The following is a 57,671-nucleotide window of genomic DNA, read 5'->3' on the forward strand; positions in this document are numbered from 1 at the left end:
ATATATAACGTTTCTATCGTGAAAACTATAAAGATAAAAAATTTATTATTAATAAATATAAGAAAAATTATAAATAAATACATAAAAAAGCCGGTACATAATGCACCGGCTTTTTTTAGTCATCAAAAATCTCTGCTGCAGAAATTCTTTTTAACCCTCGAACGGGTCACGTACCAGAATGGTATCATCACGATCAGGGCTGGTTGAAAGCAATGTAACCGGCGCCCCGACCAGCTCTTCTATACGGCGCACATATTTAATAGCCTGAGCAGGCAGATCAGCCCAGCTGCGGGCACCCCGGGTCGTTTCTTTCCAGCCTTCAATCTTTTCAAAAACCGGCTTTACGCGCGCCTGTGCACCTGGAGCTGAAGGGAAACGATCTATCTGCTGACCATCAAGCTCATAGCCTGTACAAATGGCAATTTCATCCAGCCCGTCAAGCACATCAAGTTTTGTCAGGGCAAGACCGTTAACGCCACCAACGCGCACAGCATGGCGCACAAGAACAGCATCAAACCAGCCACAACGACGCGGACGCCCCGTCACCGTACCAAACTCATGACCACGCTCGCCAAGCTTACGGCCAGTGTCATCAAACAGCTCTGAAGGGAAAGGCCCTTCACCCACACGCGTGCAGTACGCTTTAGCAATACCCAGAACAAAACCAGCAGCAGCAGGCCCCATACCTGAACCCGTACCTGCATTAGACGCTACAGTGTTTGAGCTGGTCACAAACGGGTAGGTGCCATGGTCAACATCAAGCATCACAGCCTGTGCGCCCTCAAACAGAATCCGGCTGCCAGAACGACGGGCATCATCGAGAATATCCCATACAGGCGCCATATAAGGCAGCACCTTCGGAGCAATATCTGTCAGAAACGCCAGAAGTTCCTCTTTACTGAAAGTCTCTGCATTCAGCCCTTTGAGAAGAGTGTTGTGGTGCAGCAGCAGCTCATCAAGCTTCCAGTCCAGTGTTTCCGGTTCGGCGAGATCGCACAGGCGAATAGCACGGCGGGCGACCTTATCTTCATAAGCCGGACCAATACCGCGACCGGTTGTGCCAATTTTACGCTCACCACGAGCAGCCTCACGCGCACGATCCAGCGCACCATGGACAGGCAGAATCAAAGGCACATTTTCAGCGATTTTGAGAGTCTCAGGCGTAACCTTCAGCCCCTGTTCCTGGATACGGCCAATCTCAGACAGCAGGGCCTGCGGGTCAACGACCACACCATTGCCGATGATACCCAGCTTACCGTTTACAACACCTGAAGGCAGCAGAGACAGCTTATAAACCTGGTTACCGACAACCAGCGTATGCCCTGCGTTATGACCACCCTGAAAACGCACAACAACGTCAGCGCGGCTGGCCAGCCAGTCAACGATCTTGCCTTTACCTTCATCGCCCCACTGCGACCCGATTACAGTGACATTAGACATAACACTCTGCTCCTGGAAAAAACCTGCCTGTCATCGTCATCGGCAAACATGAACGATGAAGAAAAATAAACCTCAAACCAGCTCGATGCAGCTCGCATCGAGAAGAATATGACTACACCCAAGGCGCCGGGCCTCAGCATAATAAACAACCTCACCCTCTGCCGGAGCACACAGGCTGTTAATTGCAGCAACGCCGCGCCCGCGCAGGGCATCTGCGACATCTGTGCTGGCACCCGGGGCAACATACACGCGCTGCATCACCGGCACATTAGGCACAAGGCGAAACAACACATCAGGACGAAACGTCAGGCCACAGGCCGGCTCGTCATCATTACACAGATAACGCCCGCCACGCCCCAGCTCTTCAGAGCAGCCCTGTGCAAACACCGTAACACATACGCCGGTATGGTATTTCCAGCCTCTGAACTCAACCGGATCAATCGTCAGGCGCAGGTCAGGTGACTGAGCCTTAATAGCCGCAACAACTTCTGTCAGACGCTGCAGCGCAGCGCGCGCGCGCGCAGGCAAAGATACCCGGGCCAGCAAAGGCAGCACTCTGTCAGCCGGGCCTGCGGCCTGCAGAAGGGCTGTCAGGATCTCTGACAACCTGCCTCCCAGAGCAGACACCGCAGCGGCGTCTTTACGGTCAAGTGCGCGCATAAGAGCCGGACGCTCCGCCTCTGGCACCGCTGCCTCTTCAAGCAATGCGGGAATCAGGGACGGCATAGTCAGGTCAAAGGACACGCCGGGAATGTCGAGCTGCTGAAGGGCTTCAGCTGCAACGCAGATCACCTCAGCATCAGCCTGGGGGCTGTCAGGGCCGATCAGCTCTATACCAGCCTGCATGATCTGGCGGCCACTCTCATCAGCTGCTGATGGCAGCACAACAACGCATGACCCGGCATAAGACAGACGCAGGGGGCGCGGAAGACGCTGCAGACGAGTCGCAGCCATACGCGCAATCTGCGGTGTAATGTCAGGGCGCAGCACCATCATCCGCCGGGTCTCAGGGTCCATCACGCGAAAACTCTGATCCGCCAGGGAGAGACCTGATCCACTGAGAAGCGTTTCTTCAAACTCCATCAGAGGCGGGCGCACATGGTCATAACCATATGACGCAAACACGCGCACAAGAGCTGCAACGCCCTCAGCCTCGGTCCGTGCCTCGGGAGGGAGCAGATCAACAAAACCGGTCGGCAACAAAGCCGGGCTATATGGGTCTTCCGTCATAAGGGCCTCTATACATTGCCTGTGACACCCGTCATACCCGCAGGCACTCACTTTTCATACACTCAACAGTTAATTATGCCTCACCTGGCAGGGTTTCCCACCCGGGACCAATCACTGTAAGAATTCTCCGCTCCACGCCATCTTTGCGCAACACAATGATATTGCGGTCTTCAAGCCACTCGAGCACACGCCGTGCGCGCCCCTGTGACACCGTACCATAAACCCTGGCAATTTCTGCATCAGCCGGACAAGGCTGCCGGGCAATAGCCGCACGTGCAAGACACAGAAACACGGACTGAACATCCTCAGGTAAACCTTGAGCCAGAGACTGAGCCTCCTGCCATTCAGGCGTGACACTCATGTCCTCGCTTACACCGCTCCGTGCCGTAGCCAGTGCACGGTTAAACCTCTTAAGGTCAAGCGCGTTGCGTCCAAGGCCCGCTATACGGCAGCGCACCAGAAAGTCCTGATACAACACGGGAGCAGGCCGAAACGTGTTCTCTGCACTCTCAAGCATTTCACGCAGCACGGCCATCATACGGGCTTCCCGCTCCTGCTGGCTCTCAGGCGTTTCTTCCTGTTCAGGCTCTGTGCGGGCCGCAGCCTGTTGCTGAGCCTCACCATGCGCGGCAAGACTTGAGAGCAGATCAGGTGGTGGGGCAGCGGCAATTTTCGCAGGCCGGGAAGCCACCTCAAACGTAGTAAGAGGAGCAAGAATCAGGTCATGCACCGGTGCTGATGGCGGCTCAAACGGCGCCAGAACAGGACCGGCAGAACGACTTTCTGTTTCAACTGCACCGATTCTGACAGAAACAGGGCGACGACACAAAGCCGGGCCCAGCGCAACAAATGTGCCTCGTGCAAGGTCACGGAAAGCCTCAGCCTGCCGGCGCTCCATCCCCAGAAGGTCAGCAGCACGGGCCATATCAATATCAAGAAACGTACGGCCCATCAGAAAATTAGAAGCCTCAGCCGCAACATTTTTTGCAAGCTTGGCCAGACGCTGGGTCGCGATAACTCCAGCCAGTCCTCTTTTACGACCACGGCACATCAGGTTGGTCATCGCCCCGAGCGAAGCTCTGCGCGCCTCATCTGATACCTCGCCCGCTGCGGCAGGCGCGAAAAGCTGAGCCTCATCAACCACAACAAGCACAGGGTACCAGTATTCACGCGGCACCTCGAACATGCCGCCCAGAAAAGCTGCAGCCCATTTCATCTGCTGGTCTGCATCAAGCCCTTCCAGATTCAGGACGACAGAAGCACGATGCAGGCGCATACGCTCACCAGCAGCGTGCAGCTCCATCTCTGAATACTCAGCACCATCAATAACCAGGTGACCAAATTTCTCCGCCAGGCTTACGAAATCACCTTCAGGATCAATAATCGCCTGCTGCACGAGACGCGCCGACTGTTCAAGCAACCGCCTGAGCAGATGTGACTTACCTGAACCCGAATTGCCCTGCACCAGAAGACGGGTCGCAAGCAGCTCCCCCAGATCCATCTGTGCCGGACCACCGCCGGGTACATCGCCGATTGTAATCATATTGCTCATGAAAGAGCAGATACCGTCAGGATCATGGTTGCTGCAACCACTCCAGCACACCTTTTGCAGCTGCACGCCCTGTTGCGAGGCAGGCATGCAACAGATAGCCGCCTGTCGGGGCCTCCCAGTCGAGCATTTCACCTGCGACAAAAACACCGGGACGGGCTGTCAGCATAAAATGTTCATCACACGCGGTATGCATCACACCACCCGCAGTCGAAATAGCCCTGTCGCGTGATTCTGTGCCGACCAGACGCACCGGCACAGCTTTAAGACGCGCGGCAAGCTCTTTTGATGTTGCAGGTACATCACCAGTCTCGCGTAGTAATGCGCCGGCCAGCGGAGGCAGGCGCAATGCCTTACGCAAACGATTGGAAAGACTCTCACGCTGGCGCACGGCTGAAAGGCGGGCAGTCAGGTCCGCCTCACTCATCCCGGGCCTGAGATCAAGCATCAGCGTAGCAAAGCCATCGCGCTGTATGGCCTGACGCAACGGTGCTGAAAGCGCATAAAGCGCCCCCCCTTCGAGGCCCGTCGCGGTTACCACGATCTCACCCTGCACGGTACGTCCATCAAAGGTCAGGGCAACAGGCTTAAGCGGCGCGCCCGCAAAACGCTCACGAATCACCTCAGACCAGGCGACCTGAAAGCCGCAGTTAGAGGGCACCAGCGGCGCAACCGACACACCCTGCCCTGCCAGAACAGGTGCCCACGCACCATCACTGCCAAGGCGTGGCCAGCTTGCCCCGCCTGTAGCCAGCACAACAGCATCAAACTGAAAAGGAGAAGCAAGCTCTGGTGACAAAGAATGTCCGGGACGCGCAGAGCTGAAAACCGGCTGCCCCTGAGCATCCCAGCCTTCCCACCGTGTGAGCGTATGCAGCTGCACACCCTGCGCACGCAGGCGGCCAAGCCATGCCCGTAATAAAGGGGATGCCTTCATCATCTCAGGGAAAATACGCCCTGAAGACCCTGTAAAACTCCTGATACCCAGCCCCTGCATCCACTGAGTGATATCTTCAGTAGTCCATGCAGCAAGCGCAGGTACCAGCCAGGGAGCAGCCTCTGCATAGCGCGTCAGAAACACATCTTTTGCTTCGGAATGGCTGATATTTAACCCGCCACGGCCCGCCATAAGCAACTTACGCCCCGGGCTTGGCATCTGCTCTACAATATGAACCTGACACCCCGCCGCAGACAAATACTCCGCTGCAGCCAGGCCGGCAGGACCACTGCCAGCCACACACACACGGGCTGTCTTTGTACCTGCGTTTTCTTCTGAAACAGACACCCGGCTCAGCCTGCGCTACCAGCTGCCCGCACAGCAGCGGCCAGCTCTCTGATCTGCTGTAAAACACGCGGCAATGTCTGCTCTGTCGCCCTGCCTTCTGCATCAAGAGTATCTGCCAGCGTTGCCAGCAGCGCTGATGCAACAACTGCTCCGTCAGCAATGCTGGCCGCAGTTGCGGCCTGCTCTGGCGAGCGAATACCAAAACCTATAGCAACCGGAAGTTTTGTTGCCGCACGCAGGCGCGGCAGCACCTCACGCAGGTCAGCAGCACTTGCGGTACGCGTACCGGTTATGCCCGTAATACTGACATAATAAACAAAGCCTGATGCATGAGAGAGCACATAGCGCAGACGTTCATCTGACGTGGTCGGTGCAACCAGACGAATAATATCAAGACCGGAAGCATCAGTATGGGGTTCAATAACGTCAGCTTCTTCAGGTGGCAGATCAACAATAATCAGACCATCAACACCCGCGTTAGCCGCATCCTTACAAAAACGTTCATAGCCGTACGTTTCAATCGGATTGAGGTAACCCATCAGGATAACCGGTGTGTCCTGATCTTCTTCTCTGAACTGCGCCACCATTTTCAGCACGCCGGTCATTGTTGAACCTGCTTTAAGGCCCCGCAATGCTGCCTGCTGAATAACCGGCCCGTCAGCAGAAGGGTCAGAGAATGGCACACCAATCTCAATCAGGTCGGCACCGGCAGCCGGCATCGCCTTAAGCAATGCCAGTGCTGTATCATAATCAGGGTCAAATGCCTCAAGATAAGGAATGAGCGCACCACGCCCCTGAGTGGCGAGAGAAGCGAAGCGGGCGGCAATACGGCTCACAGTTTTACTCCCAGATAATCAGCAACAGTAAAGATGTCTTTATCACCCCGGCCGGAAATATTGACGACCAGAAGGGTATCTGCAGAGAGTGTCGGAGCCATTCGGGCCGCACAGGCAATCGCATGCGCTGACTCAAGAGCCGGAATAATACCCTCAGTGCGGGTACAGAGCTGAAACGCGTCGAGTGCCTCCTGATCGGTAGCACCTACATATTCAGCACGACCAATGTCATGCAGCCATGAATGCTCAGGCCCGACACCGGGATAGTCAAGCCCGGCACTGATCGAATGTGCCTCGGTGATCTGACCATCTAAATCCTGCATCAGATATGTACGGTTCCCGTGCAGGATGCCAGGACGCCCACGCTCAATAGAGGCAGCTGTCTTGCCACTGTCGAGTCCGTGCCCGGCGGCCTCAACGCCAATCAGCCGCACAGATGCATCATCAAGGAACGGATGAAAAATACCCATCGCGTTGGAACCACCACCAATAGCGGCAACGATCAGATCAGGCAGACGCCCTTCGGCAGCCATAATCTGCTCTTTGGTTTCATCACCAATAACACTCTGAAAATCACGCACCATCGCCGGGTAGGGATGCGGTCCGGCCACCGTACCAACGAGAAAATACGTATCCGCTACATTTGCCACCCAGTCGCGCATCGCTTCATTCATGGCGTCTTTCAATGTGCCGGCGCCGGCTGTAACTGGCACCACCTCAGCGCCGAGCAGACGCATACGAAATACATTAGGCTGCTGACGCTCAACATCGGTCGCCCCCATGTAAATCACGCATTTCATGCCAAAAAGCGCACAGACTGTGGCCGTTGCCACCCCATGCTGACCGGCGCCGGTTTCAGCGACAATACGCTTACGCCCCATGCGACGGGCCAGCAAAATCTGCCCCATAACGTTATTAAGCTTGTGCGAGCCTGTATGATTCAGCTCTTCACGCTTCATATAAATTTTTGCGCCACCCAGCTCTTCAGTCATGCGGCGGGCAAACCACAACGGACTGGGACGACCGACGTAATCCTTCAGATAATAAGCCAGCTCTTTATGAAACTCAGGGTCAGCTTTCGCAGTATTATAGGCCTGGTCCAGCTCAAGCAGCAGCGGCATCAGGGTTTCAGCCACATAACGTCCGCCATGCCACCCACCAAAGTGCCCGCGTTCATCAGGGCCCTGCCGGAGGGAGTTCGTCTGTGCTGCATCTGCTATCATCTGGATTCTGCCATCTACTGTCTGTGCATGCTGCTCACGAAGCCATAAAACTCCGGGAGCAGGTTCTCTGGCTTACCAGATTCTGCTGGTATTTGCACAGAGGCCTGCAGACTGTTTCAGCATGAAGTGAGGTCACTTCATGAGAATACATATAATTTCGGGCAAAACAGTTCTTGCGGATGATTGACAGCGTTTAGCGATAGCTCTACATAGTTCAGTCAGTTACTGGCTGACTTCACCTGCCCAGTACTCTCCCCGTCCTTTTATAGTCAGGATCTTCCTGCGTCGGTTTTTGCAGAGTATCTGCATCACTGGTGTTTTAAATACCCTGCCCGTCACAGGATCTTTATTACGATCCCGGCTTCCCTTTTCTGCTCACCTTGCCAACTCAGGGCATCTTTATATGCAGCTTGCAGAACTCAAGGCCAAATCTCCGGCCGATCTTCTGGCATGTGCCGAAGACCTTAATATCGAAAATGCCTCCTCTCTGCGCAAACAGGATATGATGTTTGCCATCCTCAAAGCTCTGGCCGATAACGACCAGGCAATTTATGGCGATGGTACACTTGAAATCCTGCATGACGGATTTGGCTATCTTCGCTCTCCGGAATCGAACTACCTGCCAGGACCGGATGATATTTATATCTCCCCTCTGCAGGTACGACGCTTTGGTCTGCGCACGGGCGATACAGTTGAAGGCCAGATTCGCGCACCACGTGATGGCGAACGCTACTTCTCACTGCTCAAAATCAACAGCATTAACTACGAGCCTCCCGAGGCCGTTCGCCACCGTATCAACTTCGACAACCTGACACCGCTCTACCCTGAGCGTCGCCTGCAGATGGAAGTTGAAAACCAGGCTCCTGCGGTCAGCGAAACCAGGGGTAAAAAAGGCAAAAGCACGCAGGATTTTACTCCGCGCGTCATTGACCTGGTAACGCCCATTGGTATGGGCCAGCGTGCGCTGATTGTTGCACCACCCCGTACCGGTAAAACCGTCATGCTGCAAAGCATTGCGGCATCAATCTCAGCAAATCATCCTGATGTCTTCCTGATTGTTCTGCTGATTGATGAACGCCCTGAAGAGGTCACCGACATGGCTCGCTCTGTACGGGGCGAAGTGATTTCTTCTACCTTTGATGAACCAGCACACCGCCACGTGCAGGTGACAGAAATGGTGCTGGAAAAAGCCAAACGCCTGGTTGAACATAAGCGTGATGTTGTTATTCTGCTCGACTCAATCACGCGTCTGGCCCGCGCTTATAACACTGTTGTGCCATCATCAGGTAAAGTGCTGACAGGTGGTGTGGATGCTAACGCCCTGCAGCGCCCCAAACGCTTCTTTGGTGCCGCCCGTAATATCGAAGAAGGCGGTTCACTGACCATTATCGCCACCGCTCTGATTGATACCGGCAGCCGTATGGACGAAGTGATTTTTGAAGAATTCAAGGGCACAGGTAACTCTGAACTGGTACTTGATCGTAAGCTGGCGGATAAACGTACGTTCCCCGCAATCGACATTACCAAAAGCGGCACCCGTAAAGAAGAACTCCTTGTTGACCGCGCCACCCTCTCTAAAATGTGGGTTCTGCGTCGCATCCTGGCCCCTATGGGCACGATGGATGCCATGGACTTCCTGCTTGATAAGCTCAAATACAGCAAATCAAACAATGACTTCTTTGAAGCCATGAACAACTGACGGCTTTACAGCTCTGAGGTTACAAAAAACAGGAGGCCTGGTGCCTCCTGTTTTTTTATAAACGGTTATCCGCCAGCTTTCTGAATACGCAGCACAACCACATCTTCTGCCTCACTGTGCTCATCTAAAACCTGATGACCAAGCTGCCGCACAGAACGAGTGACATTAGTATAAGTCTCCCCTGTTTTAAGACGCACCTGCAAATGTCCCCCCGGCGCCAGAGCGTCGAGTGCAAGGCGGGTTCTTACAAATGTCATGGGGCATTTTTCCCCGGTAATATCGAGCATTATATCCTCTGCGGTTATAAGTCAGGAAGGCGATTTCCTGCCATCCTGGCGAACTGCCACATATCAGACCACTTAAATTTTACGCAGCAAAACATGTGGAAAAGGTAAAATTGGACAAACACCGCCAAATTCGGCTACCTGATGAAGAATAACGCAGGTGATCACAAACAGGATTTTTACCTTTGAAAGCGCAACCGGCAGAAGAGTCACGTATCGCACAGCTCTGTATTGAACGCGGCCTGAAAATGACAGGGCAACGCCGGGTTATAGCACGCGTATTATCGGACGCAGATGACCACCCTGATGTCGAAGAGCTTTATCGTCGTGCATCTGTACTCGATTCACGCATTTCAGTTGCTACTGTTTATCGTACCGTTCGTCTTCTTGAGGAAAAAGGTATTCTTGAACGTCGTGACTTTGGTGGCGGTCGTGCACGCTATGAAGCAACCGAATCAGGACGGCATCACTATCATCTGATTGATGTTGATAACGGGAAGGTTATTGAGTTCGAAGACCCTGCCCATGAAGAATTTATGCGGCGCGTGGCTGAGCGTCTTGGATTTGAGTTCGTCTCTATGAGACTGGAGCTCTTTGGTAAAAAGCTCAGAAGCCCGGCCAGCACTGATAAAACAACCCGGCATGACAGGGAGAAGGAAAAACACTCATGAGTTCAGTTCTCAGACCTGGCAATACCTCTCTCTCCACTCTCGAACTGGAGCGCAATGGCTTTCCTGAGCTGCGCGGGGGCAACCTCAGCGTGCGTCTTGCCACGACAGATGCTGAACGCGATGCAGCTCATGCGCTGCGCTATAAAGTTTTTTACGAAGAAATGGGCGCAAGCCCCGATGCCGAAACCTTACGGCTGAAGCGTGACATTGATAAATTTGATGCCGTGGCAGACCACCTTCTGGTCATTGATAATGATATCGCTTCTGACGCACGCGGAGTTGTTGGCACCTATCGCCTGGTGCAAAGCGAGGCTGCCGCTAAAATTGGTCATTTTTACTCCTCGAGTGAATATAATATCTCCAAACTAACCGACTTCCCGGGGCGCTTGCTCGAAGTTGGCCGCTCGTGCGTTGATAAAAACTATCGGGGGCGGGCAGCCATGCAGCTCTTATGGCGCGGCATTGCCTCCTATATTTTCCTTTACCGAATCGATATTTTGTTTGGATGCGCCAGCCTGCCGGGCACCAACCCTGACAATATCAGCAATGAACTAACCTATCTTTACCACAACCATCTGGCCCCTCCTGCCCTGCGCGTTGAGGCCTTATCTGAACGCAAGGTCGAAATGCTGCGTGCAGACCCGCAAGCACTAAACTACCGTGCCTGCCTTGCCGGCCTGCCACCTCTTATCAAAGGGTATCTGAGACTTGGCGCGTATGTGGGAGATGGTGCGGTGATTGATCCGCAGTTTAACACGACGGATATTGCAATCATCGTTAAAACAGAACTTATGGCTGATAAATATTACAGACATTATGAGCGCCGTCTGCGTGATGCGCTGGATGAAAGAGAATAAACTCTGATACGACCAGCCAGGCCAGCGCACGTGATACTCCGATGAAGTATTTTGCCTTTTTGCGCAAACTTCGCCCCCGACATCTTATTCCCCGACATACGGGCATAATGCTGAGTGCCGGTGCTCTCTCTGCACTGGCCTTACCGCCGGTGCACTGTCTTTTTGTACTACTCCTGACTTTTCCTCTCCTGGCCCGCACAATCGACAAAAGCTCTGACTGGAAACGAGCAGCCTGGGCAGGGGCAATGTTCGGATTTGGGTTTTACGCCACAAGTCTTTACTGGCTGGTCAACGCAGTAATGATCCGCGCAGCCGATTTCTGGTGGTTTGTGCCCTTTCCCTCTCTGGGGTGCGCTCTCATTCTCGCTCCGGTTACAGCCGCACCAGCCGCTTTGTGCCGGTTAATCAGACCAGGCCCGCTACGTATGATCGCTCTGGCCGCAGGCTGGACACTATGCGACATGGGGCGTGTTTTTATCTTTAGCGGCTTTCCCTGGAACCCCCTGGGCAGTGCACTGGCTATACCCGGCGGCGCAGGGGATATACTGATACAACCTGCCGCATGGATGGGTGTGGACGGCATGACATTTGTCATCGTTCTTCTCAGCCTGTTCTGCGGTGCCGCTTTGCAGGATGGCTGGCGGCAGCGCCACAACAAAAGCGTTTTACTGCAACAGGCAAAAACCAGATACCGAACTTTACTCGCTGGCAGTCTGTTTATCATAACCTGGGTAAGCGCCGGCTTTCTCAGACTTCACACTGTGCACCCTCAGGGAGTAAACGGCCCGATAGCCGTTATTGTACAGGGCAATATTCCCGAATCAGAAAAAGTGGAAAATCTGAGCCCCCAGAGTATTTTTGAACGCTACCTGACACTAACCCGTCAGGGTGTGCAGCAAGCACTGATGCAGCAGAAATCAGACCCTGGCGCGACAAAAGATCCGGTAGTTTTTTTATGGCCTGAAACATCATTCCCTGGCTACACCCTGCTACAGGACAGTCCCCGTGCCCGTCAGATTATTATGGCCTGGGCAGAGGGTGCTCAGGCAGGCCTGATCGGTGCGCTGCGCGAAGACCAAAACGGGCAGTACCGCAACTCAGTCATGGCCCTGTCACCTGATGGAGCTATTGAAGCAACCTACGATAAGGCAAAACTTGTACCTTTTGGTGAGTACCAGCCCGCCTTTATCCCTCTTCAGATTGTACCCGGTGGCGGTATAGCTCCCGGCCCTGGGCCACAAACCTGGCACCTGGACAATGTTCCTGCCACAGGCCCTCTCATTTGCTATGAAGTCATTTTCTCAGGTGATGTTGTTAACCAGCATGATCGCCCCCGCTGGCTGGCGAACGTGACGAACGATGCCTGGTTTGGCAACAGTGCCGGCCCGCGCCAGCACCTCTCCTCCGTCAGGCTACGCGCCACTGAAGAAGGCCTGCCTGTTGCCCGCGCTGCCAATACAGGAATTTCTATAGCTTATGATGGCTATGGCCGTGAAATAAAACACCTGGGATGGGATAAGACCGGTTTTCTGGTTGTTAATATTCCGCCAGCACTTCCTTCAACACTTTTTTCAAAAGCAGGAAGAATTTCATATTTTTCATTGATTTTATTGATTTTCATTAGCTGTTTAATTATTTCTAAAATAGATAATAAAAATAAACATCTTAACTAATTTATTACCAAAATATTTTTTATATGCCATTAGATAAATAATAATATATTTTATCTAATCTAAGCACTGGGTATAATTGTGACAAATTCTAAAAAAGCTCCCTGCGTTCAGGACGAAGTACGTTCTACTGTCTCTCGTGCAACTTCTACCGATGCACATGTTGGTAAACGTATTCGCCTGCGTCGTACATTACTTGGGTTCTCGCAGGAAAAACTCGGTGAGCTTATAGGCATTACATTTCAGCAAATTCAAAAATATGAGCGAGGCACCAACCGCGTCGGTGCCTCACGCCTCTATGACATTGCCAGAGCACTGGAAGTCCCGATTACTTTCTTCTTTGAAGACCTTACCCCACCTCAGCATGCAACATCTTCAGCCCGGACATTTGGCTTTAGTGAAACACGATCACCTTTTCACAGAGAATATGCCAATGCTTCACCGAACAGGGGGGCTCCTGACCTTTTATCAAGCAAAGAAACGACTGATCTTATCAGGGCTTACTACAGTATTACGGATATAAAAGTTCGAAAAAACGTTCTCGAACTTATCCGCTCAATGAACAACTAACCAACATAAAAAAAAGCGGGGCACATTATTATGCCCCGCCATAATCTTCAGGCTCAGAAGCACAGATCAGAAAGAACTGTCACCCCAGTCACCGCCACCAAAATCATCACCACCGCCGGCATCCCAGCCGCCATCATCCGCCGGGCCGACATCAAAATTCGAATCGGCTGCTGTACCATTACCAGCAAACGGGTCAGAATTATCTCCATAGTAGTTATTGATAGTCTCGCTTTGTGGCATACCTGCACCAAACCCGGCACCACCCGCATCATGATGACCACTAAACAGACTGGTCAGAGCATTAGCCGCCAGCATACCACCAGCCACACCGGTTGCCGTTGTCAGGGCTGAACCAAGAAAACCTGTACCACTGCGCTGGAACATGCCAGGCTGCATACCATAAGGCATCTGCTGATACTGCGGGGGGGCAGCCTGATATTGTGGCGCGCCCCCAGCCGGGCGGCTGCCACCCCAGCCCGGAGGCGGAGCCCCCTGTGGCTGCTGCTGCTGAGCACCACGGCCACCGCCGAACAAGCCCCCCAGGAAACCACCACCTGATGATGGCTGCGATGACTGCTGCTGCGCCTGCTGTAAAGCCTGCTGAGCCTGCTGAAGCTGAAACTGAAGCTGCTGAATACGATTTTGCGCCTGAACCAGAGCCGCTTCCTGCACAACTGCCATCTGCGTGATGCGATAACGGGCTTCAGGATATTGCTGAAACTGCTGCCCGATAAACTGGTCTGCCTCAGGGTCAATAGCAGGCAGGGCGGGCTGTGTGTTTGGCACACTGCCAAAACCACCCTGCCCCTGGCCGCCTACCCGCGCGACAAATTTCGAAATCAGATCGCGTTCTTCGTTGTTCATTGCCTGCCTTCCTGCTTCTGATTACTTCGCCTGGCCCGAAGCGCCGTTACCTGACGCTCCATCTACTGCTTCTCCAGACGGTAAACTTACTTTCTGACCAAGATGTGGCGTACCACCCGGGCTCTTACAAGAAGTAACACACACACCAGACAAGTTAATTTCCTGCCCTTCCTGTCAGGTCGATACCACTGTATGGTGCAGCGCATATGCACAGGGGTTCTGCTTCTGCTGCTTTTTTCTGTTCTGACCTTATTTATTGCGGAGTTTCAGTCTGATATGGACCCGGTGTCTTCCCGGCCAGCTGAGCGGCCACTTTCTTTTCAGGATCTCATCCTGACTCTTCACCAGTTCTGGTCTCAGCAGGGATGCGCCATACTCCAGCCTTATGACCAGGAAATTGGTGCTGGCACACTCTCCCCGCACACGACTCTGCGGGCATTAGGCAACACACCATGGAAAGCAGCTTATGTGCAGCCATGCCGCCGCCCTTCTGACGGCCGCTATGGTGAAAACCCAAACCGGCTTCAGCATTACTACCAGTACCAGGTGCTGCTCAAACCCACACCTGAAGAAAGCCAGAAACTGCTGCTCGACAGCTACCGCGCTATTGGTATTGACCCTGACCTGCACGACATCCGCTTTGTTGAGGATGACTGGGAAAATCCGACCATCGGGGCCTGGGGTCTGGGCTGGGAAGTCTGGTGTGACGGAATGGAAGTCACACAATTCACTTATTTTCAGCAGGTCGGCGGTATTCCGGTTACGGTCCCCTCAACTGAGCTGACATATGGCCTTGAGCGTCTGGCTATGTATGTGCAGGGTATCGAGAACGTCTATGACCTCGATTATAACGGCACAGGCCTGACCTATGGCGATGTATTTTTGCGTGCTGAACGCGATTATTCACGTCACAATTTCGAGCTGGCTGATACTGACCTGCTTTTTCTTCACTTCGCTAATGCAGAAAAAGAAAGCGCAGCCCTGGCTGAAGCCGGCGTGGCCCAACCTGCCTATGACCAGTGCCTGAAAGCCAGTCACCTGTTTAACCTGCTCGATGCACGCGGTGTTATCAGCGTAAGCGAGCGTGCCTCTTACATTGGTCGCGTAAGAACTCTGGCAAAACTCTGCTGTGAAACATGGCTGGCCGGAGAGGATAAATAATTATGCCTGAATTACTGACAGAACTGTTTTCTGAAGAAATTCCAGCCCGTATGCAGGGGCAGGCCGGCGAAGCCTTTCACCGCCTGATGAGCGATATGCTCGCTCCGCTCGCACCACAGGACATAAAAATCTTCACCGGCCCGCGCCGTATTGCCCTGAGCTGCCAGATTAACACTCAGGTTCCTGGCCGGGTTATCTCCGAACGTGGCCCGCGCGAAACAGCACCGGAAAAAGCCCTCGAGGGCTTCACCCGCAAACATGGTGTCACCAAAGACCAGCTGACCCTGCAAAATGGTTTCTGGGTGCTTGAGCGCAACGAACCCCCGGTTGATGCTGCCACTCATATTGCAGCACAGCTACCCGACCTGTTGCGCCGCTTCCCCTGGCCACGCTCGATGCGCTGGGGCTCTGGCAGCAGCTTTACCTGGATCCGCCCTCTGCGCCGCCTGCTTTGCGTATTTGATGGCAAAGTCGTACCCTTCTCTCTGGCACAGGACAATGACAACGGTCATCACCTGAGCAGTGATGCCATTACCGAAGGCCACCGCTTTATGGCCCCGGGCCCGGTAAGCGTCAGCAACACGGCAGAATGGCTTGATGCGCTGCGAAGCCGCTTTGTTATTCCTGAAGCCTCTGAGCGCCGCACACTCATCAGTGAAGGGCTTGAGCGCCTCGCCACTGAAAAAAACCTGACCCTGGTGCCTGATGCCGGTCTGGTCGATGAAGTCTCAGGCCTGGTGGAATGGCCGGTGCCTTTTCTGGGGCAGATCGACGACCAGTTTATGGACCTGCCCGCTGAGGTGATGCAGGTGTCAATGCGCATCAACCAGCGCTATTTCGCCCTGAGAGGCGCTGACGGCAAAGCCGCTCCCTGGTTTGGCTTTATTGCTAACATTGCCCCCACCGATGATGGCTCACTGGTAGTTGCCGGTAATGAGCGCGTCCTGCGGGCCCGCTTTGCCGATGCGCGTCATTTCTGGGATCTGGACCGCAGGAAAACCCTCGCAAGCCGACTGCCTGCACTGGATAACATTACCTTCCACGCAAAGCTTGGTTCACAGGGTGAACGCACACAGCGTATGATGCGTCTGGCCGGGCTGATTGCTGACATGACCGGAGCAGACAAATCTGCAGCCATACGTGCCGCAGAGCTGAGCAAAACAGACCTGACAACGGGCATGGTTGGCGAGTTCCCCGAACTTCAGGGCATTATGGGGGGGTATTATGCCCGCCATGACGGCGAAAATGATGCTGTCGCCCAGGCCATAACCGAGCAGTATCAGCCACGTGGCCCAGGCGACGATGTACCGACAGCACCAGTGTCTGTTGTTGCTGGCCTGGCAGATCGTTTTGACATGCTGACGGCCTTTTTTGCAGCTGGCGAAAAACCATCAGGCTCGGGCGATCCGTTTGGTCTGCGTCGTGCAGCGCTGGGCATTATCCGCCTGATTCGTGAAAACGGGCTGCGCCTCGACCTGGCGAAGATCTTCACCCTCGCCGCTGAAGCCCTGCCCGCTGATCTGCAAAATGCGCCTGACCTCGATTTGCTGCCGCAGTTTATTGCTGAGCGTCTGCGCGTACAGCTACGCTCTGAAGGGGCACGTTACGACTGCCTGGCGGCGATTTCGACCGGTAACACCGACACGGATATTGTGCGCCTTCTGATGCGTGCACAAGCCCTGCAGGACATGCTGGAAACAGAAGATGGTAAAAACCTGCTGGCTGCCACACGTCGCGCTGCCAATATTCTGCGCATTGAAAACAAAAAAGATGGTCCGCACGAAAAAACACCGCAGACCACGCTTTATGCTCAGGCTGAAGAACGCGCACTGGCAGACGCACTGGATAAAGTTGAACCTGCAGTTGAGGCTACCTTTGCCAGGGAACATTTTGCCGATGCGATGAAAGAAGCAGCCAGCCTGCGTGGCCCGCTCGACAGTTTCTTTGAAGAGGTCACGGTCAACGCACCTGAACCAGACTTAAGGCTGAACCGCCTTTATCTGCTGGCACGTCTGGAGCGTATGATGCGTCTTATTGCTGACTTCAGTCAGATCGAAGGGTAACTCCTTCACGATGCTGGCCTGTTACACACGTAACAGGCCAGCATAACGCCACATTATAAGGTGGCCATAACTTTCAGACCCAATAACGCTGCATCGGGAATTCTGGATGTTTCGCCCGGGCGAAACATATATTCAAACACAGGCTGAGCTACGAGACCCGGTATAACCGGAATACCGTAATAGACCTCAAGTGTTGCAGTATGGGTCTGCGGGCCATTTACAAAAGCTCCCATAGACATACCCGCATCACGACGCAGTCTCTGCCCTTCTGACAATCTGTTACTCAGTTTATAGTAAGAATACATCACACCAAAGCGATCAAATGGCCGGTAAGGAATAATACCGAGCAAAGATGCACCCACATAAACCTGGTCAGAAAACACCGAAACGCTGGGTGTATTATGAATATACCCGGCCATCAGATAGCCACCTGCCATCTGATGATTACCCTGTTTACGGTAAATCATCTGATCAGCTTCAATATAAAACGTATCGCGCGGCCTCGGTTTTAACACTTTCATACTGTTACGCAGCGCAGGTGGAAGAGTGCCAATCAGATCAGCATAAGGGCTGGTGTCGTGCGCAAAGCCAACCTTATAATGGCCGGGTAGTTTTCTGCGCCCAAAAAACGGCTGCCAGGTCAGCTCGACTGGCAGCATAACGCCCGTACCGTGCTCTGCCCCCCAGGCCCAGCCACTAGGGTTCTCCGCAAGAGGAGAAGACTGATACACGCCGGTAATCAGCACCAGGTCACGCGCTGGCCTGACACGAACAGTGCCACCCCAGGTCGCTTTTGGATAAACACTCCAGCCCTGTTGTGACTTAATACCAACAGGGGCAGAGCACTGAATAATAAAGGTGCACAGCAACACAGATGTTGCATAAGTATGCGTAAGCGTTATACGGCCGGCGTGAACATTCACCCGATTATGAAAAAACGTTTTCTCAAGATACATATCGGCCAGATGCGCGGCAACACTGCCTGAAAGGCTATACACCTCAGACAGCAAAATACGATGTTCGCCGACATAGTCATAAGAAACCTGACGGCCTGCCCGCTCAAGCATAACGGCATTAAAATACCAGCCACTCAGGTCAAACAGCTTACCCAAATCAAGCCGGGTAATCAGCGTAATTTCATGTGCATAATCCATACCACGGCGCACCCCGCCGGCAACATTGGCTATTCCCTCCCCTTTATAAGAAAGCTGGAGAGAGATGCCTTTATTCTCAAGCCATTTTCGTGGCCCATCGAGCTGTGGCACAAGATGACCAAAAGTCTGTGCCGGCACATAATATCCCGCCGAGACATCACTGACACGCAACGCATCGACTGAGCTGTTCAGAAGTGCCGAAATACTCTCAGTCTTAAACAGGCTTTCAAGCGTTGGCGATGTCACCTGCACAGATGTGACTTTAGCCTTATTTGCAGGTGAGTGTCCCGGATCAACACGAGCCTGCTCAGTTACCGGCTGCGCAATATGTGAAGAAGCAGGAGTATCCTGAGCACAGGCTGGGTACGCTGCCACACAACACACTGCACTCACGACAAACCACACCAGACAGCACCTGCCTCTGATAACAACAGTCCGGGCTGATATAATGAGGAACGATACGACGAAACAAAGCAACAGGCGCAGTCCCTCGGGAACCGCGACCGTAAGGTGCAGGTTATAAGTCATAAGAAAGATCCGTCTGCTTTATAGATTTTTTATTTTTGAGTCAGAACGAAAAAATCTTTTATTATAATTCAAAGCATTAGGCCAGTCACAAGAGCGTATTCCGGTTTCAAAAATACAAACTGCTCCTGAGGTCATAAAAAAAGGCCGCCTCTCCTGCTGGAGAAACGGCCGTAAAAAACGTCTGCTCTGAAAGCGCACAGGGAAGCACCCTGGCGCTCAGATGAGGTTTTTAGTGCGAAAGCACCATATCTGCATTTTCGCGCTCTTTGCGATTACGCGCTTCGAGCATTTGCGTATGGCGGTGCGCTTCAGGAGAAATGCTCAGGCACAGTGTCAGCACTGCTGCAATGAAATACAGACCAACAAAAGTCCAGATCACACCCTCAAGACCCATGCCAAACGTTGCTTCACATATAGCCACGACTGCAGGACCGAACCATGTGCTGGCACCAGCACCCAGACCCAGAATAGACAGAGCGGCAGCTTTCTCTTTCGGGCAGATCAGCGGCATCAGGCCAGACATTGGGACGAACGCAGCAACCGTACCGCCATAGATAAAGCCTGCCAGCATAGCCAGCGGGAAGTTACCCGGATACCAGATGGGAACATAGTAAAACATCGGAATGGTAAGGCAGCAGCCCAGACCACCACCAACAGCCACAACGAAGCGATGCCCCAGACGGTCAGCGATCATACCGGCAACAAGGTTGAAAAGGATGTTGCCCAGGAAGATCACAGACAAAAGGTCAAGCCACTGCCCCTGTGAGAAATGGAGTTCATCAACAAAGAAGGCCGGCATAATAGCCAGAAACGCATATTCTGAAGACGTGTTAATAGTACGGATAACACCAGCAACAAGCGTTTTTGGCTCACGCCACATGATGCTGATTGAGCCAAAGAAAATAGCTTTTTTATCAGCATGTGCCGGTGCCAGACGTTTGCTGCCTGTTGGCTCACGCACAAAGAGCAGAGCAACCAGACCACCCAGAATAACCAGCCCGAGAGAACACCAGAATGTTGCCAGCTCACCAATCGCAGGGATGGTATAGCGCGCAAACTGCGAACCAAGAGTAGGCAGACCGGCAGAGAACGAGAACCAGAACCAGCCGGCAGCCGAACCCAGCATACGTGCGGGCGTTGCAGCAGCGATCCAGACCAGGAAGCCATAAGCAAACAACGGATAAGCAAAACCACGCAGCGTATAAAACAGCAGCGTCATAGTCAGATTATCAGGACCAAGGCCAAATGTAAGGAAACCGACCTCCAGCACAGCCCACAGCAGCAAACCAGCCCACATTGTGCGGCGTGGCCCGAACAGGTCAGATAATGGCCCTGACAACCAGGCAGAGATCATAACAGTCACACCATAGGTGGTGAACATCAGGTTCACATCACCCTGGGTATGACCATGGTGGAGCATATATGTATCAAGATACCCTGCTTCTACACCGTCACCGACCATAAAAAGCAGCAGGCCCACAAAGCCAAAGAAAAGAGGCTGAGGAATACCGAGAAGGCCAGCAAGCCCGCGCCGCTGACCGGAGGACGTCTCTGACAAGACACAATCTCCCTAACATCTGGACAGCAGCCCACAGAGCATAAAAAACCCTGAAAAAACGGGATAAGGACTGCGTCATGCATGATCCCTACGAGAGCGCTTGGGATCATTTGGACAGGCGCGCGAACGAGGCTTCGCACGCAACGAAAATATAGACATATATAAGGTGATGCCTGAAACAGTACTACCAGAGAATTGCCATATTTTCAACCGTATATTTTTTCATTTTGTCAATATTGATTTACAAATAAAAATAAAATATTCAGATCATATTCTCATATTTTACTTTTATTTTAAAAAACCATACAAAATAATTCATAAGAAAAATCAAATTTTTTCAGAAAATGTTATTTTTTTATAAAGATATATTTATTTTGTTTTTTTTATTATTTTATAAGAGGGTATCTTTTGCCCTCCTTTCAACCGGCTGTATCCCGCAGTATTCTGCGCTTTTAAAATAATCAGGCTAACAAAAATCTGCCTGCCGCTTTTTACCTGCAGCCAAACACATAAAGCATTTTCATTTTGAAACAGAAAAGTGACAGAATACCTGATTCTGCATGCTATATTAAAAACAGAGTCCCGCCTGAATTACAGCACATATACTGACCGTATTTTATAGTTTCTGCAGACGTAATTATAAAATTATCTGCATGGCTTTTTCCAGGACCAGTTTTCTCAGTCTGTATCCGATCAAAACTTTAAGGGAAAAGGTATGTCCGCAATCCACATCGCAGCAAGCTTCATCCTCTATCCAAAACATCAGACCCCGGGACAAAACACCAACGGTTCACGGCGCAGCCTTTGCAGTATAGATTGTGAAGCATGCGAACATATGGATAAAATGAAGCAGAAATCCCAAAAACCTTTTGCGGAATAAAAAATGATTGAACGGTCATTCGAGCTGGTTTTGGTAGGATATTACCTATCTCGCTTCACTCAAAGAGAAACTGGCAAACCTCCACAATTTTTGCATTGTGACACCTGGCAGCAGGCATATGATATTTTCTATGAACAATTGAATGGCGGCCGTGACAGAGACGCTTTTAAAAACTCACTAAAAAATACCCGGGACCACTTTGATGCATACTTCGATAACGGCCGTGAGGGATGGAAAGACGCAACCGGCACTCCGCGAGGCCTCAGTCAAATTTCACAAAGCATCTATAGCGACTTTTCACATAAATCCGAAAATGAAATCCACTCACTAATTATTGCTCTTATTGAGGGTGCGAGTACAGTGCCTACGCCAACGGCTTTTTACGCAACCGAGGGAAAACGCAAAGTTGTAATAAGCTCCGTTCCGGAACGAAAACCCAAATTACGAGCGGAAGCTATCAGAATACACGGTGCAGCATGCCAGGCTTGTGGCTTTGACTTCAGCAAGACATACGGTGCTTGGGGCGCCGGATTTGCAGAAGTTCACCATTCTATCCCCTTGGCTGAATATGGAACACGGGACACGGATCCAAATAAAGATTTAACTGTTCTCTGCGCAAATTGCCATCGAATGGTTCACCGAGAACCTAGACGTGTTTTATCCCTCGCAGAGTTACGCTTAATACTTATGCAAGGTTAGCTCTGCCAGGCTCAGGACCTGTTAATTTATTGAACTGAGCAAGAGATTGTGTTTCACAGGCTTACCGATGAAGGATGAGCCCGTAAGTGACGTATTTTTACTGCCTGAGGGCCAGATGAAGCGGATTAAGCGATTTTTTCCTCTGGCGTAATGCTGAGGGTGAGTGAAGCATCAGGAGTGAAAAACTTTTGTCGGTTTTGTAAAATGTAAAACCCGAACTGTAAAACCATCTTTAAAAACGTGAGAAAACTGCCGTTTTTACATCAAAGGTATGTCCGCGGCGGGATTCGAACCCACGGCCCCAGGATTCATACCACTTCGGTTTTCACCGCCACCTGCAGCGCAGATGTTCGTGGTCTGGACTGTCCCTTTGCCCTGGGTATGGCTACCTTTAGGCACCGCCCATCCAGTCTCTACACCTTCCGCTCTCCATACAGAGAACGGCTTGGCTCGGGATTGGCACGGTCGTAGCAGACCGGAGCGTTCCCCGAATTTGAGCGGATACACCATGCAGTTTCCCGACATGGCGCCCAATTGCATTAGGAATCCTGTGCTCTATCCTGCTGAGCTACGCGGACATACTAGCCCTCTTTTATACTGCAACACTCACACAGAGCAAGTGCAGAAATTGAAGAGAAACAACACCTCAGAATGTAATATCCCCACGCAGATAGTAAAAGCCACCATTAATACCAAGCTGAGATGTGCTCATATAATACTGCGGCACACCCAGGTAACGATTACCGTCAGGAACACGGCGCGGCATGACATTAAAGAGGTTGTTTCCACCAATCGTCAAAGCCAGATGCGGCGTTGCACGATAGGTAACTTCCATATTCGTAATAAACTTTGGTATGTTCTGAAACTGTTTGTACACAGTATTCGACAGCGAGTTTGTGTACCCTGCACCACCATAATACGTAACCTGCGACGTAACCTGCCCATAACGTATTTCATGCAGGCCGACCGTCCATTTACCGCTGGTCAGGCGTCCGCCGAAAATAATCTTACTTCTGGGATAAGCTGTGGTCATATACGCTACACTCTGCGCATTAAGCAAAGGCAGGCCATTAGCCCCCATCGTCTGATGCGAAAGGCGGGTACGGTTAAAATTCATCGCCACATCCCAGTCAATACGACCAATGTCACCAAGACGGGTCATGTAAGTCGCTGTCAGGTCAAGGCCCTGCGTGCGGGTGCTTGCAACGTTTGCAAACCAGTTGGCAGAAATAGAATGCTCAGACCATGAATGATAATCTGACGGCAGGGTAAAACCATTCATCTGCAATGCACTGGCAGCCTGCTCCCCATACACCTGGCCGCCTGGCATGATCTGATCGCGCAGATTGATCTGATACACATCCACCGTCACATGCAGCCTGCGTACAGGCTCAAGCAAAATACCACCGCTGATATTTGTTGAACGCTCAGGTTTCAGCTGGCTGGCACCATTAGCCAGAGCCCCCGGTGAGCTTGATGCAATCAGACCACGTGCCGCAGTCGGAGAAACGGGCAGTGAGCTATAGTGCATCTGCGCCAGGGTAGGCGCATGAAAACCATTAGAAATTGTTGCTCTGAAGGACAGACGTGACGATACATCATAGCGCATGGCGACTTTACCCGTCTGGGTATCACCCACATCAGTGTAATGCTCATAACGGCCGGCAAGATCGACCTGCCAGTGCTTTGTCAGATGAGTAGAAATATCAAGGTAACCAGCGACAACATCACGACTGTAATTGCCGGCATTACCCTTATTGGTGCCAGAAAGTGCATCTGACCCGCTGCCTGCTGTTGAGTCAGGCGAGCCGGTGCCAATCGAATAACTCTCATAACGATAGGCCGTGCCAGCCGCTACGTTAACGGAATGTGGCCAGCCAGAGAAACGAAACTGACGCGAAACATCGAAACTACTGCTCCACTGAGAGTCATTAAAACCCTGAACCTGATTAAACTTCGTGGGGGTGAGCCCCTCTGTTTTCTCAAGGTAGGTATTAGCTGAATTTTTCAGTCCGATATTATCGTAATCGCGCCCGTAAACGGTTGAGAGATCCCAGTTCCAGCCATAAAAAACGCCTTTAACGCCGGCTGTCAGCCCGAAGTCATTTTCATCAAGCGTTTCAAGGGGTGAATATCCCCATGGATAAATAGCCTGATACCCCGGATACCCGCTGAGCGATGAAGGCAGGCGGTAATTCTGATATGATTCAGCGTGCCTGTGCGCATAGGTCGCTGTAGCATACGCCTGTATGGTGTCCGTAATATTATAACCGGCATTTACCGCTATACTGCCACGGGTCTGCTCTGGCTGACCAAGCACATGATTGATCTTACGACCAACACGGGCATCCGGGGCACTGCGATATGTATGATCTGTATGAAAATAATCACCGCTCAGATGCACGAAGCCCCGCGAACCGAGCTTCATGCCGCCATCCATATAAACGCCTTGCTGAAACCCGTCACCCGCAGCCGTAATGCCGGTTATAGACTGCGCGTGAAAACCATGATCCTGTTTTTTGAGAATGATATTCACCACACCGGCTACAGCATCTGACCCATACTGTGCTGAAGCACCGTCACGCAGCACCTCGACATGATCAATCGCCGCCATGGGAATCATATCAATGTCGACCGGGGTTGAGCCTTGCTGTGGCCCCGGATTAGCATAAATATTAGCCGTTGTGTGGCGGCGCTTACCATCAACCAGCACCAGCGTCTCATTTGGGTTTAACCCGCGCAGACTGATCGAATCTGTCAGTGCACCCGTATCAAACCCTGCTGTAGGCACAGTCAGTGACGGAAGAAGCTGTGCCAGAGCATCACGCAAAGTCGGCTGCCCCGTCTGACTCAGCTGTTTAGCTGTTACCACATCGATGGGTGATAAACTCTGGCGGGCTTTGCGCCCTGTTTCACGGGTGCCAGTAACAATAACACTCTCTTCGCTCGTGCTTTCTGTTTCAGCCTGATACGGCGCTGCCACTGAAGCAGATTTGACTGTTACACCCTTAACAGGCGGATGTGATGTTTTCTTTTTTACAGTGTGTGCCGCACCTGCCGCAGCATGCCTGACATTGACAGACTGCGCCTGTGCAAAACCTGCCTCAGAACAAAAAACAAGCGCCAGAGAAGCAAGACTAAAATGCACTTTCTTATTTTGTACTAATTTAGTTTTACCATAAAAATCAATGTTTCTCATATGAACGCCCAATAAAAACAGCCAACACATGTGAAATAATGACAGATATCGTTCAAAAAAGAACGCATGGTTTTTGTACAACATGCATGTTTCGTCACACTGTTGTACGAATAACGCAATCGTACAATCGTTACGATATCAATACAATCTATTTTTTAGCTAAAAAGACCCGTGTTCTCAGCGGCGTCTGGCAGCCTGAGCCGCCCTCGCGGCCAGTGTAGCGACATAACGCTTACACAGCAGCTGGTCAGGTGCTCCGGTCTGCTTACAGGCAAGTTCAAGAGCCTGCGTCTCTCTCAAAGCCTCAGCCAGAGCTGGCAATGACCAGACATCAAGCGAACGGTTGAAGTCAGCAGTACGTTTAAAAAATACCGGCGGGCGCAGCAGCTTTAATGCATCAGCCCGGTTTGCACCCTCTCTGATTGCCGCCTGTACACGCTGCAAACGATGTAAATGACTTAAAAAAGCCCTTGCCAGAGAAACACAGTTTGTCCCCTCAGCCAGAGCCCGCTCTGTCGCAAGGTCGGCTTCTGCACGCCGTCCTGTTGTCGCAGCAAAAGCAGCATCCTCAGCCGATACGCTGGCTGCATCACCAATACAGGCCTGAATATCATGCAGGGTAAGCTTACCTGTATCAGCTGCATAAAGTGCAAGTTTTTCAACTTCGCTGCGTGCCGCTACACGGTCAGCACTCAACTGCCCTGTCAGCCAGTGCAGGGCATCACGGTCAATGTTGATTTTATGCTGCGCCAGAATGCGCGTAATAGTTGCCTCAAGCGAACGCCCCTCCTCAGGGTAACAGCCAAGGCTCGCACAGTCAGGGTGCTTTTCAATAAGAGCTCTGAGACGCGAACGTGAAGGCAGGCCTGGTGCCTCCAGAACAACCAGCGTGTCAGTTTTCATCTCAAGCAGGGCCGTCACAGCCTTCAGTAACGTGTCACCGGCTTCACGCACGCGAACAACCCGCCGCCCCCCCATAAGAGAGAGCGCAGCAGCCTCTTCCTCCAGCCTGTCATGCACAGATTTATCAAGCACAGCAACCAGAAACGGATCATCAACACTACCGGCAACCTGGCGTGTGGCATTCTGCGCATGTTCATAAATCATACCGGTATCTTCACCGTGCAGCAAAATCACACGCCATGCGCCTGGATTTTGCGTAACACGGGAGAGAGAACGTGCATCAATCTTCAAACTGAACGTCTTTCCGGTACAATAACACTCTCAGATATCATAGTTACTGGCTATTGCCATTGGTTGGTGAACGCCCTGTTGCCATGTTCGGGATAGCATCAGCACCTGCCTCCTCCTGCGGGTCGCCCTGATCCGAATTATTAGGCATTGTATTGACCAGAGGATAATAGGTTTTTGGTCCCTGCTGAGAAGCACCCTGAGCAGGTTTTGTCTGCGTACGAAACCATATTGCAACCTGCTGGGTAATCTGATCACCCAGAGCCTGCGCTACGCGTCCCAGGGCTGTTTCATTATTCATAGTCTGAGCAAAATACTGCTCATAAACAGTGGTATAACCATCGAGTGATGTCGCATCACCCTGAGCCAGCAAAACCGGATGCTCAGCAACCGTCATAAGCTGCCAGTGCGCATGCGCGTTGATACGCGTGCGCCCTGAGGTATTATCCGCATGGATATCAATCGCCTCCTCTCCGAAATATGGCGAAACATACAGCGTATAACCATCAGGGGCCTCAGGGCCGGCTCCTGCCATATTCTGCTGCAGGGCCAGACGAAGCTGCTGACCCGTACGCTCAGGAATATTCGCAACGTAAACACGCTTCAGCTCAGCGCTGACATCTGCCGCCCCTTTCTGGCTTTGCTCCCCATATAACGGCTGAAAACCACACCCGTTAAGGGAAAAAGTCATGCCGGACAGAGCCAGCGCGGAGCAAAAGAGACGGAGATTACGCATTAGCCTGCCGTTACAAAATTGACGATACGATTAGGAACATGCACCCGCTTAACAATACGCTTGCCCTCAAGCAGACGAGCCACATTAGGCTCTGCTTCAGCACGGGCAATCACATCATCTTTATTTTCATCAGGAGCAGCCTCAATCGTGCCACGCAGTTTGCCCATAATCTGCACAGCAATAGTCACCTGCTTTGCTGTCAGCAGCTCCGGGTCGGCTTCCGGCCAGGGCTGAGTTGCCACAACCGGACTGCCAGGCTCAAGCTGAGCAAACATTTCTTCTGCAAGATGCGGCATCATAGGTGCAGACAGGAAACACAGCACACGAGCGGCTTCGCGGCGGGCATAGGCCATACCAGGCAGATCAGCGGCTTTTTCAGCATCAGCCAGAGCTGACGTCAGCTCATGAATACGCGCCACAGCGACGTTAATCACGAATCCTTCAAGCGCTTCTGTTACCGCCGCAACCGTACGGTGTGTCACACGGCGCAGATCATCAGCCTGTGCAGCAATTTCAGCCGGAATATCAGCCTGTACCGGAACAGTCTGCGCCACTGTGCTGACAATGCGGAAAAGACGCTGAGCAAAGCGTGCAGCCCCGGCCACACCGGCTTCAGTCCATTCCATATCCCGCTCAGGCGGGCTGTCAGACAGCACAAACCAGCGTGCCGTATCTGCCCCAAAGCGCTCAATAATGGCTGAAGGAGCCACGGTATTACGCTTTGATTTTGACATCTTCTCAACACGGCCAACCGTTACAGGCTCACCGGTCTCGCTTTTCACTGCACCCTGCCCTGTGATCTCAACCTCTTCAGGATAGAGCCAGTGGCCTGAAGCATCCTTATAACTTGCATGACTGACCATGCCCTGAGTGAACAGCCCTGCAAAAGGTTCGCTCAGATTCAGATGCCCTGTTTCTTTCATGGCACGCGTAAAGAAGCGGGCATAAAGCAGATGCAGAATAGCATGCTCAATGCCACCAATATACTGATCAACTGCCAGCCAGCCATCTGCTGCACTGCGCACAGTCGGGGCCTCAGCATGAGGGGCTGTAAAGCGGGCAAAATACCACGAACTGTCTACAAATGTATCGAACGTATCCGTCTCGCGCGTGGCAGGGCTACCGCAGTGCGGGCAGTCAACATGCTTCCATGTCGGGTGATGATCCAGCGGGTTGCCAGGCTTATCAAAGGAGACATCCTCAGGCAGTCTGACCGGCAGCTGAGCATCTGGCACAGGTACGGCACCACAGCTTTCACAATGAATAACAGGTATAGGGCAGCCCCAGTAACGCTGGCGGGAGATACCCCAGTCGCGCAGGCGCCAGTTCACCACACCTTTACCAACGCCCATACCTTCAAGGCGGGCTATCGCTTCACGGCGGGCATCCTGCGTACTCAGCCCGTCAAGAAAGCCTGAATTAATCATTGTGCCATCGCCGGTAAAGGCATGAGCCGCAATACTAAAATCAGCCTGGTCTTTACCTGCTGGCAGCACAACGGGCACAACAGGCAGGTTATATTTATGAGCAAAGTCAAGGTCGCGCTGATCGCCTGACGGGCAGCCAAACAACGCACCGGTGCCATAATCGGTCAGTACAAAGTTGGCGATCCAGACCGGAAAATCTTTATCCAGAAACGGGTGTTTAACCCGCAGACCCGTATCAATACCGCGTTTTTCAGCTGTTTCAACAGCTTCTGCTGATGTGCCGAGACTGTGACATTCTGCAATAAAGGCCGCAGCATCCGTATTACTCTGTGCCACCCATGTTGCCAGCGGATGATCGGGCGCAATTGCAAGGAAAGACATCCCAAACAATGTGTCAGGCCGGGTTGTGAATACCTCAACTGCATTCAGGTTGGTGTCGAGACCGGCAGGAGGCGCATGCAGAGCAAACGTCACACGCGCGCCCTCCGAACGACCAATCCAGCGCTCCTGCATAGTGCGCACACGCTCAGGCCAGCGATCAAGAGTTTGCAGCTCGCTGAGCAGGTCATCGGCAAAATCGGTAATTTTAAGGAACCACTGTGACAGCTGTTTTTTCTCAACAGGAGCACCTGAACGCCAGCCCTTGCCATCAACTACCTGCTCATTTGCCAGAACAGTCTGATCAATCGGGTCCCAGTTCACCCAGCTTTCGCGACGGTCAACAAGGCCAGCTTTCATAAAATCAAGAAACAGCTTCTGCTGCTTCCCGTAATATTCAGGCAGGCAGGTTGCAATTTCCCGGTCCCAGTTCAGCGAAAAGCCAAGACGCTGAAGAGTCGTGCGCATAGTCGCAATATTTTTCAGCGTCCATTCCTGCGGGTGTACACCGCGCTCACGCGCTGCATTTTCAGCCGGCAGACCAAAAGCATCCCAGCCCATAGGGTGCAAAACCGCATATCCTCTGGCGCGTTTATAGCGTGCCACCACATCGCCAAGAGCGTAATTGCGCACATGCCCCATATGGAGCTGCCCTGACGGATACGGGAACATCTCCAGAACATAATATTTAGGTTTATCGGCCGGAGGGGTATCCGGCACGCTGAAAACATCACCGCTGTTCCAGACCTGTTGCCAGTGTGGTTCAACCGTTTCAAAATTATAGGAGATGGCAGAAGAAGCCTGAAGGTCAGATTTGCTGGCGGACTGTGTCATGGAACTCGTACAGATTATCAGAGAAAAAAAGAGAACGACCTGAGCCGTTAGTTATCGTTATTACCGTTATTTGCGCGCAGTTTACGGGCACGCGCGAGAATACGCGCAGCAATATCTGACGCTGTATTGCCGGCAGCAGGTGTATCAACCCACTGACCATCCTGCTTAATCTGTCGGAAAACTGACAAACGCAGCGCATCAGAGCGAAGGCGGCGATCAAGAATAAACGCCGTAATTTTAAAACGCTCATCCTGAGTTGCAGGCGGCGTGTACCAGTCTGTCAGAATAAGACCACCCTGTGCATCGGCCGTAGCAATAGGCATGAAAGAGAGCGTATCAAGTGAGGCGCGCCACAGATACGCATTCACACCACCTGCCCTGAGCGTATCTTCCCCCCCCGATGCACCACGGTCTTCCATCGCAAGGTGACTGCGTGGTGACGCAAGGTCACTGGCATTTTTAGGTGAATCTGAGCAGGCCGGCAATGTAGCCAGAGCCAGAAAAGAGGATGCGAGCACCCATGATGAGGCTCTGCGCGGGCTCAGAAAAGCACGACCTGAAACAAGTGAACTGGGCATGAGACGACGGGGCATTGTGTTAATACGGCTCCTTCGGCGCGAGGCGTCGATAGTTCAGGGCCTGCCCTGTAGAATGAAGCAGGCACCGGTTTATGATCACAAGCATAGGCTCATAATGCCTTTCTTACCGTGTCGGAGCAGTCCCGCCAAGCATATGATGCAGTAAGACTGGCCAGGGACAGGATTTTTTCACGGCTGAGAGACAGGTATACACGCTATGCTACGGCGATGCAGAGCCGCACAGACTGAACTAATCTGCGCTGCTGGCACACCAACAAAACGCACACGCCACACAGCAGAGCCGGAGAGACGCTCAATGCGCGTGGCGCTGCCTGCAAGAGCGGGGGCACAGCGACGCGCAAGGTTACTCACAGCCACAGCCCGCTCCTGCGTTGAAAAAGCACCTGCCTGCACAATGCCTGACTCTGAGCTGACAGCAGCCCAGCTGGCCGAAGACGATACAGCCCGGGTCACTGCGACCGGAACTTCAGCTGACGTATACCCGCCTTTAACCGGAGCGGGCGGTGGTGGCGTATCATCTGGCAATGCCGACGCTACGCCGTAGGCACTCTGAGACGAAGTGCGGGCTGATGCTGTATCTGACACCACCTGCACCGGCATAACCGGCGCCGCAGGAAAAGACAGCGAGGCAGGCTTTAACATAGCCGGGATAGGGTCATTCAGATGAGGTTTAATGGATGCCATGTAATGCCGGGCATAATCAGGCAGAGAGCTGCCCCGTGACCGGTGATTCTCTGCACATTGTGGCCCGCAGTTATAAGCCGCCAGAAAAAGTGGAGAACCAAACCGGTCTGATAATTCACGAATATAGCCGCTGCCTGCCATAATATTATCATGCGGGTCGTACGGGTCAGAGCCAAGGTGATAACGCCGTGCCAGCTCATGATAAGTATCAGGCTTAATCTGCATCAGTCCCACAGCACCATGCACTGAGCGAATTTTACGCCCGTGCAGATACTGATGACCACCCGACTCCTGCTGCATAACAGCTCTTATCCATGATGGAGGAACAGAGAATCGCTGTGACGCATCAAGAATATACCCGTTCCAGTGATCAACTGCAGACCCGGCTGAGGAACCAGAGGAAGTATTATACTCTGATGTCGTGCTGCGATGCCCCGCACAGGCCGAGAGTAAAGCCAGCGACACAAAGCATAGCAGCCGGGATATACCTTTTTTACTACAAAAAAAGTCCGGCAGTTGTGGAGGAGCTGGCATGCAGAGTTTCAGCGCCCGTTATCCTGCAATACGCGTGCTCCAAGCGCTTCAAGTGCTGTACGCAAAGGCCCCTCCTCCATATCCGGCAGTTCATAACGTGGCGGCGGCCGCAGGGAACATTCAGGGAGCGCCGCAGAACGAGGCTTTTCTGGCTGGGTATCCTGCACAAAACGCAAACGCGATACCAGTGACTGCCCACACCAGGTATTAATACGCGATATCAGACTATCACTCATATACTGCAACTCCATCGCGACAGGCCCTGCGCAGGAAATAACCAGTGTACCTGCCGTAAGACGCTGCGGCCTGGTACGTGCAGCATATGCCGGACCAATAATATCAGCCCAGTCCGTTATCAGACGCATATTTAAAGAAGAATGACGACGCAAAACAGGCTCTGTCACTGCGGGCAAAAGCGCTGCAAGGCTACGCGCTTTAAATGCCCGCCTTACAGGCTGATCAGCTTTTGGCTCGGCATACCGGCGCGAAGACGTTTTTGTAAAACGTACGGCTTTGGTCTTGTCGGCAGAACTGTCCTTCGTCATAACACTCTCCGTGCAAATACCATCCGCTTATGCCCTCCTTGACTGGTACGACCGTCACCGGCGCACCCTCCCCTGGCGTTCTGGCCCTGGTCAGAGTGCTGACCCTTATCATGTCTGGCTGAGCGAGATTATGCTGCAACAGACAACCGTCAAGGCGGTTATACCCTATTACCTGCGTTTTCTAGAAAAATTTCCTACTGTTGAAGCCCTGGCCGCAGCGGAGCGTGATGATGTGCTGGCCGCCTGGGCCGGACTTGGCTATTACTCACGTGCTCGCAACCTGCATGCCTGTGCCGCTGCTGTTGTAGCGCTCGGGGGTTTCCCAGACACCACTGAGGAGCTGCTGAAACTGCCCGGGGTGGGATCCTATACCGCGGCAGCCATAGCAGCCATAGCATTTAATGTGCCGGTAGTACCGGTAGACGGAAATGTTGAACGCATAACCTCCCGTCTGTTCGCTGTAGAATCCCCCCTGCCAGGAGCGAGAAAAGAGCTCACCCGCCTGGCACGCGAACTCAACAATGCACAGGAAGCGCAGCAACGCCCCTCTGATTTTGCACAGGCCTTGTTTGACCTCGGTGCCTCTCTGTGCTCACCCCGCTCACCAGCCTGTGGCCTGTGCCCCTGGCAACCGCACTGCGAGGGACAGCGTACAGGCCTGGCTCCGTCCCTGCCCCGGCGTGCTGCCAAAAAAGACAAACCTGTGCGCTATGGTGTGCATTTTCTCGTGCTCGATAATGCTGGCAATATATTACTACGCAAACGCCCTGAGACCGGATTACTTGCCGCAATGACCGAGCTGCCTGGCACAGACTGGCTGACAACCCCCTGGACCTGGCCTGAAGCTGCCAGGCATGCCCCCCTGAATACCGGGTGGAAAAAAAGTGATGACGTACAACATGTTTTCACACACTTCACGCTACATCTTCATGTTTATGCCACACATATAGACAAATTTTCCAACTCGTCCTTAAAGTCAGGGTTTCTGGCACAAAAAAACATGCTTGCTGATGTATCATTGCCATCTGTGATGATGAAATGTATCAGATCCGGGTTAAAAGTTCTCTCACCATAAGTGACATCAGATAACAACCGACACGCGATGTGTCATGCCGTCACAGTCAGGAGGGTTTTATGGTTTTTCACTATATTCCATCACGCCGCACGCATGACCATGCAGACGCGTCTCCCCGGAAACCAGGAATTTTGCTCCTCAACCTGGGAACACCCGAAGATACAGATTATCGATCTGTACGCCGTTATCTTTCAGAATTCCTCTCTGACCGCAGAGTTATTGAAGCCTCTCCTGTCGTATGGAAGCCCATTTTGCAGGGTGTAGTACTGACTGTACGACCAGGAAAAAGCGGTAAAGCCTATAAACGCATATGGGATAAAGAAACCAATGAAAGCCCGCTGCGCCGCTATACGCGCGATCAGGCTGAGGCTCTTGCCAGACGTTTTGAGGCCGATAATGTGCCGGTAGTGTGGGCTATGCGTTATGGCACACCGTCTGTCGCTCAGGGGTTAAAAACCCTGCTTGAGCAAGGGTGTGATCGTATTCTGGCTGTGCCGCTTTATCCACAATACAGTGCAACCACGACAGCCACCGCGAACGATCAGTTTTTTCGTGCACTTATGCGCCTGCGCAATCAGCCTGCGATAAGAACGCTGCCCGCCTTCGCAGACCACCCGACCTATATAAAAGCCCTGGCTGACTCTGTGCGGGATACAATAAGCAAACAGACTGAAGCCCCGCAAATGGTTGTGGCGTCTTTTCATGGTCTGCCCAAAGCCTATATCAACAAAGGCGACAGCTATCTGACTGACTGCATACGCACAATGACAGCCCTGCGCGAAGAACTGGGTATGACCGAAGACATGCTGCCAATGACGTTTCAGTCACGCTTTGGGCCGGCCAAATGGCTGGAACCTGCCACGGCCAGTTTTATTGAGGAACTTCCTGCCAGAGGTATTAAAAATATTGCTGTTATTACACCAGGTTTCATAACTGACTGCATCGAAACCCTGGATGAAATTGGCAATGAAGTATGTGAAGAATTTATGGCTAAAGGTGGAGAGCAGTTTACGCTCATCCCCTGTCTCAACGATAGTCCTGCCTGTATTACCTTACTTGAAGAACTTACCAGGCAGGAGCTGCAAGGCTGGCTTTAAAAATACTTTCACACTATTTGGACAAAAACAGCCTGCCTTTTTCAGGCAGGCTAAATCAGACAAACGTGAAACTCTTATACATTATAAAAAAGATTAATAACTATATTTCCGGCCTGTCAGTTTTATCAGGATACAGACAGTCATTCGCCGCAACGCAACGCCAGCATTCCGGCTTGCGTGCTTTACACACATAACGCCCCTGCAAAATAAGCCAGTGATGAGAGTCACGAATCATCCGGGTCGGAATAACTTTTTCAAGCTTCTTCTCAACAGCCTCTACGGTTTTTCCACGCCCAAGCCCTGTACGGTTAGCCAGACGAAAAACGTGAGTATCAACCGGCACAGTTGGCTGATGAAATAAAACACTCAGAATAACATTAGCTGTTTTGCGGCCTACACCGGCAAGAGCCTCAAGGTCATCACGCGTGTCAGGCACCTCTCCCCCGTGGCGCTCAACCAGCTGACGTGAAAGCTCAACAATATTCCTGGCCTTATTACGCCACAGCCCGATAGTGCGAATATAAGCTCCGGCTTCCTCTTCACTCAGCTGCATCATCACCTGCGGGGTCGGGGCAGCTGCAAACAAGGCAGGAGTCACTTTATTAACGGAAGCATCGGTTGCCTGAGCGGAAAGAACCACTGCGACCAGCAAAGTAAAGGGAGTAGTATAATGAAGCTCAGTCTGCGCATCTGGCCAGGCCCCCTCCAGGTCTTTTAAAAAAACCAGTCGCTCCTCAGCCGTCATATCACGCGGAGCCTGCCCGGCCTGTGGTTTGCTTTTTACCACTTTCATTTTACGGGCACTCACAGCAGAAATTTCCTTATTCGCAGAAACTGCACGCTTACGGGGAGAGGAAGGAGATCGGGCCATACCCTCTTTCTATCGTGCTCTGTCACAAAGTGCCATCATGTGTTGCTTTGTTTGCTAAAAATACTTTTTCTGGTTAGAATTTATATTCATTATGCTCTGACACGCCCCTGCTGTGCGTGACCATTACCTCGGAATTTTGTCATGAATACCCCCTCTTCTGCGGATAATAAAACCGCAGGGAAGCAAAGTCTGTTTGTCGATGTCCTGAAATTTGTCATGCGGCGCTGGCTGGATTTTCCCTGGCCACTCTGGGTCACTGTCATCGGCATTATGTTTGCAACTGTACTTGATGTGCTGATGCCCGTTCTTGCCGGACGTCTGGTCTCTGACGTCGCGCAGCCTGCGGCACAATCCTCCCTCACCCATGATGCTTTATGGATGCTGGTTGCTATGGCAGGTTGCGGCATAGGTAATGTGCTGGGCAAACGTGCGGCCTATCTGGGCATTACCCACCTGACAACACGCGTTATGCAGAAAATTGTTATTGAAGCCTTTGCGCATGTGCAAAGGCTTTCAACCGAGTGGCATGCTAACAGCTTTGCGGGTTCGACTGTCAGAAAACTGACACGCGGCATGTGGGCCGTGGATATGCTGAATGACACGCTGCTGCTTATGCTTATTCCTGAAGCTGTACTGCTGATCATGACAACACTTGTGCTTGCCTGGCACTGGCTGTTTATGGGTGTTGTGCTGGGAGTGATTGCCGCCCTTTTTATTGCTTCATCGTGCCTGCTGACACTCAATTATGTTGCCCCCTCTGCCCGTACAGCCAACCAGTGTGACAGTCGCGTGGGTGCTGCTCTGGCAGATGCCATGACCTGCAATGCTGTTGTTAAAGCCTTTGGCGCAGAAACACGTGAGGAAACACGCCTGGAGACAGCTGTTGCAGAATGGAAAAACGCCACATGCCAGACATGGGTACGTGGTACAAACAGCGCCGGCATTCAGAATCTTCTTGTCACCTTAATGCGTATTGCACTGGCAGGCGCCTCTGTCTGGCTATGGCTGACAAGCCGGGCCGGGCCGGGTGACGTAGCTTATATTCTGACCATGACGTTTCTGGTGCAGGGATATCTGCGCGATATCGGGCAACAGGTTTCCGTTGTTCAGCGTTCAGTCAATGAGATGGAAGAACTGCTTATGCTGTGGCGTATGCCACCTTCAGTGCAGGACGCCCCACACGCTCTGCCCTTTAAAGCAAAGGCTGGTAAAATTGAATTTGAGCACGTCAGATTTCTTTATGCAGCACAGAAAAAAGAAATTTTTTCTGATCTCTCCGTCACGATTGCGGCCGGAAGTCGTGTCGGGCTTGTTGGCCCGTCCGGCTCTGGAAAGTCAACTTTTACCCGTTTACTGCAAAGGTTATACGAACCCGATAGCGGACGTATTCTGATTGATGGAATTGATATTACCACAGTGCAGCAATCAACCCTGCGCGCAGAAATTGCGATTGTTCCGCAGGAGCCTATGCTGTTTCACCGCACTCTGGCAGAAAATATTGCCTATGGCCGCCCTGATGCAACACAGGCTGAAATTGAAGAGGCAGCCCGCCTGGCCAATGCCTCTGACTTCATTGCCCGCCTGCCTGATGGTTATAATACTCTCGTTGGGGAGCGTGGTGTTAAACTCTCAGGCGGCGAACGCCAGCGTGTCGCCATTGCCAGGGCTTTTCTGGTCAATACACCTGTGCTGATTATGGATGAAGCCACAGCCAGCCTTGATTCCCGCTCTGAAGTTCTGGTGCAGGAGGCCATGCACAGGCTTATGCAGGGGCGCACTGTTGTGGTCATTGCACACCGCCTCTCTACCGTTGTGGATCTGGATCGTATTCTGGTGTTTGAGCATGGTCATATCGTTGAAGATGGCAGCCACGCTCAGCTAATTCAGCAGGAAAACGGGCTATACCGCCGCCTGTATGAACTCCAGTCCCTGGAAGTGGACCAGCAATAACAAAAACGATAAAATACTGACGGTGCCACCAGTGAACACCGTCAGTTTTATATAATCAGGCTGACAGAACCTTTGTAATGACAGTCTGAGCCTCTTCCTGAATTTCTTTTAAATGTTCAGGACTTTTAAAGCTTTCAGCATAAATTTTATAAACATCTTCTGTGCCGGAAGGACGTGCCGCAAACCAGCCGTCAGCTGTTGTTACTTTCAGGCCACCAATCGCGGCACCATTACCTGGTGCTCTGGTCATTCTGGCAGTAATCGCTTCACCTGCGAGGGTCTCACCCGGATATTGCTCTGGCGAAAGTTTAGACAGCCGCACTTTCTGATCGGGTGTCGCTGGCGCATCAATACGCTGATAGTACGGCGTACCAAGGCGCGCGGTCAGCTCATGGTAATGCTGCACCGGGTTTTTGCCGGTTTTTGCGGTAATCTCCGCAGCCAGAAGGCTAAGGATGATCCCATCTTTATCGGTTGTCCAGACCGTACCGTCACGCCGCAGGAAGGTCGCTCCTGCACTTTCTTCCCCTCCGAACCCCAGAGAGCCATCCATCAGACCGGGCACAAACCACTTCAGCCCAACCGGCACCTCAACAAGTTTACGGCCCAGCTCAGCGGCAACATGATCAATCAGACTACTGCTGACCAGTGTTTTACCAATACCCAGTTTCGGGCTCCACTCAGGCCGGTTCTGATAAAGGTATGAAATCGCTACAGCCAGATAATGATTAGGGTTCATCAGCCCATCAGGGCGGGCTACGATACCGTGGCGGTCAGCATCGGTGTCGTTTGCAAAAGCCACATCAAACTTCTCACCCATAGCAATAAGACGCGCCATAGCATAAGGCGACGAGCAGTCCATACGAATCTGGCCATCCCAGTCGGCTGTCATAAAGCCAAACTGCGGGTCTACCTCATTACTGACAATCGTCGCGTTCAGAGCATATGCATCGACAATGCGCTGCCAGTAGCCAACAGCAGCCCCCCCAAGCGGATCGATGCCAATTTTGATACCTGATTTGCTGATTGCCTGCATATCGATAACAGATTCAAGGTCAGCAACATAAGGTGTGACAAAATCATAACGTGTGACACAGGGCTGCTTTACGGCCTCATCATAAGGCAGGCGTTTAACCTCTTTGAGGCCATTTTCCAGAAAACTGTTAGCCATATCCTGAATGGCTTTTGTAATAGCTGTATCAGCCGGGCCACCATGTGTCGGATTATATTTAAAGCCGCCATCAGCCGGTGGGTTATGCGAAGGTGTGATAACAATACCATCAGCCAGACCAGTTGTGCGGTCCTTATTATAAGTCAGAATAGCGTGGGATATAACGGGTGTTGGCGTATAGCCATCATCCTTATCAATGTGCACTCTGATCCCGTGAGCGGCCAGCACTTCAAGCGCTGTGCGCTGTGCCGGTGCTGAAACGGCGTGGCTGTCGATGCCCAGAAATAACGGGCCATCAATACCCTCAGCCTTACGATGACGAGCAATTGCCTCGCACATAGCCAAAATATGATTTTCATTGAAACTGCTGTGCAGCGCACTGCCCCGATGGCCTGATGTTCCGAAAGCAACACGCTGTGTTGCCACTGACGGGTCAGGTTTGCGGTCATAATAAGCCGCAAGCAGAGCTGAAATATCTGTCAGATCTGACGAAGGAAGACACTTTCCTGCCTGTGAACTGATCATGACCATGGGTGTTATAATCCTTAACTCAGAGTAGAATAACCTGAGTGTGATAGAAACACCCCGCAGCCCGGCGGTCTACCCCTCTTTGCACACAATTTTACAGTAATAAAAACGAAACAAAGCAAAAAGCAGGTTTTGTATGAGAGGTTTACAATCCCCTCATACAAAATAACAGACTGTCTTAGTAAGTAAAACTCACCTCTCCAAGGAACATACGCCCGGCTGACGGGGTAGCCCTGTTCGAGAACAGGCTCTGATAGTTCAGTCTGTTTGCGAGGTTATACCCGTTCATTGAAATCTTCCAGTGACGGTCAAAGCGGTGAGAGATCATCGCACTGAAATCAAGGTTAGCCGGCACTTTTGCCGTGTTCGTGTTATTCAGCCAGACGTGCTGGCGCCAGGTTACACCACCGCCGATCATGATATTGTAAGGCTTATTAGCGAACGCGTTATACGCCGTCCACAATGTTGCCTGGTTATGGGGCACATATTGCAGATTTTTACCGACTGAAGCAGCCGTAGCGGACGACATAACCTTACTGTCATACAGGGCATATGTTGCTGAAATATTCCAGCCTGGCAGAATAATACCACCCACAGACAGCTCCATCCCCTGGTTTCTCAGGCGGTCTGATGAGCCACTGACATTACCAGTCACCGGGTCTGTATAATACGCATTGCCTTTATCAAGGCGGAACAGGGAAACCGAAGCGCCGAGCCTGTCATGCAGCAGGCTGTACTTTGCACCTACTTCATAGAGCTGCGCTTTTTCAGGTGCTGCAAAAGAGCTGGTGCCCGGACGAATAGGCACAGACCCGTTTGTTACATACATACCTGTAGGAGTGGTCGAATTTGCCCAGGTGAAATAGTAGGTCTGATGTGCATCAGGCGTAATAATCAGGCTCGCGTTAGGGTTAAAGACCCCTTCAACACTACGCATGTGCTTGTCGGGATATTTAGCCGTATCACCACCTGTCAGACTGTACGCCGTCTGCCAGCGGTCCCAGCGGAAGCCGCCTTTAACAGACAGCCAGTCTGTAAACCATATCTGGTCATATAAAAACAGACCCGTATCAAAACCATAACCATTACTATGTGGTTTTGCGCCCAGACCATTAAGGTTTACAAGCCCGCCAGGGTTTGACTCACCGGGCACAAGCCCAAGGTTACCAACATAAGGGTTAGGGTTAACCAGGCTGGCATAGGGCTTTGCTTTTGTATAGGTCGATTGTGAACGCACATCGTTCACGCGCTCAATATCAACACCCGCAACAACCTGATGCCTTAAGAAGCCCGTATGAAAATTGGCGAGCATAGAAGCGACGTTCTGCACAGACCAGCTTCTCTGCTCATAAGGCAATGGGGCGTAAAATGTACCGGCACCCAGTCCGGCACCGGCTCCCGTCGGGCCTGAACGCGCAACAAGAGCGGCCGCCGGGTCACCATTGAAATAATTATTCACACAGGTTGTATCGCAGGTCGCTTTAGACGCTGCGAATGTACGATAATACTGACCACCACGCAGATCGTCATAAAAAGTAATATGACGATTAAGCTTATAGGTAAAACGTGCTGTTTCCATATTATCATTGGTCGCATTCTGATCGTTATCAGTGCCATACCAGTTCGTGCGTCTTATACCGTATTCAGTAATCGGCTTAGCAACAGATGTTCCCGGTTTTGTAACAACAGGAACACCAAAGTCAGGAATAGAATTTTCCTGCTGGTGCATATACTGCAAAATCAGCGTTGCGCGCTTACCAAGACCAAATGCTATTGAGGGCGCAACACCCCAGCGATGTGAATAAATGAAGTCACGCCCGACAACATTATTTTCGCTGCCCATACCCGTGATACGGATGGCTGTAGAATCATCAAGCTTCTGGTTAAAGTCGAGCGTGCCACGGTAAAAACTGCCTGAACCGCCTGTAAACTCTGCTGCGTAACGGTTATCAAGGCCTGGGGTTTTAGTGGTCATGTTAATAGCACCACCTGTCGTACCATTACCAAACACTTCAGAAGACGGCCCCTTAATCACCGACACCGATTCATAATCAAATGAATCACGTGAATACACACCGAAATCTCTCAGACCATCTTCATAAATATCATTCTGAGCCTGGAAACCTCTGATCAGAAACTGGTCGCCATTCATGCCACCCGCACCCTCACCGATAGAAGCTGTAACGCCGGGTACATTACGCAGGGCTTCAGTCAGTGATTTAACGTTTTGCTGACGCATCAGCACCTGAGGCACCACGTTAATGTTTTGTGGTGTGTGCATCACATCCTGCGGGAGACGGGACATCCCGAGAGACTGATGCATCGTATTAAAGCCGTGCCCTGTGACAGTCAGCCTTTCTTCTTCACCGGCAATACCTTCTTCCTGCGGGGCAGCTACATTTTTTTTTGCAACTTTGTGAGCATGGGCGCGTTTAACATCACGCTTTTTATCAATTTTTGCAGCATCATTGCTGGCAGCTACAGCCTGCACAGAAAACAAAAGGGCACCAATACACGATACTGGTGCCAGATAACCCCGTTTTATCTCACTCATCCTACCCGCCTCAGAAAGCAAACACATCTCTAATTTCTGATGCAGGCCTTAGCAAATAATGATAATCATTTGCAACTGGAGGAGTTGAGAGTTTTTCGCAGAAACCAAACTTCCGCCACAACCCGTTGCAAAATTAACACATTCAGCTTTGATACAGCAGGCTTATCTAAATACCCAGAAAAGCTGACAGCTCATTTTTTAGAAGGAGGACGAATATATGCAAACTGCGCCCCTCCTCCGCCATTTTTATGAACTGACTGAGTGGCCGGCATCGCAGGGGAAGCTGTCGTGTGAACCTGCGGCAAAACCGTATCCTGATCATCTCGTAAAAGACCAATCAGCGCACGCGCCCTCCGCTCTTCCTCTCTGCTGGCCAGACTATAATAAATAGCCCTGGACTCACGACGTGGCACTATAATGTCCGCCCGACGCAATGTGCCCAGCTGCTGGCTTAGTGTCGGCTGGCCTATACCAGTGCGTGCTTCAAGTTCACTTACAGCAAGGGGACCTCCTCTAAGCAGCACATCGACAATAATAAGACGCTGAGGCTGAGCAAACAATTTAAGACGCTCTACAACAAGCCTGGCTTCTTCCAGCAGCAGCGGTGTCATTTTTTCTGTTCCCCTTCCATTTTCATAAACCATTCCGGGCCAATAGCTGTGATTTCCTGCTGCACCTGAACCTGCGGCTGCAAAACATCATCTCCAGGCTGCCAGCCTTCGGGTGTCAGAGCATCCCCCCCGGCGACTCTCTGCAAAGCCTGCAAAAGCCGCAGCATCTCCTGCACACAGCGCCCTACGGCATAAGGGTACCATGTCATAGCCTGCACAACGCCATCAGGATCAATCATATAAACCGCCCTGACCGTAACACTATTCTGCGATGAGCTATCAAGCATGCCATACGCGCGGGCAATCGCCATTGAAGGATCTTCAATGATAGGAAATGGAATCTCTACCCCAAAACGTTCTCTGATCGATTCGACCCACGCAATATGCGAAGGAAGACTATCAACAGAAACACCAAGTAATACACAGTTAAGAGCAGAGAACTGCGGCGTCATACGCGCCAGAGTAATAAACTCACTTGTGCAGACAGGGGTAAAATCAGCCGGATGCGCAAAAAGCATCACCCATTTCCCACGCAATGCGCTTAGCGTAAGCTGGCCATGATTGGTTCTGGCAACAAAATCCGGTGCCAGCTCACCTATTCTGAGAGACGAGCCTGAATGATAAAGAGGGCATGTGTCCTGTAAACTGTCATTCATACGGCGTCCTTCGTTCATCTTAAACTTAATATCTTTTAGCTTTTACTCAGGAAGTGTACCATCACAAGAGATTTTCTGTATATTGCTACAGGAGATTTTCTTAGCCATCATAACATCTCCTTGACGGAGCATGTTTTACTCTTTAAAAACACTAAAATACATACTTAATTTAATTCTTTAACTAAGGATGCTTCTGATGACAGATACCTCTCTGAATTTAGCAGCCAGCCAGATTCTTAATGCACTTGCAAACAATGAGCTGCGCCCGGTTGTCAGAACATTCTTTGACCAGGCAACATTTACAGCCAGCCACGTTGTGCACGACCCGTCAACAAAATCTGCAGCCATCATTGACAGCGTACTCGACTATGACCCCGCTTCGGGGCGCACCAGTTTCAGTTCAGCTCAGAATATTGTCAGCTACGTCAAAGAAAATAACCTGCACGTTGAATGGCAGCTCGAAACCCATGCCCACGCAGACCACCTTTCAGCAGCCCCCTGGCTGCAGGAGCAGCTTGGCGGAAAACTGGGAATAGGCGCTCAGATCATCACCGTTCAGGAAGTATTTGGTAAAATATTTAATGCTGATACGCGCTTTGCACGCGACGGCTCTCAGTTTGATAAACTATTTCATGATGGCGATCAGTTCAGAATTGGCAATCTGAATGTTACCGTTCTGCACGTTCCGGGTCATACACCAGCAGATATGGCCTTTGTTATTGGCGATGCCGCTTTTATTGGCGACACTCTGTTTATGCCTGATTATGGCACTGCCCGCGCGGATTTTCCCGGAGGCAACGCGACAACTTTGTTCCGCTCCATCCGCCGCCTGCTCTCTCTGCCCGGTAAAACCCGTGTTTTTCTATGCCATGATTATAAAGCTGAAGGCCGTGATCAGTTTGCCTGGGAAACAACAATTGAGGCAGAACGGGCACACAACATCCATGTGCACGACGGCATTACGGAAGAAAATTTCGTTAAAATGCGCACTAACCGCGATGCTACACTCAACCTGCCAACCCTCATCATGCCCTCAGTCCAGGTGAATATACGCGGCGGTCATATGCCTGAACCAGATGATAACGGCACCAGCTACATCAAAATTCCTGTTAATAAACTTTAATTTCAAGAACTATATACCGTTAGCATGACCGCCCCCTTCTTCCATATTCTTCTTGAAATTTTTTCAGGAACACTCGTTGGATTCACCCTGGGACTCATCGGCGGAGGCGGCTCAATTCTGGCTGTCCCGTTAATGGTTTACCTTGTCGGGGTCTCAAACCCGCACGTTGCCCTGGGCACCAGCGCGCTTGCCGTAGCGCTTAATGCTCTGGTTGGCCTCGCACAGCATGCAAAACAGGGCACCGTAAAATGGCGCTGCGCTGCAATCTACGCATCATGCGGCATCCTTGGTGCTTTTGCAGGAGCAGCGGCAGGAAAAGCCGTTAACGGGCAACACCTTCTGCTCTGCTTTGCAATACTTATGGTGATCGTTGGCGGCATCATGCTGCACGGCAGACGCAAAACCGGCACCCCGGGAGCAAGCTGCAACCGCCATAATATCGGGAAAGTTGCCGGATTTGGTATTGGCACAGGCATACTGTCTGGCTTTTTTGGTATTGGCGGCGGCTTTCTGATCGTTCCTGGCCTGATTGCCTCAACAAATATGCCTATTCTTAACGCTGTTGGCACATCTCTTGTCGCGGTGGCTGCATTTGGGCTTACAACCGCTGTCAGCTACATGCTTTCAGGCTATATAGACTGGCAACTTGCAGCACTCTTTGTTCTGGGGGGTGCCCTTGGCAGCGTTGGCGGAATGCGCCTTGCCAGACGCATGGCCGGCAAAAGCGGGCAACTGACAACATTATTTGCCTGTATTATTTTTATGGTTGCTGCCTACATGATCTGGCAGGGTGTAAGTGCATTATCATTTTAATTAACAATATGTTACACTTTACCTTACTGCACTGTAAAAACAAAAATAGTACTTGCATGTAACCAAAAAACTTAACAAAATAATAAAAGTCGATTTTTTATCGAAACATTAGCCCCTGGCAACAGTTTATGGCAGCGCCTGTCTGACCGTTAATTTTTAATTATTTTATTTATTTATTTATTTATTAAATTATAATACCATTATGGTCTGTTTTACAGGATGGCTCTCCATGCAAGCGACTCAGCAACAAACAGGATCATATCTCAAAGACCTGACACGCCGGGCCCGCACATGGCTGATGCTTTCTGCTGCAACCAGCAGCATTGCCTGTATACTCTTCATTTTACAGCTCTGCGCTCTTGCCGCTCTTGTCGATAATCTGACATTCAAAGGGCAGCCTCTCAACACATCAGTTACAGACTGCATCATCATTCTTGCCCTCTCTGTCAGCAGTTTTATTTTTCAGTGGCTGGCAGATATGACCGGCAAGGAAGGAGGGCTGCACATCAGCGCTTCCGTTCAGCGCGATGCCCTCATTCATCTGACCAAAGCCGGTCCTGCAGGGTGCGCCAAACAACCAGCCGGGCAGCTTATCACCACCATGACAGAAGCTGCCGAAGCGCTTGAGCCTTATTTTTCACAATATATTCCACGCGCGGTCATGATGATCGTGCTCCCCATCGTGATTCTTGGCATTGTGTTTCACTTTGATATCTGGAGCTTTGTAATTCTGGCCTGCACCGGGCCTCTTATTCCTTTTTTTATGGTTCTGGTCGGCTACAGCGCACAAAGCATAATGGACCGCCAGTGGACACAGCTTGTGCTGATGGGGTCATCCTTCCTTGACTCTTTGCGGGGGCTCATGACCCTGCGCCTGAATGGACAGACAACGAGCAGTATAACCCGTCTTGAACGTCAGACCGAAGCACACCGCCATGCAACATTTTCTGTCATGCGCGTCGCTTTTCTGACATCTGCAACTCTCGAATTTTTTGCCAGCCTTTCTGTCGCGATGGTTGCAGTTATCTTTGGCTCTCGCCTGCTGGCCGGCACTGCTGATTTTCGTTCAGCCTTTATTGTTCTGGTCCTGGCACCTGAATATTTCATTCCTCTGCGCAATTTCTCATCCAGCTATCACGCCAGACAAAATGCTATGGCCGCAGCAAAACAACTCCAGACCCTTTTTACTCTGCCTGAATATGCGGTCGAGCGTCAAAGCGCCTCAGAACCTGTGTCATCAGCAGCACCTGTTACGATGCTAAAGCTGAATGATATTTCTGCATCTTATGAAAAAGCACTTATCCTGAAGCATATCAGTGCAGAAATAAGAAAAGGACAGCTCACCGCACTGAGTGGCGAAAGTGGCAGCGGTAAAACCACATTACTCTATACTTTAATGGGTTTTTTACCTCTCCGTTCAGGTTCTGTTGCAGCATACGATGCTGGAGGGGCACAACACCCCCTGACAGAAGAAAACATAGCATGGGTTCCCCAGCGCACGCTTATGGCCTTTGGCAGCATTGCTGACAACCTGCGCCTGGGCGCACCGGAAGCCACTGATGATGACCTGAAAAATGCCACGCGGCAGGCTGGGATTTTCGATTTCATCATGACACTGCCAGAAGGCTTTAATACTCAGGCCGGTGAACGGGGCGCCCGTCTTTCCGGCGGGCAGATCAGACGCCTCAGCCTGGCCCGGGCCCTGTTGCGTAACCCCGATATACTCTGCCTGGATGAACCAACAGCGAACCTTGATCCCGATACTGCTGACACCATTATTGAGATGCTGAAAAGCTGTGCGAAAACGCGCATCGTTCTTGTCGCTACACATGATCAAAAACTCATTTCTGCAGCACAGCAGGTTTTACATATCAACGAAAAGGGCAGTCTCTCCGCGCTTACTGAGAGGGCAGTCGCATGACCCCTCTGCGTCGTCTGCCTTCACTCACAAAATCTGTCCGGCTTTACATGATATTTGGCATAATGCTGGCGTGTCTTGCCGCACTGGCAAGCTTTGGGCTGCTCTTTTTATCAGGGTGGTTGCTGGCCGGAGCTGCTGTAGCAGGCATAAGCGGAGTTGCTGCACAACAGGCTTTTAATATTTTGCTACCCGCGACAGGTGTGCGCTTCTTTGCAATGCTGCGCATTCTCTCGCGCTATGGTGAAAAACTTATCACTCATGATGGTGCCTTGAGAGTTATGGGCCAGCTGCGTAGCTGGTGCTACCACTGCCTGGCACCACAGGCGCCTGCAGGGCTGCATAACCGCCGGGGAGGTGACCTGCTTTCACGCTTTGTAACTGACACAGACCTGATAGGGCAGCATTATACCAGCACTTTGTTGCCTTATATCAGAGCAGTCGTCTGCGGCAGCCTGTTCGTGCTCATAATGGCTATTTTTTCTCCACAGGCAGCGTTGTGCCTTGCAACGGGACTACTCTTCAGTGGCCTGATCCTGCCTTATATTACCGGCCTGATTTCTGACCGGCTGGCAGTCACCCTGACTACCCTCCACAGTCAGAACCGTACCGACCTGGCCGACCTGATCGCTGCAACAGGTGAATATCTGGCGCCTGCCGCCACCCGCCATCTGCACATACAGTTTACTGAAAAGCAGCTCAAACTTAATCGTTCACATCGCCTTATGGCCGCCACCGAAAGTGCCGCCCGCGGGTTAACGACACTATGCACCACGGTGACAAGCCTTGCTGTTCTTCTTGTCGCAACAAATTCTTTTCATAAAAGCTACCTGTCATTACCAGAAGTGCCCATGCTGGTTCTGGGGTGTCTTACCGCATTTGACATCATCACTCCTCTGCCTGCGGCCAGGCAACTGCTAAGCCGCACAAAGCTCGCAGCACAACGACTATATGATGCCTGTATGACCCCCCCTCTTGTGACAGCTCCCATTCACCCGGTTCATCCTGACAATGCCGATTTTCTGGAAATTTCTGATCTTTCATTCCGCTACCCCGGGTCAGAACAGTGGATCTTTCGGCATGCCAGCCTGAATATCCAAAAAGGAGAACGTGTTGCACTGATCGGCCCCTCTGGCACCGGGAAAAGTTCTCTCATTCAAATTCTTTTTCGCTTCTATCCTTTTGAAGCAGGCAGCTGTCATTTAGGTGAGCATGATATCTGCGATATGCAAAGCGAAACACTGGCTGAAAAAATCAGTGTTGCTCCACAGAATTTTCACCTTTTTAATGGCACGGTTCGTGACAACATGCTTCTGGCAAGCCCACAGGCAACCGAAGCCGAGATAATGCAGGCGCTGCAAACTTCAGGCCTGACAGACTGGCTTAACAATACACCATATGGACTGGAAACTGCCGTTGGTAACGAAGGTTTTCAGATATCAGGAGGTCAGGCGAGAAGGCTCTGCCTCGCACAGATACTACTGCGCAAAACCCCATGGCTCATTCTCGATGAACCTACAGAAGGGCTTGATGCAGAAACGGAAAAGACTGTTCTGACAAACCTCATACAGGCAAGGCCGGATATGACACTGATCTGCATAACTCACAGACGATCAGTTCTGCCGTTTATGACCAGAGCGATTCAGATCAGAAACGGTCAGTTTCATCCGGCAGAGGAGATATAATCATGCCTTAAAAAATATTGTTTTTTATGATTTTTAAAGGATTTTTTTAAATGGATATGATCGACCCAACCGTTGTAGAGCTTTCACGGTTTCAGTTTGCACTTACAGCTCTCTATCACTTTATGTTTGTTCCTCTGACACTGGGACTGACATTTATGCTTGCTGCCATGGAAACTGTTTATGTCGTAACCGGCCGCAAAATTTACAAAGACATGGCAATGTTCTGGGGAAAGCTCTTTGGTATCAATTTCGCACTTGGCGTTGCTACCGGCATCACCATGGAGTTCGAATTCGGCACCAACTGGTCCATGTATTCACGATATTTTGGCGACATGTTTGGTACACCACTTGCCATTGAAGGTCTGATGGCCTTTTTTATGGAATCTACCTTTGTCGGCATGATGTTTTTTGGATGGGACCGCCTGAGTAAACCAGCTCACCTTGCCATAACATATCTGGTTGCTTTGGGATCAAACCTCTCAGCTTTGTGGATCCTGATTGCCAATGCGAGCATGAACGTCCCTGAAGGCACGCACTTTGACCCTGAAACAATGCGTTTGCAATTCGACAGTTTTGTAAAAGTTGTTTTCAATCCTGACGCGCAGGCTAAATTTGTTCATACGTCAGTTTCTGGTTACGTATGTGCCTCCTTATTCGTCATGGGTATCAGCTCTTTTTATCTTTTACGTAAACAACACAGACAATTCGCTGCCCGGTCTTTTCGTATGGCTGCCTTGTTTGGCATTATTTCAACTGTAGCTGTAATCACTCTGGGTGATGTTCTTGGCCGCATGGATTACGAAAAACAGCCGACAAAAATTGCCGCTATTGAAGGGTTGTGGGAAACCAGCCAGCCACCTTATGCCCCCTGGCTTCTTTTTGCTTTACCTGATAATGAAAAGCAGACGAACTACCTTGAAATCGGTGTCCCCTATGTTCTGACACCACTGATTACACATGAGTTTGATAAGCCGATTACCGGCATGCATGAGCTACAAAATGAAGCCGAGCCTCATATTCGCTCTGGCATCGAAGCGCTCTCGGCTTTAAAACGCTATGGTCAGACACATGATCAGACTGATCTGGATGCTTTCCGTCAGCACAAAGAAGATCTTGGGTTTGGTTTCCTGGCCACACAATTTGCACCAGGTCAGGATGTCACCAACATCTCTCCGGACGAAGTAAATAAAGTCGTAGAAGCCACAAAACCTGCTATCCTGCCTAATGTTTTTGTTGTTTTCTGGTCTTTCAGACTTATGGTTTTTCTGGGTCTGTCCTTCTTTCTTTTGTTTGCTGTGTCTGCCTATCTCAGCCTCAAAAAACAACTCGAACGCAACCGCTGGATTTTACACCTGTGCATGTGGTCTATCCCTCTGCCTGTTCTGGCTACCGAGTTTGGATGGATTACGGCTGAAGCCGGCCGTCAGCCCTGGACAGTTTTTAACAGACTGCCAACCTTTCTGTCATCATCCACGCATAGCGTAACATATATGGCCATTTCACTGGCTGGCTTTGCCCTCCTTTACAGTATCTTCATCGCGGCTGAACTTTATCTGATGTTTAAATTTGCCCGCCTTGGACCAGATGAGCACGATACACACGGCACATCTGCTCTGTCACATAACGCCGCCGCTCCCGCAGCACACTGAAAAACGTGAGAAGGGAAAGGACTTTATTATGGATATTTATACCATTCTCAAGCTGATCTGGGGGGGCATTCTGTGCCTTCTCATGATTGGTCTCGCCCTTATGGTTGGGATGGATATGGGCGTTGGCACGCTTCTGCGCTTTGTGGGCAAAGATGATGCTGAACGCCGCACGATGCTGAACATTATTGGCCCACACTGGGACGGTAATCAGGTCTGGTTTGTCTTAGGTGGCGGCGCAATTTTTGCGGCATTTCCCACTCTTTACGCCACTTCTTTTTCAGTTTTTTATCTTGTTATGATTATGCTGTTATTCAGCATGATTCTTCGTCCTGTCGCATTTGAATATCGCTCAAAAGCAGATAGCACCCGCTGGCGGGCCAGCTGGGACTGGACCTTCCTGATCTCTGGCTTCCTACCAATGTTTATTTATGGTGCTGCCTTTGGCAACATCCTTAGTGGTGTTGGTTACCATTTCAGCTGGACAGGCCAATATTACCAGGACAGCTCTTTTATTTCTTATCTGCTCAACCCTTTTGTCATTCTGTGTGGTCTGCTCTCTGTTTCTCTGAGTGTTTACCAGGGTGGCGTTATGCTTATGCTGCGCAGTAACGACCCTATTTATAGCCGGGCCAGAAATTTCTCACGGATCGCAGGTGTACTGGCAGCATTTTTATTTGCCGCCGGTGGTGTATTTATCTGCTTTATGCAGGGTTTTATGCTTACAGAACCTGTGAATACCGCCATGCCTGCAAACCCGCTACATGGACAGCATGTTGCAAGAGCAGCAGGAGCATGGCTGCTTAACTACTCAGCACACCCTGTGCTGTGGCTTCTGCCTGTTGCAGGGCTGGCCAGCATGATATGCGGCTCGGCTTTGGTTACACTCAAAAAAACCGTTCTGGCATGGTGGTGCGGCATGAGTGCCTGGGTTGGCGTTATCGGCACTGTGGCTGCGGCAATGTTTCCGTTCCTCATGCCTTCCACAACAAAGCCTGATCAGAGTCTGACATTATGGAACAGCACCGGCAGCCTTTACGGGCTTACATGCATGTTAATTGTCAGCACCATTTTCATACCACTGATCATTACTTACACCTCATGGTGTTATTATGTCATGCGGGGCAAGGTCAGCACAGCTGAGATCGCCAACGATCCACACAGCTATTGAGGAGACATACTATGCAATTTTTACGCCTGGCAGGTCTTGCAGCTGTTCTGGTTGTTGCACTGCTTTTTGCTGTTTTTGTAGGTGATCAGGGCCCCTGGTATTTTGCCTGGGTCATTGGCACTGTAATGATTATTCTCATCTCTGGTGCCGGCGCTATCCTGTTCGATGCTCAGGAAACCGCCTCAGATGATCAGGAGGTTTAGTAATGCTGACAGATCCTGAAAATATTATTTTCTTTATTCCTTTTCTTTATCTTTCTTTTTACGGAATCGCCTATTTTATTATGCGACGTTTTTTCCGTTAACAGTCATTCGACTCTCTGAGAGTGCGTGATATGCTGCAATGATAAAGAAGGAAAATACCTTATGACTGTTACTCTTTATCACAACCCTGCCTGCAGCACGTCACGCACCGTTCTCAACATGATACGTGAAGCAGGTACAGAGCCTGAAATTATACTTTACCTGAAAACCCCGCCTACACGCGAACAACTGAATACCATGCTGGCGACAAGCAACCAGCCGGCCCGTACATTTGTTCGCCCTAAAGGGGAGTTATATACCTCTCTGAACCTGGCAGACAAAAGCCTCTCTGATGAAAGTCTGCTCGATGCAATTGCACAACACCCTGAGCTATTGAACCGTCCTGTTGTGACAACCCCCTTAGGCACCCGTGTATGCCGCCCTAAAGAGTTACTTTTCGAAGTGCTTTCAAACGCTGAAAAATAATTTTTTCAGATATAAAAAAAGGAAGCCCTCTTTCGGGGGCTTCCTTTTTTCTAAACTCATGCTCGCTGCGGCTTAGTACTCAACAACGGTACGAATTGTTTCGCCTCGTGTCATCATATCAAAACCCTCGTTAATCTGCTCAAGAGGGATTTTATGGGTGATAAGATCGTCAATATTGATCCGGTTTTCCATATACCAGTCAACAATTTTCGGCACATCAGTACGCCCGCGTGCACCACCAAAAGCTGAGCCAATCCAGCGACGGCCTGTTACCAGCTGGAACGGACGGGTGCTGATTTCCTGCCCTGCACCGGCAACACCAATAACTGTCGAAACACCCCAGCCACGGTGTGCACATTCAAGAGCCTGACGCATCAGAGTTGTATTACCCACACACTCAAATGTATAATCAGCGCCCCCGCCGGTAATCTCGATAATATGTCCGACAAGATCACCACCAGGGCCAAGATCTGCCGGGTTTACAAACTCGGTCATACCGAATTTACGGGCAATCTCTTCGCGGGCAGGGTTAAGATCGACACCGATAATACGGTCGGCACCAACCATCTTTGCACCCTGAATAACATTCAGCCCGATACCACCCAGGCCAAACACAACGACAGTAGAACCCGCTTCAACCTGCGCTGTGAACAAAACGGCACCAATACCGGTTGTTACGCCACACCCGATGTAACAAACTTTATCGAAGGGTGCATCCGGGCGAATTTTAGCCAGTGCAATTTCCGGCAGCACCGTGTAATTAGCAAATGTGGAACAGCCCATATAATGATGAACCGGTTGCCCCTTAAACGAAAAGCGTGATGTACCATCAGGCATCAGGCCTTTGCCCTGGGTAGACCGAATGGAAGTGCACAGATTTGTTTTACGCGACAGGCACGACTTACATTCGCGACACTCGGGCGTATAAAGCGGAATAACATGGTCACCAGGTTTGAGATGCCTGACACCTGGCCCGGTCTCCACAACAACACCTGCCCCTTCATGCCCCAGGATCGCCGGGAAAAGCCCTTCAGGGTCAGCCCCTGACAAAGTATATTTATCAGTGTGGCACAAACCGGTAGCCTTAATTTCAACCAGCACTTCACCCTCTCTGGGTGCACCAAGCTGCACGGTTTCAATTCTGAGTGGCTCTCCTGCCTTAAAGGCAACAGCAGCTTTTACGTCCATTATTCTACCCTTACATTCTGACAGTGTAACAAACAAAATAAACACATATTATGGCAGGTATTTTCAGCTTTGCCAGAAAACCATATATCTGTATTCTGATAACTGTCTGATGATTTTACGGCTTTCAGCTTGAAGAAAAAACCATTCTGACACTACTATGCGCTAAAGAGAAATATGTTTCTCTGTCTGGTAACACGACAATTTTAAGGTGAGCATAAATGGAGTGGACCGAGGAAACAATCTCCCGGTTGAAAGAACTTTGGACAGAGGGGCTCTCAACAGCCGAGATTGGCCGTCGTCTTTCCATCACAAAAAATGCTGTAGTTGGTAAAGCACACAGGCTTGGTCTGCCTGCTCGTCCTTCTCCCATTCGTCGCAGCGAGAAAAAACCCGTCTCTGCTTCGGCAGACGATTCAACAGCGGACAAAACAAAAACGGCTAAAGCAGCTGAACCTGCGGCTACTCAGCCCCGGCCTGAGCCAAAAGCCCCCCCCAGACCCGCAGCGGCTGAACCAAAAGCCCCTAAAGAAATAAAACCTGCTCCCGTTGCAGCGCCTGTACAGGTCGCCGCACCTAAAGCTGTGAAGCCTGAGCCTGTACAACGTGCGCCAGTGCGCCCGGCAACAAAACCTGCGCTCAGCCGTATACCAGACCCGGATACGAAAAAACGCCGTGGCCCGTCATGCTGCTGGCCTATAGGTGACCCCGGTACCCCGGGTTTTCATTTTTGTGGTGCGACACCTTTGCCTGGCAAGCCCTACTGCGGTGAGCATGCTCAGATCGCCTATGTCAAACTCCGCGACAGGCGCGATAGTCACTAATCGCCCTTCGGACATCACCTCTTTCCTTTAAAAGGAAAGAGGTGATGCAGTCGGAATATCAGCCTGCTGAGCTATTTTTATCAGCAGAGAATGAGCTTTTGCTGCTGTCATCAGACAGCATTTCCAGCTGACCTGTAATCTGACCACCGTCTTCAACTTTCAGACGACGGCAGGCTGCTTTACCCAGTAAACGGCCGGTTGCACGCAGGCTCAGACTGCCACGTGCTGTTAATGTGCCATCAACTGTGCCTGCGACTTCAGCACTTTCAACTTCTACGCTGCCGCGAAAAAGGCCACCAGGCATAACGATCAGCTCTTTCGCTGCGATCATGCTGGATTCAACTGTGCCTTCAACAACGAGGCGTTCAGCTTCCTGCACCGTGCCCTGAACGCTGATGCCGCGACCGACAACCAGCGTACGCTGTTCAACAGGTTCTTTTTTAGGCTGCTGCATCTGGCCCTGTGGCTGAGGCATACGCGATGCACCCGGAATAGGAGGAACGGCAGCGCCAGGAGAGAGCGGAGAGCCAGGAGGAAGAGGAGCACGACCCATAGGGGGTTCCTTTACTTGTTTTGAAGTAGAATCTGACGTTCCATTGCCGCCAGGGGCGTACGGCTTTGACCCGCCAGAAGGAGAAAAAATAGTATCAAAAGACCCTTTAGGCCCGCCAGGTGCAGACTGATCAGTCTGCTTATCTGTACCAGCTGTCCCTGGCCTGGTTTCTTCTGGTTTGCGTCTTCTAAACAAAAACACCCCCGCCATACTGACTGCCCGTTATCAGACAGTTTATTTCAATAAAGCCCACCGTTCCCCTGCCTGCAGAGTAAAGATGAACCTTGCTCATTTGTTATACAGCCACATACTCAGGCGGCAAGAACAGCTTACGTCTTTCTGTTGCCCTTTTTGTGGCGGCAGGTATATCGATACAAACTTTCAGCTCTTTTTCGGGATATTAGCGTATAATGAACTCAGAACAGATTAAATACGATATCCTCGGGATCGGTAATGCGATCACGGATATTTTAGGTACTGTCTCACCTGCTTTCCTCGAACAGCAGAATCTCATCCCGGGCAGCATGACGCTGATTGATGCAGAACGAGCCGATAACCTCACTGCCAGCTTTAATGCAGAACGCACTATGGGCGGTGGCTCAGTTGCTAACAGCTGCGTTGTTGCGGCTCAGCTGGGCGCAAAAGTTGCTTATCTTGGCAAAGTAGCCGGCGATACAGCCGGTGTGCAGTTTGCTAAAGATCTGAGTGAAAATAATGTCGCTTTCCCTTCAGCTCCGCTTGATGGACGCACCAGCGAAAACCTGCCTACAGCACGATGCATTGTCATGGTTACACCCGACGGGCAGCGCACCATGGCAACTTACCTGGGGGCATGCACGCAATTTACAGCAGATGATGTATTGCCTGATGTCATCGCTGCTTCACGTATCGTTTATCTTGAAGGGTACCTGTTTGACCCCCCGCACGCGCAGGAAGCTTTTCGCCGGGCTGCTACCCTGGCCCATGAAAACAATCGTCAGGTTGCGCTTTCCCTGTCTGACCCGTTTTGCGTGAGCCGTCACAGAAAAGCTTTTCTCGAACTGGTACGTAACCATGTCGATATTCTTTTTGCCAACGAAGACGAAATCTGCTCACTTTACGAGACTGAGAACTTCGACGTTGCTGCACAGCATGTACTGAAGGATACAAAATTTGCCGCTCTGACACGCTCTGCTGAAGGCAGCGTGGTTATTCACGATGGCACTATCACCAAAGTGTCACCCGTCCCGACACAGGTGGTTGATACAACCGGTGCCGGTGATGCCTATGCGGCAGGTTTCCTGGCAGGTCTGACATCAGGCCGCACATTACCAGAGTGCGGACGCCTGGCCTCTGTCGCTGCTTCTGAAATCATTTCACATGTCGGGGCAAGGCCACTGGCCAATACCTGGCTTGATACAAGCATCTGAAGCAATCAGCCCTTTGTGATCCTTCCTTCTGTTCAGGATGAAGGATCACAGGGAATCTGAACAACTTTCCCTCCTTTAATTGCCAGGGCAACTTCACCCTGACAAAGAGAAAGAGCCGCCTCGCCAAAAATTTTACGGCGCCACCCCGCCAGTAACGGATTAGGCTGCGACGGGTCCAGTGCCAGTGCCTCCAGCTCATCAGCAGAAGCCACAAGTCGTGGTGCAACATCATGCTGCTCACATGCCGCAGCCAGAAGGACCTTCAGAAGAGCCATAAGCGCACCGGAAGGACGATTAGAATCTTTACCACGCCCTTTAGGCAAAGACGGCAGATCAGCATCAGGCAGTTTCTGTGCCTGTTTAACTGCCTCAATTAGTGCAAGCCCGGTACGCCCTTCTGCCAGCCCGCGCGAAACACCTCTGACCCGCGTAAGTGCATCAGTTGAAAGAGGCTGCGTCGCTGCAATTTCGAGCAGGCTTTCATCTTTAAGAAGACGCTGACGTGGCACATTAACACGTTGTGCCTCACGCTCGCGCAATGCAGCCACCGCACGTAACACGCCAAGCATACGACGATTGCCGGTGCGGGCCCGCAAACGTTCCCACTGCTTTTCCGGGTCAGGACGAAACGTCTCAGGCAGAGCCAGCTCAGCCATTTCATCAGCAACCCAGTCAAGCCGGTCTTCATGCGTCAGTTTACCGATCAGTTTTTCATATACCAGTCGTAGCCAGGTCACATCGCCTGCGGCATAACTCAGCTGAGCATCAGAGAGAGGGCGTACTGACCAGTCTGTAAAACGGTGACTTTTATCAATACCATACCCGGTTAGTGACCCCACAAGGCTGTCATACCCCACCTGGTCACCATACCCTGCGACCATGGCCGCCACCTGCGTATCAAATACCGGTACAGGCAGAGCATCAAACAAATGGAGAAAAATTTCCAGATCCTGACGGGCAGCGTGAAACACTTTAATCACTGATGTATCAGCAAACAGCTCTGCCAGAGGCGCAAGATCTATGCCTTCAGCCAGAGCATCAATCAAAATAACTTCAGCGGCACCACCAATCTGAACAAGACATAGCTCAGGCCAGTAGGTGTTCTCACGCATAAATTCGGTATCAACCGTGAGAAAAGGCTCCTGACGCAGGCGGGCAACGGCTTCGGCCAGTTCGTCCGTCTCAGAAATCAGGCGAGGGGCAGGAAAATCAGAAACTGAAAACTTGTGCATAGCCTCTTTTCGCATAATTCATATAAAAAAAGAAGTTATGTAAGCCTCTCATTTTTCCCTGATCACGTGAAAGAGAGAGGCAATATGCGTCTTTCTGACTGAAGTAACAAAAAAGGAAATCAGTTATGTCAAACTCTGATGAAAATCACTCAGCACTGACACAGTTAGGCCGGCAGATACAGGCAGCGGCAAGCCCTGAGGAAGCTGTGCTTGAACGTGTTGCTGCACCCCACCCTGACAAGAACTATCTTGTGCGCTTTACGGCCCCTGAGTTCACTTCGCTTTGCCCCGTAACAGGGCAGCCTGACTTTGCACATATCGTTATCGACTATGTGCCGGACCAGTGGATTGTCGAAAGCAAATCACTCAAGCTCTTTCTGACCAGCTTTCGTAATCATGGTGCATTTCACGAAGCCTGCTCTGTTCAGATCGCAACAACTCTCGTTGACCTGCTTTCTCCTGTATGGCTGCGTATTGGTGCCTACTGGTACCCACGCGGCGGTATGCCTATTGATGTTTTCTG

Annotated in this window: 47 protein-coding genes (1 of these 47 running past the window's edge); 22 read left to right on the forward strand and 25 right to left on the reverse strand. The window is 51.3% G+C overall.

Going from position 1 to position 57,671, the window contains the following annotated elements:
* Positions 1 to 150 precede the first annotated feature (150 nt).
* The 6 genes from HK25_RS02355 to trpB form a co-directional block, all read right to left on the reverse strand.
* Positions 151 to 1,440, reverse strand: a complete 1,290-nt coding sequence (locus HK25_RS02355; protein WP_086554264.1) for an adenylosuccinate synthase — start codon at positions 1,438 to 1,440, stop codon at positions 151 to 153.
* A gap of 72 nt (positions 1,441 to 1,512) precedes the next feature.
* Positions 1,513 to 2,670 (reverse strand): ATP phosphoribosyltransferase regulatory subunit, encoded by a 1,158-nt coding sequence (locus tag HK25_RS02360; protein WP_086635173.1) that lies wholly within the window; start codon positions 2,668 to 2,670, stop codon positions 1,513 to 1,515.
* A gap of 73 nt (positions 2,671 to 2,743) precedes the next feature.
* Complete coding sequence (locus tag HK25_RS02365) at positions 2,744 to 4,222, reverse strand: ATP-binding protein (RefSeq protein ID WP_086635174.1); 1,479 nt, start codon at positions 4,220 to 4,222, stop codon at positions 2,744 to 2,746.
* A 22-nt stretch (positions 4,223 to 4,244) separates the two neighbouring features.
* Positions 4,245 to 5,504, reverse strand: coding sequence for a TIGR03862 family flavoprotein (locus tag HK25_RS02370; RefSeq protein WP_086635175.1), 1,260 nt, complete (start codon positions 5,502 to 5,504; stop codon positions 4,245 to 4,247).
* Between the two features lie 5 nt (positions 5,505 to 5,509).
* Positions 5,510 to 6,340 (reverse strand): tryptophan synthase subunit alpha, encoded by an 831-nt coding sequence (gene trpA, locus HK25_RS02375; RefSeq protein ID WP_086635176.1) that lies wholly within the window; start codon positions 6,338 to 6,340, stop codon positions 5,510 to 5,512.
* A complete protein-coding gene (gene trpB / locus HK25_RS02380; RefSeq protein ID WP_086635177.1) occupies positions 6,337 to 7,563 on the reverse strand; it encodes a tryptophan synthase subunit beta in 1,227 nt (408 codons plus the stop codon). The genes trpA and trpB overlap by 4 nt, the downstream gene beginning before the upstream one ends.
* Before the next feature lie 403 nt (positions 7,564 to 7,966).
* Between trpB and rho the strand changes: the two genes are divergently transcribed.
* Entirely contained in the window at positions 7,967 to 9,262 is a 1,296-nt protein-coding gene (rho, locus tag HK25_RS02385) for a transcription termination factor Rho (protein WP_086554320.1), read from the forward strand.
* 65 nt (positions 9,263 to 9,327) lie between these two features.
* On the opposite strand, the gene HK25_RS02390 is transcribed toward rho, so the two are convergent.
* Positions 9,328 to 9,549 (reverse strand): sulfurtransferase TusA family protein, encoded by a 222-nt coding sequence (locus HK25_RS02390; protein WP_086635178.1) that lies wholly within the window; start codon positions 9,547 to 9,549, stop codon positions 9,328 to 9,330.
* Between the two features lie 245 nt (positions 9,550 to 9,794).
* On the opposite strand from HK25_RS02390, the gene HK25_RS02395 reads away from it, so the two are divergent.
* The 4 genes from HK25_RS02395 to HK25_RS02410 all read left to right on the forward strand — a co-directional run bounded on the left by HK25_RS02395 (position 9,795) and on the right by HK25_RS02410 (position 13,314).
* Positions 9,795 to 10,217, forward strand: a complete 423-nt coding sequence (locus tag HK25_RS02395) for a transcriptional repressor (RefSeq protein ID WP_233127613.1) — start codon at positions 9,795 to 9,797, stop codon at positions 10,215 to 10,217.
* A complete protein-coding gene (locus HK25_RS02400) occupies positions 10,214 to 11,074 on the forward strand; it encodes a GNAT family N-acetyltransferase (protein WP_086635179.1) in 861 nt (286 codons plus the stop codon). Before HK25_RS02395 ends, HK25_RS02400 begins: the two co-directional genes overlap by 4 nt.
* Before the next feature lie 41 nt (positions 11,075 to 11,115).
* Complete coding sequence (lnt, locus tag HK25_RS02405; RefSeq protein WP_086635180.1) at positions 11,116 to 12,747, forward strand: apolipoprotein N-acyltransferase; 1,632 nt, start codon at positions 11,116 to 11,118, stop codon at positions 12,745 to 12,747.
* 78 nt (positions 12,748 to 12,825) lie between these two features.
* Positions 12,826 to 13,314, forward strand: a complete 489-nt coding sequence (locus tag HK25_RS02410) for a helix-turn-helix domain-containing protein (RefSeq protein ID WP_086554274.1) — start codon at positions 12,826 to 12,828, stop codon at positions 13,312 to 13,314.
* A gap of 66 nt (positions 13,315 to 13,380) precedes the next feature.
* On the opposite strand, the gene HK25_RS02415 is transcribed toward HK25_RS02410, so the two are convergent.
* The gene (locus HK25_RS02415; protein WP_086635181.1) at positions 13,381 to 14,178 is read right to left on the reverse strand and encodes a DUF2076 domain-containing protein; all 798 of its coding nucleotides are present in this window, start codon (positions 14,176 to 14,178) and stop codon (positions 13,381 to 13,383) included.
* Between the two features lie 276 nt (positions 14,179 to 14,454).
* Here HK25_RS02415 and HK25_RS02420 point away from each other — a divergent pair, with 276 nt between their 5' ends.
* The gene (locus HK25_RS02420) at positions 14,455 to 15,339 is read left to right on the forward strand and encodes a glycine--tRNA ligase subunit alpha (protein ID WP_086554321.1); all 885 of its coding nucleotides are present in this window, start codon (positions 14,455 to 14,457) and stop codon (positions 15,337 to 15,339) included.
* Between the two features lie 2 nt (positions 15,340 to 15,341).
* Complete coding sequence (gene glyS, locus HK25_RS02425; RefSeq protein WP_086635182.1) at positions 15,342 to 17,402, forward strand: glycine--tRNA ligase subunit beta; 2,061 nt, start codon at positions 15,342 to 15,344, stop codon at positions 17,400 to 17,402.
* A 53-nt stretch (positions 17,403 to 17,455) separates the two neighbouring features.
* Here the strand turns inward: glyS and HK25_RS02430 are convergent, their stop codons facing one another.
* Positions 17,456 to 19,084 carry a carbohydrate porin gene (locus HK25_RS02430; protein WP_086554277.1) on the reverse strand — a complete coding sequence of 543 codons (1,629 nt, stop codon included), beginning with the start codon at positions 19,082 to 19,084 and terminating at the stop codon, positions 17,456 to 17,458.
* A gap of 229 nt (positions 19,085 to 19,313) precedes the next feature.
* Positions 19,314 to 20,642: an MFS transporter gene (locus HK25_RS02435; RefSeq protein ID WP_086554279.1), complete on the reverse strand. Its 1,329-nt coding sequence runs from the start codon at positions 20,640 to 20,642 to the stop codon at positions 19,314 to 19,316.
* 883 nt (positions 20,643 to 21,525) lie between these two features.
* Between HK25_RS02435 and HK25_RS02445 the strand changes: the two genes are divergently transcribed.
* Positions 21,526 to 22,221 (forward strand): HNH endonuclease, encoded by a 696-nt coding sequence (locus tag HK25_RS02445; RefSeq protein ID WP_086635184.1) that lies wholly within the window; start codon positions 21,526 to 21,528, stop codon positions 22,219 to 22,221.
* A 646-nt stretch (positions 22,222 to 22,867) separates the two neighbouring features.
* Here HK25_RS02445 and HK25_RS02455 read toward each other — a convergent pair.
* The 7 genes from HK25_RS02455 to HK25_RS02485 all read right to left on the reverse strand — a co-directional run bounded on the left by HK25_RS02455 (position 22,868) and on the right by HK25_RS02485 (position 32,348).
* On the reverse strand, positions 22,868 to 25,420 hold the full coding sequence (locus tag HK25_RS02455; RefSeq protein WP_233127606.1) for a TonB-dependent siderophore receptor: 2,553 nt from the start codon (positions 25,418 to 25,420) through the stop codon (positions 22,868 to 22,870).
* Positions 25,421 to 25,597: 177 nt separating this feature from the next.
* Entirely contained in the window at positions 25,598 to 26,614 is a 1,017-nt protein-coding gene (gene holA / locus HK25_RS02460) for a DNA polymerase III subunit delta (protein ID WP_086635186.1), read from the reverse strand.
* 43 nt (positions 26,615 to 26,657) lie between these two features.
* Positions 26,658 to 27,302, reverse strand: a complete 645-nt coding sequence (locus HK25_RS02465) for an LPS assembly lipoprotein LptE (RefSeq protein ID WP_233127608.1) — start codon at positions 27,300 to 27,302, stop codon at positions 26,658 to 26,660.
* A 44-nt stretch (positions 27,303 to 27,346) separates the two neighbouring features.
* Positions 27,347 to 29,986 (reverse strand): leucine--tRNA ligase, encoded by a 2,640-nt coding sequence (gene leuS / locus HK25_RS02470; RefSeq protein WP_086635188.1) that lies wholly within the window; start codon positions 29,984 to 29,986, stop codon positions 27,347 to 27,349.
* A gap of 47 nt (positions 29,987 to 30,033) precedes the next feature.
* Complete coding sequence (locus HK25_RS02475) at positions 30,034 to 30,579, reverse strand: DUF3576 domain-containing protein (RefSeq protein WP_086554284.1); 546 nt, start codon at positions 30,577 to 30,579, stop codon at positions 30,034 to 30,036.
* 174 nt (positions 30,580 to 30,753) lie between these two features.
* Positions 30,754 to 31,803 carry a lytic transglycosylase domain-containing protein gene (locus tag HK25_RS02480; RefSeq protein ID WP_086635189.1) on the reverse strand — a complete coding sequence of 350 codons (1,050 nt, stop codon included), beginning with the start codon at positions 31,801 to 31,803 and terminating at the stop codon, positions 30,754 to 30,756.
* Between the two features lie 8 nt (positions 31,804 to 31,811).
* Positions 31,812 to 32,348, reverse strand: coding sequence for a DciA family protein (locus HK25_RS02485; RefSeq protein WP_086635190.1), 537 nt, complete (start codon positions 32,346 to 32,348; stop codon positions 31,812 to 31,814).
* A 10-nt stretch (positions 32,349 to 32,358) separates the two neighbouring features.
* Between HK25_RS02485 and mutY the strand changes: the two genes are divergently transcribed.
* Complete coding sequence (gene mutY, locus HK25_RS02490) at positions 32,359 to 33,423, forward strand: A/G-specific adenine glycosylase (protein WP_086635191.1); 1,065 nt, start codon at positions 32,359 to 32,361, stop codon at positions 33,421 to 33,423.
* 59 nt (positions 33,424 to 33,482) lie between these two features.
* Complete coding sequence (gene hemH / locus HK25_RS02495) at positions 33,483 to 34,520, forward strand: ferrochelatase (protein ID WP_086554288.1); 1,038 nt, start codon at positions 33,483 to 33,485, stop codon at positions 34,518 to 34,520.
* A 100-nt stretch (positions 34,521 to 34,620) separates the two neighbouring features.
* On the opposite strand, the gene nth is transcribed toward hemH, so the two are convergent.
* On the reverse strand, positions 34,621 to 35,313 hold the full coding sequence (gene nth, locus HK25_RS02500) for an endonuclease III (protein ID WP_369822919.1): 693 nt from the start codon (positions 35,311 to 35,313) through the stop codon (positions 34,621 to 34,623).
* A 219-nt stretch (positions 35,314 to 35,532) separates the two neighbouring features.
* On the opposite strand from nth, the gene HK25_RS02505 reads away from it, so the two are divergent.
* On the forward strand, positions 35,533 to 37,341 hold the full coding sequence (locus tag HK25_RS02505) for an ABC transporter ATP-binding protein (protein ID WP_086635192.1): 1,809 nt from the start codon (positions 35,533 to 35,535) through the stop codon (positions 37,339 to 37,341).
* Positions 37,342 to 37,396: 55 nt separating this feature from the next.
* Here HK25_RS02505 and pgm read toward each other — a convergent pair whose 3' ends face one another.
* The 4 genes from pgm to HK25_RS02525 form a co-directional block, all read right to left on the reverse strand.
* A complete protein-coding gene (gene pgm / locus HK25_RS02510; RefSeq protein ID WP_086635193.1) occupies positions 37,397 to 39,043 on the reverse strand; it encodes a phosphoglucomutase (alpha-D-glucose-1,6-bisphosphate-dependent) in 1,647 nt (548 codons plus the stop codon).
* Between the two features lie 175 nt (positions 39,044 to 39,218).
* Complete coding sequence (locus HK25_RS02515) at positions 39,219 to 41,594, reverse strand: TonB-dependent siderophore receptor (protein WP_233127612.1); 2,376 nt, start codon at positions 41,592 to 41,594, stop codon at positions 39,219 to 39,221.
* A gap of 191 nt (positions 41,595 to 41,785) precedes the next feature.
* On the reverse strand, positions 41,786 to 42,205 hold the full coding sequence (locus HK25_RS02520) for a helix-turn-helix transcriptional regulator (protein ID WP_086635194.1): 420 nt from the start codon (positions 42,203 to 42,205) through the stop codon (positions 41,786 to 41,788).
* Positions 42,202 to 42,861 (reverse strand): peroxiredoxin, encoded by a 660-nt coding sequence (locus HK25_RS02525; protein WP_086635207.1) that lies wholly within the window; start codon positions 42,859 to 42,861, stop codon positions 42,202 to 42,204. The genes HK25_RS02520 and HK25_RS02525 overlap by 4 nt, the downstream gene beginning before the upstream one ends.
* 196 nt (positions 42,862 to 43,057) lie before the next feature.
* On the opposite strand from HK25_RS02525, the gene HK25_RS02530 reads away from it, so the two are divergent.
* The 8 genes from HK25_RS02530 to arsC all read left to right on the forward strand — a co-directional run bounded on the left by HK25_RS02530 (position 43,058) and on the right by arsC (position 51,945).
* Positions 43,058 to 43,984 (forward strand): MBL fold metallo-hydrolase, encoded by a 927-nt coding sequence (locus HK25_RS02530; RefSeq protein ID WP_086635195.1) that lies wholly within the window; start codon positions 43,058 to 43,060, stop codon positions 43,982 to 43,984.
* A gap of 24 nt (positions 43,985 to 44,008) precedes the next feature.
* A complete protein-coding gene (locus HK25_RS02535) occupies positions 44,009 to 44,797 on the forward strand; it encodes a sulfite exporter TauE/SafE family protein (RefSeq protein ID WP_086635196.1) in 789 nt (262 codons plus the stop codon).
* 229 nt (positions 44,798 to 45,026) lie between these two features.
* Positions 45,027 to 46,718, forward strand: a complete 1,692-nt coding sequence (gene cydD / locus HK25_RS02540) for a thiol reductant ABC exporter subunit CydD (protein ID WP_158092911.1) — start codon at positions 45,027 to 45,029, stop codon at positions 46,716 to 46,718.
* On the forward strand, positions 46,715 to 48,400 hold the full coding sequence (gene cydC / locus HK25_RS02545; RefSeq protein WP_086635198.1) for a thiol reductant ABC exporter subunit CydC: 1,686 nt from the start codon (positions 46,715 to 46,717) through the stop codon (positions 48,398 to 48,400). The genes cydD and cydC overlap by 4 nt, the downstream gene beginning before the upstream one ends.
* A gap of 50 nt (positions 48,401 to 48,450) precedes the next feature.
* On the forward strand, positions 48,451 to 50,049 hold the full coding sequence (locus tag HK25_RS02550; protein WP_086635199.1) for a cytochrome ubiquinol oxidase subunit I: 1,599 nt from the start codon (positions 48,451 to 48,453) through the stop codon (positions 50,047 to 50,049).
* A 28-nt stretch (positions 50,050 to 50,077) separates the two neighbouring features.
* Positions 50,078 to 51,217: a cytochrome d ubiquinol oxidase subunit II gene (gene cydB, locus HK25_RS02555; protein WP_086635200.1), complete on the forward strand. Its 1,140-nt coding sequence runs from the start codon at positions 50,078 to 50,080 to the stop codon at positions 51,215 to 51,217.
* An 11-nt stretch (positions 51,218 to 51,228) separates the two neighbouring features.
* On the forward strand, positions 51,229 to 51,420 hold the full coding sequence (locus tag HK25_RS02560) for a hypothetical protein (RefSeq protein WP_086554299.1): 192 nt from the start codon (positions 51,229 to 51,231) through the stop codon (positions 51,418 to 51,420).
* 162 nt (positions 51,421 to 51,582) lie between these two features.
* Positions 51,583 to 51,945, forward strand: a complete 363-nt coding sequence (arsC, locus tag HK25_RS02565) for an arsenate reductase (glutaredoxin) (protein WP_086554300.1) — start codon at positions 51,583 to 51,585, stop codon at positions 51,943 to 51,945.
* Positions 51,946 to 52,017: 72 nt separating this feature from the next.
* Here arsC and HK25_RS02570 read toward each other — a convergent pair whose 3' ends face one another.
* Complete coding sequence (locus tag HK25_RS02570) at positions 52,018 to 53,133, reverse strand: S-(hydroxymethyl)glutathione dehydrogenase/class III alcohol dehydrogenase (protein ID WP_086554301.1); 1,116 nt, start codon at positions 53,131 to 53,133, stop codon at positions 52,018 to 52,020.
* A 218-nt stretch (positions 53,134 to 53,351) separates the two neighbouring features.
* Here HK25_RS02570 and HK25_RS02575 point away from each other — a divergent pair, with 218 nt between their 5' ends.
* Entirely contained in the window at positions 53,352 to 53,954 is a 603-nt protein-coding gene (locus tag HK25_RS02575; protein ID WP_086635201.1) for a GcrA family cell cycle regulator, read from the forward strand.
* Positions 53,955 to 54,012: 58 nt separating this feature from the next.
* Here the strand turns inward: HK25_RS02575 and HK25_RS02580 are convergent, their stop codons facing one another.
* Positions 54,013 to 54,717: a polymer-forming cytoskeletal protein gene (locus HK25_RS02580; protein WP_173559115.1), complete on the reverse strand. Its 705-nt coding sequence runs from the start codon at positions 54,715 to 54,717 to the stop codon at positions 54,013 to 54,015.
* Between the two features lie 200 nt (positions 54,718 to 54,917).
* On the opposite strand from HK25_RS02580, the gene HK25_RS02585 reads away from it, so the two are divergent.
* On the forward strand, positions 54,918 to 55,916 hold the full coding sequence (locus HK25_RS02585) for an adenosine kinase (RefSeq protein WP_086554303.1): 999 nt from the start codon (positions 54,918 to 54,920) through the stop codon (positions 55,914 to 55,916).
* A 32-nt stretch (positions 55,917 to 55,948) separates the two neighbouring features.
* Here HK25_RS02585 and rnd read toward each other — a convergent pair whose 3' ends face one another.
* Positions 55,949 to 57,148: a ribonuclease D gene (gene rnd / locus HK25_RS02590; RefSeq protein WP_086635208.1), complete on the reverse strand. Its 1,200-nt coding sequence runs from the start codon at positions 57,146 to 57,148 to the stop codon at positions 55,949 to 55,951.
* 125 nt (positions 57,149 to 57,273) lie between these two features.
* Here rnd and queF point away from each other — a divergent pair, with 125 nt between their 5' ends.
* On the forward strand, positions 57,274 to 57,671 hold the 5' portion of the coding sequence (gene queF / locus HK25_RS02595) for a preQ(1) synthase (RefSeq protein ID WP_086635202.1). 73 nt of this gene lie beyond the right edge of the window; 398 of the gene's 471 nt are visible here — the first part of the coding sequence; its start codon is at positions 57,274 to 57,276; its stop codon lies off the right edge, out of view.

Origin of the sequence: Acetobacter sp. DsW_059 (genome assembly GCF_002153695.1) — a bacterium.
GTDB lineage: Bacteria > Pseudomonadota > Alphaproteobacteria > Acetobacterales > Acetobacteraceae > Acetobacter > Acetobacter thailandicus.

Excerpts from the sequence above, each read along its gene's own strand:
- HK25_RS02365 (WP_086635174.1), bottom strand. The coding sequence starts at position 4,222 with ATGAGCAATATGATTACAATCGGCGATGTACCCGGCGGTGGTCCGGCA.
- cydC (WP_086635198.1), top strand. The coding sequence starts at position 46,715 with ATGACCCCTCTGCGTCGTCTGCCTTCACTCACAAAATCTGTCCGGCTT.
- lnt (WP_086635180.1), top strand. The coding sequence starts at position 11,116 with ATGAAGTATTTTGCCTTTTTGCGCAAACTTCGCCCCCGACATCTTATT.
- HK25_RS02455 (WP_233127606.1), bottom strand. The coding sequence starts at position 25,420 with ATGAGAAACATTGATTTTTATGGTAAAACTAAATTAGTACAAAATAAG.
- leuS (WP_086635188.1), bottom strand. The coding sequence starts at position 29,986 with ATGACACAGTCCGCCAGCAAATCTGACCTTCAGGCTTCTTCTGCCATC.
- HK25_RS02535 (WP_086635196.1), top strand. The coding sequence starts at position 44,009 with ATGACCGCCCCCTTCTTCCATATTCTTCTTGAAATTTTTTCAGGAACA.
- HK25_RS02475 (WP_086554284.1), bottom strand. The coding sequence starts at position 30,579 with ATGCCCCGTCGTCTCATGCCCAGTTCACTTGTTTCAGGTCGTGCTTTT.
- HK25_RS02575 (WP_086635201.1), top strand. The coding sequence starts at position 53,352 with ATGGAGTGGACCGAGGAAACAATCTCCCGGTTGAAAGAACTTTGGACA.
- HK25_RS02585 (WP_086554303.1), top strand. The coding sequence starts at position 54,918 with ATGAACTCAGAACAGATTAAATACGATATCCTCGGGATCGGTAATGCG.
- HK25_RS02390 (WP_086635178.1), bottom strand. The coding sequence starts at position 9,549 with ATGCTCGATATTACCGGGGAAAAATGCCCCATGACATTTGTAAGAACC.
- HK25_RS02520 (WP_086635194.1), bottom strand. The coding sequence starts at position 42,205 with ATGACACCGCTGCTGCTGGAAGAAGCCAGGCTTGTTGTAGAGCGTCTT.
- HK25_RS02415 (WP_086635181.1), bottom strand. The coding sequence starts at position 14,178 with ATGAACAACGAAGAACGCGATCTGATTTCGAAATTTGTCGCGCGGGTA.
- arsC (WP_086554300.1), top strand. The coding sequence starts at position 51,583 with ATGACTGTTACTCTTTATCACAACCCTGCCTGCAGCACGTCACGCACC.
- HK25_RS02445 (WP_086635184.1), top strand. The coding sequence starts at position 21,526 with ATGATTGAACGGTCATTCGAGCTGGTTTTGGTAGGATATTACCTATCT.
- glyS (WP_086635182.1), top strand. The coding sequence starts at position 15,342 with ATGCCTGAATTACTGACAGAACTGTTTTCTGAAGAAATTCCAGCCCGT.
- HK25_RS02480 (WP_086635189.1), bottom strand. The coding sequence starts at position 31,803 with ATGCCAGCTCCTCCACAACTGCCGGACTTTTTTTGTAGTAAAAAAGGT.
- rho (WP_086554320.1), top strand. The coding sequence starts at position 7,967 with ATGCAGCTTGCAGAACTCAAGGCCAAATCTCCGGCCGATCTTCTGGCA.
- HK25_RS02430 (WP_086554277.1), bottom strand. The coding sequence starts at position 19,084 with ATGACTTATAACCTGCACCTTACGGTCGCGGTTCCCGAGGGACTGCGC.
- cydB (WP_086635200.1), top strand. The coding sequence starts at position 50,078 with ATGGATATTTATACCATTCTCAAGCTGATCTGGGGGGGCATTCTGTGC.
- HK25_RS02570 (WP_086554301.1), bottom strand. The coding sequence starts at position 53,133 with ATGGACGTAAAAGCTGCTGTTGCCTTTAAGGCAGGAGAGCCACTCAGA.
- HK25_RS02360 (WP_086635173.1), bottom strand. The coding sequence starts at position 2,670 with ATGACGGAAGACCCATATAGCCCGGCTTTGTTGCCGACCGGTTTTGTT.
- HK25_RS02560 (WP_086554299.1), top strand. The coding sequence starts at position 51,229 with ATGCAATTTTTACGCCTGGCAGGTCTTGCAGCTGTTCTGGTTGTTGCA.
- cydD (WP_158092911.1), top strand. The coding sequence starts at position 45,027 with ATGCAAGCGACTCAGCAACAAACAGGATCATATCTCAAAGACCTGACA.
- hemH (WP_086554288.1), top strand. The coding sequence starts at position 33,483 with ATGGTTTTTCACTATATTCCATCACGCCGCACGCATGACCATGCAGAC.
- nth (WP_369822919.1), bottom strand. The coding sequence starts at position 35,313 with ATGAAAGTGGTAAAAAGCAAACCACAGGCCGGGCAGGCTCCGCGTGAT.
- HK25_RS02465 (WP_233127608.1), bottom strand. The coding sequence starts at position 27,302 with ATGACTTTTTCCCTTAACGGGTGTGGTTTTCAGCCGTTATATGGGGAG.
- HK25_RS02505 (WP_086635192.1), top strand. The coding sequence starts at position 35,533 with ATGAATACCCCCTCTTCTGCGGATAATAAAACCGCAGGGAAGCAAAGT.
- HK25_RS02515 (WP_233127612.1), bottom strand. The coding sequence starts at position 41,594 with ATGAGTGAGATAAAACGGGGTTATCTGGCACCAGTATCGTGTATTGGT.
- HK25_RS02395 (WP_233127613.1), top strand. The coding sequence starts at position 9,795 with ATGACAGGGCAACGCCGGGTTATAGCACGCGTATTATCGGACGCAGAT.
- HK25_RS02485 (WP_086635190.1), bottom strand. The coding sequence starts at position 32,348 with ATGACGAAGGACAGTTCTGCCGACAAGACCAAAGCCGTACGTTTTACA.
- rnd (WP_086635208.1), bottom strand. The coding sequence starts at position 57,148 with ATGCACAAGTTTTCAGTTTCTGATTTTCCTGCCCCTCGCCTGATTTCT.
- HK25_RS02400 (WP_086635179.1), top strand. The coding sequence starts at position 10,214 with ATGAGTTCAGTTCTCAGACCTGGCAATACCTCTCTCTCCACTCTCGAA.
- HK25_RS02420 (WP_086554321.1), top strand. The coding sequence starts at position 14,455 with ATGGACCCGGTGTCTTCCCGGCCAGCTGAGCGGCCACTTTCTTTTCAG.
- HK25_RS02530 (WP_086635195.1), top strand. The coding sequence starts at position 43,058 with ATGACAGATACCTCTCTGAATTTAGCAGCCAGCCAGATTCTTAATGCA.
- HK25_RS02525 (WP_086635207.1), bottom strand. The coding sequence starts at position 42,861 with ATGAATGACAGTTTACAGGACACATGCCCTCTTTATCATTCAGGCTCG.
- HK25_RS02550 (WP_086635199.1), top strand. The coding sequence starts at position 48,451 with ATGGATATGATCGACCCAACCGTTGTAGAGCTTTCACGGTTTCAGTTT.
- HK25_RS02580 (WP_173559115.1), bottom strand. The coding sequence starts at position 54,717 with ATGGCGGGGGTGTTTTTGTTTAGAAGACGCAAACCAGAAGAAACCAGG.
- HK25_RS02355 (WP_086554264.1), bottom strand. The coding sequence starts at position 1,440 with ATGTCTAATGTCACTGTAATCGGGTCGCAGTGGGGCGATGAAGGTAAA.
- trpB (WP_086635177.1), bottom strand. The coding sequence starts at position 7,563 with ATGATAGCAGATGCAGCACAGACGAACTCCCTCCGGCAGGGCCCTGAT.
- pgm (WP_086635193.1), bottom strand. The coding sequence starts at position 39,043 with ATGGTCATGATCAGTTCACAGGCAGGAAAGTGTCTTCCTTCGTCAGAT.